Origin of the sequence: Kroppenstedtia sanguinis (assembly GCF_050433445.1) — a bacterium.
GTDB classification, from domain to species: domain Bacteria; phylum Bacillota; class Bacilli; order Thermoactinomycetales; family DSM-45169; genus Kroppenstedtia; species Kroppenstedtia sanguinis.
On the sequence record NZ_JBNPXF010000024.1, the window covers coordinates 1 to 53,887 of the forward strand.

Below are 53,887 nucleotides of genomic sequence, written 5' to 3' on the forward strand. Positions count from 1 at the left end.
TTTCGCCATAAGAAAATCCCCTCCGGTAGATCAGTGCTTTTCTCCATCTTACCAGATGGACTTTTTTCACTGTCTACCTCAAGGGGATAATACCACAAGGGACGTTTTTTTCTCTAAGAAATCCGCGGATCTCCGGCTATGGATTATTTTTGCATCTGTGGGGGTACTTGAGGACGCATGATGACCTGATTATAAATGACCCCCTCTGGAGCAGTTACGATGTGCCAGATGGCTTCGGTCACCTGCTCAGCGGTGAGTGCGTAAGATTTCGGGTTCTCGGAGAACTCCGTCTGGATCGAACCGGGGCAGATGGTGTTAACTTTGACTTCATGTTTCTTCAATTCTTTGGTGAGCACATCGGCGAGGGCCATCAGTCCAAACTTGGAGGCGCAATAGCCACCGCCACCGGGGAAAGCTTCGATTCCGGCAACACTGGACACGTTGACGATGTGTCCTTTGCTTGGGATGAGATGGGGGATAGCAAATTTGGAGGTCAGGAAAGGCCCCTTCAAATTGACGTTCATCATCAGATCCCAATCTTCTTCCGACAGCTCCGGAATCGAGCCAAAACGTCCTACCCCTGCGTTGTTCACCAAGATATCCAGCTTTCCAAACTGATTCACGGTGGTGTCGATCAGGGATTTCACCTGATCAGCCTGGGTGAGATCACAGGTGAAAGGGAAGATGTGACCGGAAAATTCCCCGGCAAGTCTCTCCAATGCATCTGTACTGCGGGCGGCGGCCACGACTTGGGCTCCCCCCTGGGCAAAACGGCGGGCGAGACTGGCTCCCAGTCCTTTGCTACCCCCGGTGATAATCACTATTTTTCCTTGTAGATCTGCCACAGAAAACCCTCCTTGGCATACAGTCGACATATACTATCACTTTAACCGATGGGGTAGGAAGATCAACCCCTCATAAGAAAAGCACCACGACCAGGGCTGTTGATTAACCAGAAAATGGGCGGCGGAAGGGAGTCGTGTGCTGCCAAAGCGACCTTTGCGCCACAGGCACTACAATTTGAAGTTAAGGATGCGCCACAGGCACTACAATCTAAAGGAGCTGAAGCTCTAGATGAAGGTAGCACCACAGGCACTACAATCTCGATAGCAAGGTTGCCATCCTACCCAGCGGAGAAGTCTTACGAGAGGGCGTTTAGGGGCAACATTCTCCCCTGTGTTGCTTCCGTAAGGCTTTGCCCCTGCCCGATGGTCAGATTTGGAGCGGCCAGTTTTCACTTCCTTGCCGGATGGCAACGGTCGCGTGGGTGAACACGATCTCCCCACCCAAAATATGGCTAATCAAGACGCCTGCACCACGAAACTTTTTTCGCGGTGCTTGGTTTAGTAGTTTACAGGTCAATGGCGGTCACTTGTTGGATTTCCTCCATCGCCTCCAAGCTTTGCAATAGCTCTGCGGGGATGGGTTTATCCACGGTTAACATCATGATCGCCGATCCTCCTTGACCGCGTCGGCCTACCTGCATGGTGGCGATGTTGACGTCTCCCCTGCCGAGGACCGTTCCGACCCGTCCGATGGCACCGGGTTGATCCCGGTGACGGATGAGGAGCAAATGTCCGGAAGGTTGGACATCGACAGAGTAGGAGTCAATCTGGACGATCCGGGGACCCAATCCGTTTAACAAGGTGCCAGACAGGGAGGATTCACTTCGGTTGGTGCGGATTTGCAAATGGATCAATTGGTTGAAACCGTGACTTTGAGATCTTTTCTGCTCGGTGACGCGGACGCCTCGTTCTTTGGCGAGGTGGGGAGCATTTACATCATTGACTTCCGCCAGATAATGGGAGAGGGCTCCTTTCAGGATGATGCGGGTTAAAGGTGAAGTGTCCACTTCGGCCAAATCTCCGGAGTAGGTGACCATGATTTCATCCAGAGCTCCGTCGACAGTCTGAGTGGCAAAGCTCCCCAGCTTTTCGGCCAAATTTTGATAGGGACGCAGTTTTTCCTGCAATTCCGCTGGGATGGAGGGGAGGTTGACCGCATTTTTAAAGGGTTCTCCCCGTAAGATGTGAAGAATCTCTTCAGACACATCGACGGCCACATTTTCCTGGGCTTCGCGGGTGGATGCTCCCAAGTGAGGCGTAGCGATCACTTGGGGGAGTGTGAGGAGAGGATGTTTCCCAGGCGGTTCCGTCTCAAACACATCCAAGGCTGCCCCCGCCACTTTTCCGCTTTGAATCGCATGGAAGAGTGCATTTTCGTCGATGATGCCCCCTCGAGCACAATTAAGTACCCGGACACCCTCCTTCATTTTAGCGAAGGCGTCAGCATCGATCAGATGATGAGTCTCTTTGGTCAGGGGAGTATGGACGGTGAGAAAATCAGCGGCGGTAATCACTTCCTCCAAGGTCGCTTGCTGAATCCCGGCTTTTTTTGCCCGCTCTGCGGTCAAATAGGGATCGAAGGCGACTACGTTCATGTGGAATGCGCGAGCCCGCTTGGCCAATTCGGTCCCGATTCTTCCTAAACCGACAATACCCAGAGTTTTGTGGTTCAATTCCACGCCGACAAACTGTTTCCGTCTCCATTCTCCCTGGACGAGGTCCCGGTACCCTTGGGGAATGTTTCGGGCCAGCGAGATCAGCATTGCAAAAGTGTGTTCCGCAGTGGAAATCGTATTGCCATCGGGGGCGTTCACCACGAGGATCCCACGGGCGGTGGCGGCAGAGATGTCGATATTGTCCACTCCGACTCCAGCGCGGCCGATCGCTTTTAAGTTTCCTCCCGCTTGTATCACGGGGTCTGTCACCTGGGTCTGACTCCGGACGATCAAAGCGTCGGCGGTGGAAACCTCCTCTAACAGCTGCTCCATAGACAGGTCTGTTTTTCGGATCACTTCCACATCCGGAGCTTCCAACAGTTTTTCAATTCCTTGATCGCTCAGTGGATCAGTGATCAGTACTCGAAACATGAATCAGTTCCTCCTCTGCTGCTTGAATTCCAGCTCCGAGCTTGACAGGGGCTCCCAAACGGGCAAGTGCTACTTCGATGGCGGTGACGGCGGTTAGCATATCCAGAGGATCCGCATAACCCATATGTCCGATGCGGAAAATTTCCCCCTTCAGGTGTTGTTGTCCCCCGGCGACTCGCAATCCGAGCCGGCGCAATTCTTGGCTCAGGTCTGTAGCGGACCAGCTGTCTCCACCCCGGACAGCGGTAACTGTGGGGGAGGCGTCCCGGTCATCGGTTAACAGAGTCAGGCCAAGGGCCCGCATCCCAGCCCGAAACACATCTCGCATTAGACGGTGCCGGGCAAAGATGGTTTCCAATCCTTCTTCTTCGATTATGTTGAGAACCTCCTCCAATCCAAATAAGAGGGAGACGGTTGGAGTAAATGGAGTGGTTTTATTTTGCAGGCTGTTGCGATATTTGCGGAAGTCCAGGTAGAACCGGGGATGGGGATTGGTTTCAATCCGTTTCCATGCCCTGTCGCTGATGGCGGCAAAGGCGAGCCCGGCTGGTAGCATCAGTGCTTTTTGCGATCCGGAGACGAGGATGTCGATCTTCCAATCCTCTACACCCGCTGGGACACCGCCGATGCAACTGACTCCGTCGGCGACGATGAGGGCGTCGGTCTGTTCTCGGATGACGGTGGCCAGCTCCCGGATCGGATTAAGGACCCCAGTGGAGGTTTCACAGTAGGTGAGAAATACAGTTTTCACCTGGGGGTGTTTTTTCAGAAAAGAGGTCAGTTCCTCCGGGCTGCAAGATTTTCCCCAGGGAATGTCCAAACGGCGAAGAGTGACGTCCATAGAAGAGAGGATGTTGGCGAACCGGTCCCCGAAGGCACCGGTGACCACTACGGCGGCTTCATCCCCCTGGGACAGGGTGTTGACGGCAGCGGCTTCCAAAGCGGAGGTTCCACTTCCAGCCAGGAGCAATACAGGATTTTTCGTGCCGAACACCGGTGCGAGGCGGAGACTGATCTCTCGGACCAATTGGGAACAGTCCGGATCCCGGTGGCCGATCATCGGACGGTTCATGGCTTGCTGGACTCGAGGGGGAATCGGTGTAGGTCCCGGAATTTGCAGACGAAATTTGTCTTTTAACACAGTTTCTCTCCTCCTTTGATACATAAAGAAAGGCCTTTCGTTCACACCTGACCTGAAGACAGGTGAGGGACGAAAGGCCGTGTTGCCACCCTCATTTACTCCGGCTTTGCAGCGGGAGTCTCGGTGGGTTCATAAGAACCCTGGGATAACGGATCTTCCGATCCGGTCTACTGGTTTTCAACCGGATGACTCAGGAGTGCTCCATCGCGTCGGGAACGCCGATTTCCAGCAACCATCGGCTCTCTGGGCTTCCTTTTTCCGCAATTTGGCTCCGTCATGGTCTGTAGCTCATCAAAATGTTGTTACTTACTCTAGCACGGTAAAGTAAGAGTGTCAACCGCTGAAAACGGGATGTCCTAGGAAAAGGTGAGTGTGATACCATGAAAGTACACTTTTCTTCAAGGCTGTGGATCTCTGGGAAAGGGATGTCGGGGGAACAGGATCTCTCCTGGCGGCAGATAGGTGGGTCTACAGAGTTCAACAAGAAAGGAGGAGGGCTGTGCAGTCGGTGGAAGCGGTGGATTTGTCAGGATTAAATGCGGGGCAGCGAGAAGCTGTCACTTTGGAGGGGAAATCGGCGGTGGTATTTGCCGGTCCCGGCAGTGGCAAGACGACGGTCTTGACCCGGCGGGCAGCTTGGCTGCTTTCCCAGGGAGTGCCGGAAAACCGGATGATGGTAGTCACCTTTACCCGAGCGGCGGCGCAGGAAATGAGGCGACGTTTGTTGAAACAGTCTGGCGGTTCGTCTGGGATCACCATCGGCACTTTTCATTCTATTTTTCTCCGGTTGCTACGAAATGCCGGTGTAGCCATTCCTCGCCTAGCCGGGGAGCGGGAACAGACTGGATTGATCCGGGAGTTGTTGATCGAGTCAGGCAGGCCTGCCGACGAAGAAGCGGTTTCCAACACCCTGAGTCAGATCGGATTTTGCAAGGGGAATTTGATGTTTCCTGAGCGCATGAAGTTGAAACAAGCAAAAAATATCGCTTTCCGCGAACTGTTTCAGGCGTATCAACAGGGATTGGAGCAACGGGGCATTTGGGATTACGACGATATCCTGCTTCGGTTTCACGATGGGTTACGCAAGGAACATTTGCTGCAAAGGCGATTTCTATACATATTGGTGGATGAATTTCAGGATATCAACCGGGTTCAGATGGAAGCGATCCGTCTTCTGCTTTCGGAGGAGGGGACGCTCTTCGCTGTAGGGGATGATGATCAGTCTATCTACGGGTTTCGGGGAAGCGATCCGGAATATATGTTGAATCTACCGCATACGCTCCCAAACTGCACCCGGATCGTTTTGACTACCAATCATCGGTCGACGGAGCCGATTATCCAGATCGGGCAGCAACTGATTGCTCACAATCGCCTCCGCCAACCGAAGAAAGTGGAAGGAACAGGGAAAGCGGGAGGAGCTCCCCGCTGGTGGAAACCGGTGGATGAAGAGGATGAAGCCGGTCAGATCCTGGGGATCTTGAAGGATGGGATGGAGACGGCGGTTCTTTACCGGACTTCCACTCAAGCCCGTGCAGTCATCGATACCCTGGTACGGGCGGATATTCCCTTTGCTGTTTCTCCTGGAGATGCCGCTTTTTATCGGCGCTGGCAGGTGATAGATGTGCTGAGCTATCTTCAGCTGGCCCACGATCCCGATGATCTGGATGCTCTGGTACGGGTGATCAATCGTCCGAAGCGGTATCTTTTTGGTGAGGAGTGGCTGAACGAGCTCCAAGGGATTTCCCGGGAAACGAGTCTTCCCCTGCTTCTGTGCTTGCCTCAACTGAAGGGATTGGAAAGCTATCAAATCAAACACCTAGAACGGATGGTGCAACAAGTGACAGCCTTGCAGGGCGAACCTCCTACAACAGCGGTAGATCGGGTCCGGCGGGAGATTGGATATGATACTTTTCTTTCCGCGATGGCGAGGGATTTGGGTCTTGATTTTCAGACACTGGCGGAACCGGTGGATGAGTTGTCGATGGCGGCTACAGCCCATCGTAAGATCGAAGACTTTTTGCTTCACATCGAAGAGGTGGATCGGAAGGTGAGGGAACAGCCGAAGTCGCCCCGGGTTCGGTTGATGACGTTGCACAAGTCGAAGGGACTGGAGTTTGACCGAGTGATTCTCATCGGTCTCCATGCCATGGTGCTCCCCCATCGTCGAAGTCTGCAAGTGCCGGAGAAAATGAAAAATCGGGCCTGGGAGGAGGAGCGGCGGTTGTTGTATGTGGGACTGACCCGAGCCCGTCAGGAATTGATTCTATCCGTCAGTGCTACGCGTCAGGGAAAGCGGGTAGGACCCTCTCCTTTTCTAAAGGAGATGGGATACACCAGTGAAGAAGAGAAGCCTGTGGCACAGCCTCCTTCCCGGCGTCGCCCTGCCGATCCGAAACAGCCTCAGCTCCGATACACGGGAGAATCTTTACAAGAAGGAGATGTTCTCCTTCACTCCCTCTGGGGAGAGGGAGTGGTTACACAGGTGGATTCCTTGGAGGGGACCGCGCCGGGTCGCAAGGTGACGGTGCGCTTTGGAGATGAAATCCATACTCTTCACTATGAGTTATCTCGTCAGTTGGGGTTGTTAAAAAAGAAAAGGGGAGAATGAAAAAACCAGCGTAGCCCAACCGTTGTTGGACCGCTGGTTTTTGTTTTAACCGGAATACCGTTCCAGGCTTTCTTGGTACAGGCGATGGGCGACGTCCACTCCTTGCCAGCCTTGGATGTCAGTCTTTTTGTTTTCCAGAGCTTTATAGACGTCGAAGAAGTGTTCAATTTCTCGCAGGGTGTGGCTCGGAAGATCTTCCAGAGTCTGCACGGAGTCCCAGCGAGGATCATCTACAGGAACACCCAGCAATTTTTCGTCTTTCCCTTTATCATCGGACATCAGGAGGACGCCGATCACACGGGTTTGGATGACACATCCGGGGAAAGTGGGGAAGGTGGTCAGTACCAGGATATCGAGAGGGTCACCATCTTCCGCCAGGGTGTTTTCCAGATAACCGTACTCTGTGGGGTAATGCATGGGGGAATACAGCACCCGGTCCAGGCGAAACACGCCTTTTTCCTTGTCATATTCGTATTTGTTCTGACTGCCGGTGGGAATTTCGATAAAGGCGTCTACTGTGAGGTGTTTTTGTGTCATCTCGGGAACCTCCTTGAAGGTATGTACGTGTCTATGTCAGGGAAAAAAACCCTACCCAATATTTTATTCTTTATAGGTAGCTGAATCAATCCATAACGGCACAATTTTCGAATCATCATGGTACAATGAATGAAATGTGTCACTTCTCCACCAAATTCCCTGTGAATTCCTTTGCAAAGATGTACGTCAACGGGGAACTGGAGGATGATTATGGACAGGGGGATCTGGTGGTCAATGTGGATGGGGGACTAGCCGAGTCCCTGCATTTGGGGGCATAAAAAATGCTACCTGTTCAGGTAGCGATCTGATCTATGATGACAAGACTGTTGATGAACCAGGAAATCTATCGTCCCCCGTCATAAGTCTTTGTGGAGGACAGGAAAGATCTCTTGCCAAACCCGCACAGCGAGATCAGAAGGAAGAAACCAGGTCTCCGAAGTGCGAAAGCCAATCAACATGTCTCTAATTATTCTTCTTCCAGTTTGATCGAATCTGTCGGACAGCCCTCGAAGGCATCGTAGACGTCCTCGTGAAACTCTTCGGGCACCTCGGCGGTTCCGGCATTGTCATCTAGGATCACGTATGCGATCCCTTCATCATCATAATCGTAAACGTCGGGAGCGGCGGCCCCGCAAGCCCCGCAGGCGATGCAAGTATCTTTATCCACCCAAGTGCGCATGATTTTTCCCCTTCCGAATATATGAATCCAGGGCTGTTGATGAACCAGAAAATGGGCGATGGGAGGGCAGAATTCGACCTTCCTGCCCAAAATATGGATCATCAACACGCTTGATAGGAATCCATAGATTTAAGCCAACTTCCACAAACATTTTAGAACGGTTTTTGCTTATTTGCAAGAGAAGGTGATGAAAAGAAGTATTTTAAGAAAGGGGGAATTCATAGGTGGAGGAGGAATCGAATCATCGGAAAGCCCGGCTTCTTCGTTGGAACCTTTATCTCACTCAGTTGCTGGTTCTTCTGGTGGCTGTGGTTCTTCTTTGGCTTCAGGGTCGCTTGACAGCAGAATTGTGGCTTCCAGCAGGATGGAAGATGTGGGCAGTGGGTGTTGCTTCTGGTCTCGTGGTGGTGGCTTTCGATTGGATTCTTCAACGAGGGGTTTCTGAGGAACAATTGGATGACGGGGGACTCAACCGTTTGTTGTTTCAAAATCTCTCTTATGTGGAAATCTTGTGGGTCACAGCTTGGGTGGCGATCGGGGAAGAGATGCTGTTTCGGGGAGCGCTTCAGCACTGGTTGGGCATGATTGGTAGCAGTCTGCTTTTTACTCTGATTCATTTTCGGTATCTGAAGCAATGGATTCTGTTGGTCAGTCTCTTTGGGATCAGCTGTCTTTTGGCGGGGTTGACGGAATGGACGGGAAGTTTAACCCCTGCTGTAGTGGCACATTTCACCGTGGACGCCCTTTTGGGTTTCTCTATTCGAAAGGGGAGGGAGGCTGGAGGGGGCATGTTTTCAGAGGAGACATGATATATTGAAAGGGAGGGGGTGGATGGGATCAGACTTTGGATGCGGGTGATTGTCGTATGGGGACTCGCTGGGTTCGCCGCGCTTTTGATGCCTATGGGTTCCCGGTCGGTTCCTTCCTACTGGGAATATATCAATCTGGAGACTCTGTTTGCTGCAGGCCTGATCCTGCTAGCCGGGCGGCAAGTGATTAAGGTGTCCGCTAAATCGCTCTCCTATTTTCTGTATCTTCCGCTACCGATCAGCTCCCCAGTGCGTTGGCGTTTCCTGCTCCCTCTGGCGGTGGCTTGGGGAGCTGCACCTCTGCTCACTTTGCATATCCCGGTGGTCGGATGGGTGACCCTCCTGTTTTTTGCAGGGAGGGAAGCGATCAGCTGGAGAGAAAAACAGCTGGCGTTACGGGAAACTTTCCGTCAGTCATCTTGACAGGGACGGTGATTTTGTTATATCACTTAAAGGTGTTTGTTTTGAGGAGAGGTGTCCGAGAGGTCGAAGGAGCACGATTGGAAATCGTGTAGGCGATCATATCGTCTCGAGGGTTCGAATCCCTCTCTCTCCGCCATCTGGGTGAAAAAAGACGGAATCCCGGTTGCGAAGTTCCGGGTTCTTTTTTTATAAGCTTTAAAACCAGGTGAGCTCCTCGCATGTCCAATTGGTTTTTGGTATGATGGATGCACGGAGTGAACGAGCCTTCCAGGTGGAGAGTAGGTCTCAACCTCAGGGGAGGATTGTACGGTTGTTCAAGCAGTGCGGTGAATGGGAAAAAGGAGACCTGAAACGCGTAACGAAGAGTGCTTCACCCTCATACGCTGTATTGTGCGGGTCTCCAGCGAGGGAGGGTAAACCATGCGTGTCGAGCGACTCAGCCGAGACAAAATCCGCTTTTTTTTATCCATGGATGATCTGATGGAACGTGGGATTGAAAAAGAAGATATGTGGCGGGACATCCCAAAGGTACATGAACTATTCAATGATATGATGGATCAAGCCTACCAGGAACTTGGCTTTGAGATCTCAGGTCCTGTCGCTGTAGAAGTATTTGCCTTGCCAGCCCAGGGGATGGTGGTGGTGGTCTCTCGAGGAAGGACCCCATCTCGGGAGGAATTGGACGATCTGGACAGCGATGATATGTATGAATTGGAAGTGACACTGGAGGAAAGTGATCAGGTTGTCTTCCAATTTGCGGACTTTGAAGATTTGGTACAGGCGGCAGACAGTCTTCATCGGCTGATCGGTTCTGGCGGCAGTGTTTATGCATACCGCGATCACTACTATCTCGTTCTCGACACGGAGATGGAAACAGAAACCCTCCAGAAGGGGATCGCTGTACTGTCTGAATACGGAGAGGCATCTACCTGTACCGAACACGTACTTGAGGAATATGGAAAAACTATCTGGGATGGGGATGCAATCGGGGAGATCGTCCGTTATTTCTATTGATTCGATTTTGACGACCGCGGAAAAAACCGCGGTCGTTTTATATTTATATCAGTTCGGTTCCGGTTATGCCAGCAGGAGCGTTGATAATCTGGTAATATTCCGTCTGTCGTAAACTCTTCCAGTCTCCTTCCCAGACTCCGGGGAATGCCCGCTGGGAAGACAGATGTTGGGTTCGGTGTTGTTGCAGAGCGTTCATGATTTGCCTGCGGAAGGGCGTCACCTCAACTCGGTGTGTGACTTCTGAGAGTGGAGTGGTGTGGACTCCAGGAAGAGGGGAGTCCGATTCGGGGATCACCGTATAGTACAAATGGATCTTCAATTCGTCGTCTAAGCGGGTGAGAGCTTCCCGGGTGGCTCGTTGGATGACTTGATGATCCGGGTGACCGGAAATTCCGTGAGGTGGAAAGGTGACCACAGCCTGGGGTGCTTCCAGTTGGATCTGGCGGGCAATCTCGTCCACCAATTGCTGAAAGGGGATCCTAGACAATCTTCCATCTCCGTAATCCCGCAGGATGACCCGGTCGATTCCCAAAACTTGAGCGGCTGCCTCCAGTTCCCGAGAACGAACTTCGCCTAATTCTTCTTGGGTGCACAGAGGTGGGTTGCCGGGCTTGCCCGCCTCTCCTCTCGTTGTGCAAAAGAGGACGATTTCGCAGTCTGACTGCAGGGCATATCGGGCGATCGTTCCGCCGGAGGCAAATGTTTCATCATCAGGATGGGCATAAATGAACATCAATTTTCTTTTCATGGGACGCTCTCTCCTTCAGGGTCAGGTGTGTTGATTAGCTAAATTTTGGGTAGGAAATCAGGTCGAAATGGGGGGACGGTGAAGAGCCTTTACGCTCTTTGCAAGAGATCGTAGTCTTCCCCCATTCCCGTCCCCTCAAGCGATATTTTGTGATGGGGGGCAATGGGAAGAACGAAAGGGTCATTTCGTTTCCGTCATCCACTTTATGGTTCATCAACAGCCCTCCTTCAGGGTTGATTATAACAAAAAAGAGGAAAAAGTCGGAATCGGAAATGGTGTTACCTTTCTTGTGTGAACTGGTGTATACTTGGATATGGATTGACGGGAATTATTTTTTTTTGAGGTGGTCAGGGATGGAACAACAGTCGGAAGCCTCCAATCTGGAGCAAAAAGAAGAAAATCTGGATGTTCTCGTTTCCACGCAAACTGTCATTAAGCGGGCTCTGGATAAGCTGGGGTACCCCGAACAGGTTTACGAGTTATTAAAGGAACCGATGCGGCTGATGCGCGTTCGGATCCCGATCCGGATGGACGACGGCTCGGTTCAGGTTTTTACCGGCTACCGTGCGCAACACAATGATGCGGTCGGCCCTACCAAAGGGGGCGTTCGTTTTCACCCGGGGGTTACCGAAGGAGAAGTGAAGGCGCTTTCAATTTGGATGAGCCTGAAGGCTGGTATTGTGGATCTTCCCTACGGTGGGGGGAAAGGCGGGATTATCTGCGATCCCCGCAAGATGTCCTTCAGGGAATTGGAACGCCTTTCCCGAGGATATGTTCGCGCAATCAGTCAGATTGTGGGACCGACCAAGGATATTCCGGCTCCTGATGTGTTTACCAACTCCCAGATCATGGCCTGGATGATGGATGAATACAGCTTGATGAGGGAATTTGATTCGCCTGGATTCATCACGGGTAAACCCTTGGTTCTCGGGGGCTCGCAAGGCAGAGAGACGGCGACGGCCAAAGGGGTAACCCTGATGATCCGGGAGGCGGCCAAGAAGCGGAATCTGTCTCTGGAAGGTGCCCGGGTCGTGATCCAGGGATTTGGAAACGCCGGCAGTTTTCTTGCCAAGTTCATGGCTGATTCTGGGGCCAAAGTGATCGGGATTTCGGATGCATATGGAGCTCTCCATGATGAGAAGGGTCTGGATATCGATTACTTGTTGGATCGTCGGGATTCCTTTGGAACCGTGACCAATCTGTTTAAGGAAACGATCACCAATGAGGAGCTTCTGGAACTGGATTGTGATATTCTGGTCCCTGCTGCGGTTGAAAATCAGATCACAGCGGCGAATGCCCACCGGATCCAGGCAGATATCCTAGTCGAAGCGGCCAACGGCCCCACGACTTTGGAAGCCACCCAGATATTGAGCGAGCGCGGAATTTTGCTGGTTCCGGATGTGCTGGCCAGTTCGGGTGGAGTGACTGTCTCCTATTTTGAATGGGTGCAAAATAACCAAGGCTACTACTGGTCTGAGGCAGAAGTCCTCCGGAAAATGGAGGATATTATGGTGCAGTCCTTTGAGAATGTATACCAAACTGCTCAAACGAGGAAAGTAGATATGCGCTTGGCCGCTTATATGGTCGGAGTTCGCAAGATGGCGGAAGCCTCTCGTTTCCGTGGTTGGGTCTGATTTTTCGAGGATGACACAGAAAGACATCCCGACGATGAAGGGGTGTTTTTCTGTTTTCTTTTCAAGGAGGTTAGTTGTGTGGAAGATGTGATCATTATCGGGGCAGGTCCCTGTGGTTTGTCTGCGGCTGTGGAAGCGAAACGACGGGGATTGAATCCGCTGGTGATTGAAAAAGGTTGTCTTCTTCAATCCGTTTACAGGTTCCCGGTGCATATGAAATTTTTCAGCACTCCAGAACTGCTGGAGATCGGCGGAGTTCCTTTTATCTCGACCGGTGAGAAACCCAACCGGTTGGAAGCCCTCAAATATTACCGGGCAGTGGCCAAAGCCTACGATCTGAGGATTCATCTTTATGAGAAGGTGACCGAGATCGAAAAGGAAGGGAAAAACTTTGTGGTCCGGACGGAAAAGGATGCTGGAAAACAACGCTATGTCTCGCCGCGGGTGGTAGTGGCGACGGGATATTACGATACTCCCAACCCGATGAATATTCCTGGGGAAGAGCTTTCCAAGGTTCACCACTATTACAAGGATGGTCATCCCTATTATGGATTGGATGTTCTTGTTATCGGCGGGAAGAACTCTGCTGTTGATGCGGCGATGGATCTGCAGCAGGCGGGAGCGAAAGTTACGATGGCCTATCGCCGGGAAGCCTTCCCAAACAGTGTGAAAGCTTGGGTGAAACCGGTGATTGAAAGTGCCATCGACAAGGGCTGGATCACTATGCATTGGAACACCGTGGTTCGGGAGATTCGGGAAAAAGAGGTGCTTCTCGAAACAGAGGGGGAGCTGTTTACGCTTAAAAACGATGTCGTGTTTGCGATGACAGGGTACCATCCCCAAACCGAGATGCTGGAGAGGTTGGGCGTGAGCCTAGATCCGAAAACAGGAGCCCCGATCTATGACCCGGACACAATGGAGACGGAAGTCCCCGGCTTATACATTGCTGGGGTGATCGTTGGTGGAAAGGATGCCAATTCCATCTTCATTGAAAATGGTCGTTTCCATGGTGGGAAAATCGTCGCCCACATCGAAAAGGAGAGGGGAGCGACGACTTCCTGACTCAAGGGTGTCAACCTTGGGGATATTCTTTGAAAAAAGATTGCAACTGAGCCGGGTCCCGGCTCACATGAAGCGCGGCCATCAATTGGATCCGCGCTTTTTGTCCGTTTAAACCGTTGGCAAAAATGAGACCCCATTCTTTCAATTGCTTTCCACCTCCGTCGTAACCATAAATATCTTCCACAAACCCATGATGACAACGGGAAACGAGGACGGTGGGGATCCCTGAGTCCACTGCTTTTTTCAAACCGGGAAGCATGGTGGGAGGGAGATTTCCCTGTCCAAGGGCTTCCACGACCAATCCCTGGGCTCGGGCCTGCAAGGCAGCCTGGATCAACAGGTCATCGGTGCCAGCAGCCGCTTTGACTAGATATACTCCTTCCACGGGAGGTAGATGAGGGAATACTCGTCTGCGGCTGGGGGATTGGTGAAAAAGGATCTCTTTTTTGCTGATAGTTCCTACGGGCCCTTGAGAAGGCGACTGGAAGGTGGCCACATTGCTGGTATGTGTTTTGGTAACCCAGCGGGCAGCGTGGATCTCGTCATTGAAAACCACCAACGTTCCCTTCCCATGGGCTTGGGGGTGGGAAGCGACGCGAACGGCATTGACGAGATTGAGGGGACCGTCTGCTCCCAACTCGTTTTGACTGCGCATCGCTCCGGTTACAATGACGGGCAGGTCGCCGGGAAGAGTCAGATCCAGATAGTAGGCAGTTTCCTCTAGCGTATCGGTGCCGTGAGTGACTACCACTCCATCGACATCTGGTTGGGAGAGATGGTGCATGACCCGTTGGCTAATTCGGTGCATCCACTGGGGTGTGATGTGAGGACTGGGCAAGTTACAGAAGTGGTCCATTTTCACTTGGATCCCGTAACGAGAAAGCAAGGGAAGAACCTGTTGCAGTCCTTCGGAACCCAGTGGCTTCACAGCTCCCGTCCGTTCATCTTCTGTCATGGCGATAGTTCCGCCGGTGGTAAGGATCGTAATTTGTCTCATGGTTGTGTTCTCCTCTGGTTAATTTTTCTCTCCCATAGCGGTTTGGGGAATTTTAGGGCTGCTTTTGCAGACGGCCTAGATGGGGTTTCATTTTCGTTGTTCTAACGAAAACCGAACCCTTACTGCAGAGCGCGGGGGAGGGAAGCGAAGGGAATCTAGTCAAGGCGATTTTTTCATCATGCTTTTAGTGGATCTTTCTTTCATTTTATAATAAGATCTTGCGGTTATCGATCCGCTGTTTTGTTCATAATGAAGATGGAACCTGTCTGAATGGGGTGAAAGGTGAATGGACGGTCGCCGGTACTTGGTGAAAATCCGTTGCAAGGAATGTGGAGAGTACTTTTTGTTGAAAGGCAGTATGAAGAAAGGAAGAGTGGAAACGGGCTTTAAGCAATGCATCTGTGATAATCGAAGTCCCTCGGGATTCGAAGTATCATCCGAGAGGTTGTAAGTGGACCGGCCTGCATAGGGTCGGTCTTTTTATTGCATAAAGATAGGTTGTGGCGCTCAAACTATCTGCGAAGAAACCAAGGGGAGGGAGTCGATCGGGATGGGGTTTCACATTTTGGTACCCAAGTTCTGATGAGTCGAAGACACTCTATGTGCAACCTAACCCTCCCTGTGACGACTTTTTCACAGAGCTTCTCGAACCGAAGAGTTTTGGGTGGAGCGGAGGACTCCCTCTTCTCCTCCAAGGATGAGCACAGGGAGTCTAGGGGAGAAACTTATATTGGCAGGTGGCGGGGGCAGCGGTCATTCTAAACCGGATCGAGACTGTAATTCCCCAACAATATGTTCGGTGTGATTGGCGCTATTGCCGCCGTGGTCGACGGGCTGATGGGGTTGTCGTCGAAAATAGCGGTGGTGGATGTCATCCGGAGATAAGACCCGACGAGAAATACCCTGTATGACTTCAATCCTGAAACAGCACTTCCGGTTGGATTTGGTCCTGTTCACAGGTGAAAAAATCGGGAAACATACTTTTTGTCAATAAGGAGTGATTCAGTCATGTACAGACGGATCGCCGCCGTGCTGTTCCCCGTTGCCGCACTGGCCTTGATCGGCACTGCTGTGTGGGGATACCAAGAAAATCAAGAAAAAAGTAGTCTGCTCATTAAAGCGGAGAACCAGTATCAAAGAGCTTTCCATGATCTCAACTTTCATGTGGACAAATTACAGGATGAATTGGGGAAGACACTGGCTCTCAATTCGCGAAAACAGTTGTCTAACTCTTTGACCAACGTATGGCGACTCAGTTTCGCCGCCCAAAACGATCTCGGCCAGCTTCCCTTGTCCATCATGCCTTTTGACAAAACGGAATCTTTTCTAGCCCGTATCGGCAATTTCAGTTACGGGGTGGGAGTTCGGGATCTAGATAAAAAACCCCTGACAGATCGGGAGTATAATACCTTGCGGGATCTGTACAAGCGTTCCAACGCCATTCAAAAGGACTTGCAGAAAGTGCAGTCCCAGGTTCTGAGCAAAAACCTGCGCTGGATGGATGTGGAGCAGGCGATGGCCTCTGAGGACAAGGTGATGAATAACACGATTATAGATGGTTTTAAAAAGGTAGATAAAATTTCAGAAGGATATACTGAGGTGGACTGGGGACCCTCCGTCAATAATCTGGAGGCAAAACAGCGAAAAAATCCGGTGAACCTGACCGGAAAAACGGTATCTCCTCAGGATGTGAAGGAAAAGATTGCCGATATTCTAGATCGACCGGACACCAAGGGGATTGAAGTGGTCTCCAACCGAAAAGGGGATGTAAAGACTTACAGTGCCCGATTGAAAAAACGGAACGGAAACGAAGTGAATGCCGATGTAACTGCCAAAGGCGGACACGTTCTCTGGCTCAATTATGATCGCCAGGTGAACAAACGGAAATTGAGCCTGGAGCAGGCCCAGGGAGAGGCGATTCAGTTCTTGGAAGGCTTGGGGTATCCGGAGATGGAGACGATCTCCTTCGACGAAATGGGCAATATGGCTTCCTTCAGCTTCGTCAGAAAAGAAGGGAAGGTATTGATCTACCCTGAGACGGTTGTGATCAAAGTGGCTTTGGATAATGGGGAGATCATAGGATTTCAGGCAGAAAACTATGTGTATAATCATATTGAAAAACGAAATCTGAAACCCCGTCTTACCCAGGCCCAGGCTCGAAAATATGTCAGTCCCCGTATGAAGGTGAAGGAGTCCCATCCAGCAGTGATCTTCGGAGAGAATGGAAAAGAAGTGCTGTGTCACGAGTTTATGGGTCGGCTAGGAAAAAGTGAGTACCGCGTATTTATCAATGGGGATACGGGAGACGAAGAGATGGTTCAGAAGGTTAAAAAGGCCAATACGGAAGAACTTTGAAATTTCCTCAGGCCGGCTGATCAGCCGGCCTGAGATTTTGACAAAATCGCCTGAAAAAAAGGTTTCAGTCGTTGCAAGCCGCGGTGGTTTATGATATCCTTATGAAGAATTCATACAAAGGAATACATAGCGAACTCTAGGGTTCATGGGTTGTCGCTGGCCAAGGTTTCCAAGGGGAAATCATCATCCAACTCGAGATGAATCAAATACCGTTCATCCGCTGAGCAGAGCCATGCCCTGCTCTTTATGTTTTTGTCAGGAGGTCTGGCATGAGTCGTTTATCTGTAGCGATCGATGGTCCCGCCGGTGCAGGTAAGAGCACTGTGGCACGAAGGGTGGCGGCGGAGCTCGGGTTAACCTATGTGGATACCGGCGCTATGTACCGAGCGATCACTTGGAAAATATTGAGAGATAATGAAAATCCAGAAGATGAAATTTTGGCCTCCCGACTGGCCCGGGACACGGACTTGCGACTGACAGCCGGAAAGGGTGGAGTCGATGTTTGGGTGGATGGGGAAAAGGTGACGGAGGCGATTCGGACTCCCGAAGTCACATCCCAAGTCTCCCGGATTGCCGGCCACGTGGGGGTTCGAAAGGGATTGACCGATAAACAGCGGGCGATGGCCCGTCAAGGAGGGGTGGTGATGGATGGCCGGGATATCGGTACGCAAGTGATGCCAGATGCCGATGTAAAGGTTTTCTTGACTGCCTCCATTGAAGAACGGGCCCAGCGTCGCTACCAGGAGTTGATGCAAAAGGGGTTTGAAGTTGACCCTGAACAGCTCAGGGAAGAGATTCGGAACCGGGACGAGAAGGACCGAAACCGGGAACATTCGCCTTTGCGACCGGCTGAGGATGCGGTCCACTTGGACACTACAGGGCTGTCGATCGATGAAGTCGTCCAATCCATCCTCACCCTTTGTCAATCCCGGGTGAGCGGCGGTGAGTGAGTTGCTGTATAAATTCTTCCGGGGGTTTTTTCGCCTCTTTTTTGCAGTTTTCTATCGCTGGGAAGTTCGCGGTCTGGAGCATGTCCCGGATCAAGGAGGGGTGGTGGTCTGTTGCAACCATATCAGCAATCTGGATCCGCCCCTCGTCGGTTCGGCCATGCGTCGTCCGGTCCGGTTCATGGCTAAAGAAGAGTTATTTCGAGTTCCCGTTCTTTCCTTTCTGATCCGGAACTTCGGGGCTTTTCCGGTGCAACGTGATACCGCAGACAAAAGGGCGGTAAAGAAAGCTTTGTCGATTTTGAAACAAGGGGGAGTTGTGGGGGTATTTCCCGAAGGGACTCGTTCCAAGACAGGGGAACTCGGGGAAGCCCACGCCGGAGCTTCATTCATCGCTTTAAAAGGAGAAGGGCAAGTGGTTCCGGCAGCGATTATCGGCCCGTATCGGCTGTTCCGAAAGGTGACGATCGTTTTCGGTCCACCCTTGGATCTGAGTGAGTACCAGGGACAAAAACGGACATCAGGATCCTTGAAAGAAGTAACCCATCGGATCATGGGAGAGATTGATTCTCTCCTCAAAGAAAACCGCCGGGAGCGGCCGTAAAGGTGTTATTGGTTTTACCTGATTTCCATAGCCCTCTTTGTAAGGGGCAGAGACACTAGATCGGAATCGATGTGGTGGTCTCCCCCGGAATCAATCAATCACAGGATTAATGAAATTAAGGGGCTGGTTTTCTTAATTTCATTGTTCATCTCTCCGCTTCCGGAGAGATCATAAATCAGGTTATTTATTGGCAGGTAAATGAGGAGGTTGTCGTCATGGTGGAAGAAATGAAATCAGAAATGGCAGAGGTGGCTCCGTTGAACCGCGGAGATATCGTCAAAGGGAAAGTAACCAAGGTAGAAGATCATCAGGTGCTGGTGGATGTCAACTATAAGTTTGACGGTGTGATCCCGATTTCGGAATTGTCCAGTCTGCATGTGGATAAAGCTTCCGACGTCCTATCTGAAGGGGACGAGGTGGAAGTGAAGGTGATCCGGATCAATGATGAGGAAGACAAGCTGGTTCTTTCCAAAAAAGCGGTGGATTCGGATCGTGCCTGGGAAGAATTACAACAAAAATTTGAGAGCGGCGAAACGCTGGAAGCGGAAGTTGCCGATGTGGTCAAAGGCGGTTTGGTCGTAGATCTCGGAGTTCGCGGATTTATTCCCGCCTCCTTGGTGGAGCGCCACTACGTCGAAGATTTTTCCGATTATAAGGGACGCAAGCTATCTCTCAAAGTGATCGAAATCGATCCGGCTAAGAACAAGTTGATTCTTTCCCGCAAGGCGGTTCTGGATGAAGAGGCCGACCAGCGGAAACAAGAAACCTTGGCCAGTCTGCAACCGGGGCAAGTGATGGAAGGGACCGTTCAACGTTTGACCGACTTCGGTGCCTTCGTGGATATCGGAGGTGTTGACGGGCTGGTCCACGTTTCCGAGCTGGCATGGAACCGGGTGGAACATCCTTCTGAAGTGCTTTCCGAAGGGGATCAGGTTCAGGTGAAAGTTCTCAAAGTGGATCAAGATAACGAACGCATCAGCCTCAGCATCAAAGAGACCCAGCCAGGTCCCTGGGAGAAAGTGTCTGAAGAGATTCAGACTGGGGACATCGTGACAGGTACAGTGAAGCGGCTAGTCTCCTTCGGTGCTTTTGTGGAAGTATACCAGGGAGTGGAGGGGCTGGTTCATATTTCCCAGATTTCCCGCCGCCATATCGCAACTCCTTCTGAGGAGTTGGAGGAAGGACAGGAAGTCCGAGTAAAAGTGCTGGATATGCAACCGGAACAAAAACGAATCAGCCTCAGCATCAAAGAGGTGGAACAGGAAGAAACCCGCGAGGAACTAAAAAATCTGGATCGTAATAACAGCGGGATGAACGTGACCTTGGGTGACGTTTTCGGTGATCAACTCCGCCGCTTGAAATAATTACAAAAGCCTCCGGCCAAGTCCGGAGGCTTTTTTGCTGAAGGGAGAAGAAAACAGACATACTACGGGGAAACGGGTTTATTCGGAGGAGTTGTTCGTGGTTGACGGTACATTTGCATTGCTATTGTCCATTTCGATAGCGGTATGGATCCAGACAGGATGGTTTTCGGGGTTGGAGCAGGAGTTGAAATGGAGCAGGCAGGGGCTGGTCTTGGGATTGTTAGCAGCAACCGCATTGTTGCGGGTGGAGGTTCCCATCGGGGAAGCTGTGAAAATTCAGGGCGGGATGTTACTGTTGTTGCTCTTTCTGATCCGATTGATCAAAATCAAGCGGGTTCAGTTGATCCATTTGTTTCCTGCTATTTTCCTAGCCGCTTCCATTCTGTTTTTTCTTCGTGAATTGTACTGGTGGGGTCCGGCCTTCAATGAAAACGGGTTTCGGATCTTAGGTGTCGGGGCTGCTACCGGCATGGCACTTCTCACCTTCCGTCAGCTCCATCTCCGCTTGATCGTGGCTGCGGGGGGATTATGGTTGGCCGAGTGGATGTCCTTAATTCTGCACCGGAAGGAATTGAACCCAGCTGTTTTTGGTATGCCGTCAACTTTGGACGTTTTTTGGTTTACTTGGACTGCCCTTCTGATCTTGCATTATGTTACCCGTGATATGTCAGCTAGGATTCGCCAACTTGTCAAAAGGCCCCGCGGAGGTTAAATGAAAATATCCCATCGGCTGAAGGGGAGGGAGCATCTCCTGTAGAAACCTTGTAAACTAGCCCAGGCTGAGTTTGTCGGGATGGAGATAACCCCCAACCCTTCCTTGTTGACACCCTTGTCGTGGTGTGGGCGAAAAAAGTCCTTCTGTGGTAAAATCATACTGGTTGGATCCGCCTGGAACGAGTCATATGTGTGGAGGATCTGGTGGAATACGGAGGAGAGGAATTCGGACAAATGAGTTTGCCAGTCGTGGCCATCGTAGGCCGTCCCAATGTGGGAAAGTCAACATTGTTCAACCGGATCGCCGGAGAACGGATTGCGATTGTGGAGGATAAACCAGGGATCACCCGGGATCGGATTTATACCCGTGGGGATTGGTCGGGACGTGATTTTCACGTGATCGACACCGGGGGGTTGGAGTTTGGAAAACAAGATGAGGTGGTGGAACATATTCGCCAGCAGGCTGAATTGGCCATCGAAGAGGCGGATGTGATTCTGTTTATGGTGGATGGGCACGATGGGGTGACCGCCACTGATGAAGAGGTGTCCCGGATTTTACATCGTTCCAACAAACCGGTGGTTCTGGGCGTCAACAAACTGGATGATGTCAAACACCATGAAAACGTATATGAATTTTATCAGCTCGGTTTTGATGAACCGATCGGGATCTCTTCACTACACGGATCAGGAACCGGGGATTTGTTGGATGCGGTGGTGAATCGTTTACCGGAGCGGGAAGAAGAGGAGTATGACAGTGATACGATCCGAGTCTCCATGATTGGCCGTCCCAATGTAGGGAAATCCTCTCTGGTCAATCGGATTCTCGGAGAGGAGCGGGTGATCGTAAGTTCTGTGGCAGGGACCACCCGGGATGCCGTCGATACGCCTTTCGCCCATGAAGGGCAGGATTATGTCATTATTGACACGGCAGGGATGCGAAAGCGGGGCAAGGTATACGAGACTACAGAAAAATACAGTGTTCTGAGAGCTTTGAGAGCGATTGAACGCTCCGATGTGGTCTTAATCCTGTTAGACGGGACCGAAGGGGTGACTGAACAGGATAAGCGCGTGGCTGGGATCGCTCACGATGCGGGAAGAGGGGCTGTTTTTGTTGTAAACAAATGGGATGCGGTGGATAAGGATGATCGAACGATGAATCGGATGATCCGAGAGATTCGTCAGGAATTTGCTTTTATGGATTATGCTCCGATCCTGTTCGCTTCAGCAAAAACCGGTCAACGGGTGACGAAAATCCTGCCGGTGGTAAAAGAAGTGGCGGAGCAGCATGCCTTGCGCGTTTCCACATCCGTTCTCAATCAAGTTTTGCAAGATGCGGTGATGTCGACTCCACCCCCCACAGTGAACGGAAAGCGGACCCGGATCTATTACGGAACACAGGTTTCTGTAAAGCCACCGGTTTTTGTGCTGTTTGTCAACGATCCGGAACGGGTTCACTTTACTTATCAACGCTATTTGGGAAACCAGTTGCGCGAGGCTTTTGGTTTTATTGGGACCCCGATCCGGATTCTGCTGCGCAAAAAGAACAAGGAGAGATAAATACGAGAGGAGGAAAAGGATGGGGACATCTATATGGGTTTTGCTTGTCTCATATTTAATCGGTTCGATCAGTTTCAGCTATTGGATCACCCGTTTTATGAAGGGGGTCGACATCCGACGGCATGGCAGTGGTAATGCCGGTGCGACCAATATGTTACGGGTGGTAGGTAAAGGGCCTGCTATTGCCGTTTTTGTCCTAGACGCTTTAAAAGGAATGGCTGCGGTGCAACTGGCTGCAACCGTGTCTGGTGATGCGACGTTAATGATGGCGGCAGGGGTGGCTGCGATTATCGGGCATAATTGGCCTGTCTTTCTCGGTTTTCGGGGAGGGAAAGGGATTGCGACCACGATCGGTGTCACAGCTCTGCTCACTTTGGCAGCAGCTTTGATCACGGGTGTGGTAGCCATTATTGTTATCCTTCTTACCCGCTATGTATCCCTCGGCTCTTTGGTTTTTGCTGCTGGTTTGCCTTTGATGATCGCTTTTTTGGATTATCCCACTTCCTATGTGTATCTTAGCCTGGTGATTACTCTGATGGCTTTTATCCGACATAGCACCAATATCAGACGTCTTTTCAAAGGAACGGAGAGTAAACTGGGGTCAACCAAAGAACAACGGAGTTAGAGCGGAGGGAAGGGCTTTATGGCGAAAAGGAGTGCGGCTGTACTGGGTGCAGGCAGTTGGGGGACTGTTCTCGCTTCGGTATTGGTTGATAATGGTCTCGATGTGAAGCTGTGGGCTCGCAGAAGGGAGTTGGCCGAAGAGATCACCCAGGATCACTGCAACAGCTGGTATCTGCCGGATATCCGGTTGCCGGAGACGCTTCAGGCCACGGATTCTTTGGAGGAGGCGGTGGCCGGAAAGGATCTGGTGCTGATGGGAGTCCCCTCCCAATCGATGAGGGAGGTGGCCCGGAACCTGGCTCCTCGGTTGGGAAAAGGTACTCTGGTGCTACATGCGGCCAAGGGGTTTGAACTGGGTTCGCTGAAGCGCATGTCGGTGGTGTTGGAGGAGGAGTTGCCCATGGCCGCGGAACGGATTGGAGTATTATCCGGTCCGAGTCACGCAGAGGAGGTGATCCGGAAATCTCCAACGACTGTGGTGGTGGCATCCAAACATCCTTCCGTTGCGGAAGAGGCGCAGGGATTATTGATCAACTCTTATCTGCGGGTCTACACCCATCCCGATGTGATTGGAACAGAGGTGGGTGGCTCCTTGAAAAATATCATCGCTTTGGGTTCGGGAATTTCTGATGGGCTGAATTTTGGGGATAATGCCAAAGCGGCGTTGATCACCCGTGGACTGGCGGAAATGGCACGCCTGGGTATGGCGATGGGAGCCAAACCGATCACCTTTGCTGGATTGTCAGGGGTGGGTGATTTGGTGGTCACCTGCACGAGCCGTCACAGCCGAAACTGGCGGGCAGGTTATCTGCTCAGCCAAGGCCTGGCGCTGGAAGAGGTACTCCAACAGATGGGGATGGTGGTGGAAGGGATTAAAACCACCCAGGTGGCCCAGGAGCTTGCTGCAAAATACCAAGTGGAGATGCCGATTACGCAGGAACTTTATGCGGTCCTCTTTGAAGGCAAATCCCCCCGTAAGGCAGTGGAAGATTTGATGGCTCGCGGAAAGACGGATGAGATGGAAGAGATGATACAGGGTTCGCCAGGCCCGACCGCCTAATGTATCCGGGACTCGTTGCAAAGTGTCACATTCTTACATACGTTGTAATACATCCGGTTTGGCTGTTGTGCAAGAATAGAGGCTCTTGCTAGGGGGAATAGGGACCAGGGGATGCTTGGGCGACCAAACCGGAAAAACAGGGGTGCGCCCACAGGCGTCACCCCTGTTTCCGTTTGCGGGGTGTTCCCTTCTCTCTGGGGCCCGCCTGTATCAAGTCGGACATCAACTGTCTAACAAAGGGAAGTTGAAGGATTTTGAGTAGCTGGGTGAAATCGAAATTCTGGAATGGATGAGATGAGGTGTCGACAGAATCCGTATCTCCATCTGGTGGGGGGAGGTTGAGACGTGGAATTTCTTCTTCGTCCTCCTCCTGTCGTCTCGGTTGTACCAGGCGTAAGGGAGGCCGTCCTCGGTGGGGTTGTTTTTGATTTGCAAATTGGGTGGCCATTTCAAACATCTGATAAGCGTTATCCATGATCTTCTCCATCCGTTGCAAGGATTCGCTGAAGTCTTTTAGGGTGGTTCGGAAAGTATAAAACCCGTTGATCCATTTGCTCAGGCTGTCTGAGACGGCATCTGACTGGGGTTCCCGGGGGGGAAGACGTTTTTGTGGCCGAGGTCGGCGACGCTGGGGAGGTCTGTAAGGCCGGTTGGTGCGCGTGGCTTTTTTTGGCATGGAAGATCTCCTCCACTTCGGGCTTTTGTCTCTCTATCCTATGCCAATGTCCAGGAAGGGATTGGACGGAAGCCCGGTAGATTGGTGGGCGCCTGTGGATTTGCTATACTGGTATTTGAATATACGTCTGAAGAAGGAAGATGATGGACTTGGATGCCATGGTCAGTATTTTGCTACTGTTGATCGCTAATTTCACGATTTCATGGACCCGTCAATTGGGTACAGGATGGGTCCGGATATTGTTTTCTGTTTTCGCTGTGCTACTCCTGATCCCGGCTTTTCTTTTCGGATTTCGGGCGTTGATGTGATCACCACAGAGGGGAGGGAGCCAGATGCGATGGAAATGGGTATCGGCTGGGTTGTTGGCAGTGTTGATCCTGCTGACTGGTTGCATGCGGACCGATGAGTTTGATCAGAAGATCGCAGAGGATTTGCCTCGGGAAGTACAAGAGGTACAGGTAGCTTTAGACCAATACAGGAAAGAACATAATAATGTCTTGCCTCTGAAGCCTCCCCAGGGCCCCACGCTGTATCAGAAGTATATTCTCGATTTTTCCAAAATGAGTGCTTACCTTCCCAGCACTCCGTCCAACTCCTTTCAAAAAGGGGGCCACTTTGTATTTGTTGTTGTAGACCCCGGAGCTAAAAAACCACAGGTGCGTGTACTGGATCTGCGAGTGACGGAGAAGTTGCGGGAGTTGCAGGGGCGGGTAGATACTTACAAGGAACGGAACGAAAAGTTGCCCAAGGGAGACCAGCAGGGAAAAGGGATCTATGATGTGGATTATCAGGTCTTGAAGATCGATCCAGTCACCCTTCCAAGTCCTTACCATTCAGAGTTCACTCTTACTCCGGTGCTGGACAGTGAGGGTCAGGTGTATGTGGATTATCGGAAAGATGTGATGAGGTTGTTGGAAGAGTCCGACTCCAAGCCGGCTAAAGGGCAAGATCTCAGAGAAATTTTGTACAAGGATTCATTGTTTGTCCCCGCCCACTCCCTGCCGATGAAATGGGAGAACGGGGAACCTGTCATGGAGGAAGAATAAATGGAGCCCCCCGCACATATGAAATGGACAAGTCTGCAAAAAGAAAGCGGGGGGATCTCTTTTGGGGATATGGGAAAATCTTCTATTACACTTGTTTGTCATTCCGGCGACTTTTTTGCTGGGGAGGCTTTCCGCAGTCAAGGTGGCCGGTTTTCGGGTCCGGATGATAGGTCGCAAGAATTCATCAGATGAAAAAGAACGGGCTTCCAGAAGGACTGTCTGATTGGACAGTCCTTCGGTTTTTTCTCTGGGAAGGTTCATAACCAGCCCCTCTCCTCATATATTTATAGTGTCCAAATCCATCGGAGCATGATAAAGGAGGCGGTTCGCCTTCGCGCCGACAGCACGTCCGTGGGAGTCGGAACTTTCGAGGGAGGGGTTTTCGTGAAGAAGGTCGATATCTTCAAAGATATTGCGGAACGAACGGGGGGCGATATTTACCTGGGTGTAGTCGGTGCGGTGCGCACCGGAAAGTCCACCTTTATCAAGCGATTCATGGAACAAGTGGTGATCCCCAATATCAGTGAGGAGGCGGACCGAGCCCGGGCCACTGATGAGTTACCACAGAGTGGGGCTGGGAAGACGATCACCACGATCGAGCCCAAGTTTGTTCCCAATCAAGCGGTCCAATTGCATGTTACTGAAGGAATCGACATTAATGTCCGATTGGTGGACTGTGTCGGATATGCGATCAGCGGGGCTCGAGGGTATGAAGATGAAGCGGGCCCTCGCATGATCAATACTCCGTGGTATGATGAGCCGATTCCTTTCCAGGAGGCGGCGGAGGTCGGCACTCGAAAAGTGATCCAGGAACATTCCACCCTGGGTGTCGTGGTGACCACCGACGGTTCCATCACGGATATTCCGCGTCAGGACTATGAAGAGGTGGAGGAACGGATCGTCGAAGAGATGAAGGAAGTTGGAAAGCCCTTCATTCTGGTTCTGAACTCCACCCGTCCATACAGTGAAGAGGTACAGGAATTACGGGAAGATCTGGTGGAAAAATACGATATTCCCGTACTGGCCGTCAGTGTGGCCACCATGGGGGAAGAAGAGGTTTACGCTGTCCTCAAGGAAGTCCTATATGAATTCCCGGTCCATGAAGTGAATGTCAACTTACCCAGTTGGGTTATGGTTTTGGACGAGGACCATTGGCTACGCAAAGATTTTGAAACCGCAGTCCGGGAGACGGTTCAGGATATTCGCCGTTTGCGGGATGTGGATCAAGTGGTAGGACAGTTTACTGATTATGAATTTATTGAACAGGCAGCCCTTTCTGGGATGGATATGGGGCAGGGGATTGCAGAGATCGATCTATATGCATCGGATGAATTGTACGATCGGATCCTGACTGAGGTGGTGGGGGTCTCGATTCAAGGGAGAGATCATCTGCTCCAGCTGATGCAGGAATTCTCCAAGGCGAAACGAGAGTACGACAAAGTGTCCGATGCGATTCAGATGGTTCGGACGACGGGATATGGAGTGGCAGCCCCCACATTGGAAGAGATGGCGCTGGATGAGCCGGAGTTGATTAAACAGGGGCCCCGCTATGGCGTTCGCTTGAAAGCCTCTGCACCCTCCATCCATATGATCCGGGTGAATGTCCATTCGGAGTTTGCGCCGATTATCGGGTCGGAGCGGCAGAGTGAGGAACTGGTCAATTATCTGATGCGGGATTTTGAATCAGATCCTTTGAGTATTTGGGAGTCGGATATTTTTGGTAGATCCCTTCATTCTATCGTACGGGAAGGAATCCAGGCGAAGTTGTCTATGATGCCGGAGAATGCCCGTTATAAACTACAGGAAACTCTGGAAAGGATTATCAATGAAGGTTCAGGCGGGCTCATCGCCATCATCTTGTAAAAGATCGGTTCCAATGCCTCTTCAAGAACAGGTGGGAAAGCAGGTGGGTGGCTTCCGAGCTCTTGCCAAGTGGGCACAGCGATCCACGTGAGGTCTATGCCTTATGGATGGCAAGGGTATCGCATTCCTACCCCCTCCCCGCTTTTTTCTATGTTCATGGAGGGGAGAGTCGCTGATGAATGATGAGTCGTTTTTAGATACCCTCACGGCAGTCCGTCTGGAACGATCTGGGCTGCCGCAGAGGATATTTTTATTTATATCGCACAAGGAAAAAAGCCGAATTTCTTTTTTTTTAAGGCGAGGATGCTTCAAACACTTGATATTCACCAGTTTTCTATATTACTATAGGTTTGTCCCTTCGGATGCCTCGGGAGACTGCATAAGTCGGAGGGGAACAGTGAAACATTGAAGTTAAACCAACCCATCCGGAGAGGAGGTGAGGGTTGTGAACAAGACAGAACTGATTTCTCAAGTTGCCGAAAAAACGAACATCACCAAGAAAGATGCGACTCAAGCCGTGGACGCCGTCCTCGACACGATCACGGAAGCATTGAAGACAGGGGAGAAGGTTCAACTGATCGGGTTTGGGAATTTTGAAGTGCGTGAACGTGCTGCGCGTAAAGGCCGCAACCCGCAGACCGGCAAGGAAATCGACATCCCCGCCAGCAAAGTGCCCGCATTTAAACCGGGTAAGGCGTTGAAGGACGATGTGAACCACTAAGCGTAAGGACGGGTACATACTCCTCACCCAAGGTGATCGAGGCGAAGCCACGGATCCGATACAAAGATGGGTGTGGAAGGGAAGCCTTTCCACGATTTGTGCCCACAGGCCCTTCGGGGCCTTTGTTTTTTATCTGTGGAAGAATCCAAGTCGTGAAGTTTCTGAGTGGACCCCGCGCTTTCAACTGAAGAAAGCAGCGCAAGAGGGAGGAGACACAGTCTATGGGAGTGGATCATGAAAAGATTCAGCAGGCAGTGAAGATGATCCTGGAAGCAGTAGGAGAAGATCCCGACCGCGAGGGTTTGAAGGAGACACCGGCACGGGTGGCCAGGATGTATGAAGAGATCTTTTCCGGAATGGGGGAAGATCCAGATGAGTATTTTTCCACGGTTTTCGGTGAAGACCATGAAGAACTGGTGTTGGTGAAGGATGTTCCCTTCTTTTCCTTATGTGAACATCATTTGGTTCCTTTTTTTGGGAAAGCCCATGTTGGCTATATTCCCAAAAGCGGCCGGGTTACAGGTTTGAGCAAATTGGCCCGTGCTGTGGATACTGTGGCCCGTCGCCCTCAATTGCAGGAGCGGATCACTTATACTGTTGCGGATTCCCTGGAGAGAAGCCTCGAACCCCATGGAGTGATCGTAGTGGTGGAGGCGGAACATATGTGTATGACCATGCGAGGGATTAAAAAGCCCGGTTCCCGGACCGTAACTTCTGCTGTCAGGGGAATATTTGAAAAAAATTCTGCCGCTCGCGCCGAGGCTTTCAGTCTGATTGGATTTGGAAAATAAAATATTAAAAAACCCGACATAAACCCTTGACAGGTATTCCTCACGCAGATACAATAGGTATTGTCGCTTTGAGATGAACAAGCGACCACATCCGGGAATATGTCGGGCTATGGCGCAGCTTGGTAGCGCGCTTGCATGGGGCGCAAGAGGTCGTCGGTTCAAATCCGGCTAGCCCGACCAGAACCAAAAGGCTCTCCAAGCATGGAGGGTCTTTTCCGTTATGTTGGTCCATTTGAAAGGAGGATTTCCATGGCGGGACAAAGCGGAGATTTTTTTGTAGTCAAAGCGAAGGAAAGCGGAGTCAATGTGATCGGTCTGACCCGGGGAAAAGACACCCGTTTTCACCACTCTGAGAAGTTGGACAAGGGGGAAGTGATGGTGGCTCAGTTCACTGAACATACCTCAGCTGTCAAAGTCCGAGGCAAGGCCTTGGTGATCACCCCCTTTGGAACGGTGGATACAGAGGTGGAGGATTAGGGTGAGTCGATTTACCAAATTCTCTCTCCACAGTTTTTAACAAGTTTTTGGGACGGACCGATCTTCGTTTTCAACTGGAGGTACTATCTTTTCTTCTTAAACATCACCGGACTGTTACTGCGTTCTCATTTCTTCAGGCATGTTCTCCTCCTGCCACCATACAATGATGACAAACGGTGGAAGGAGGAAGCCTGTATTGAATGGTCTGGCCCGACGGCTGTTTGTATCGGTGTTTATTTCCTTGATGGCAGTGTCATTGTTATCGCTCTTACCCGCTTTAGAAGGAAAGGCTGGGAAAGGGGAAGGAGTTCCCGCTTTCGGTTCGACCCAACCCCAGGTGCTCACAGAAGAGACCTTGGCAGATTTTCTTTCGGAACAACCGGAAGGCCTCCGTGTGATCCGTGCGGATCTGGAGGGGGGAGATCTTCAATTGCAATTGAAGAGAGCAGGTGCTTCCCGAGCATCTGTCTATCAGGGAATTCTCCACATGATTCGGGGTGCGCTGGTTCACACGAATAATGTGGAAGCAGTCACATTGTCTGTCCTTGAGAAGGACGAACCTTTGCTGACTGTATATGCGACCCGATCCGATTTGGCCACTGACCAGGAAATGAAAAGGGCGAAGGGATGGACGGCGGAGGAGTATCTGAGACGGATGTTTCGTTTGACAGGACCCTGGGGCGAATGAGTGTGAACCGCTTCAGCCGGAAAACTCCTTCCCTCTCGCCAGGTCGGTGAAACTTTGGTATTATTAGGCCATGGAGTCGGTAGTCAAGCAGGATGGGGTTGGATAGTTTCAGCAGGGGGGCGTGTCTTGATGACAGTATTGTTGAATGAATTGGATCGGATCGTTACGGAGATCGAAAGACAGACCCGCCATTCCTTCATGGACCGCCACGTCCGCCGCCCGGAAGTGCCGGTCTCTTTCGTGCGGGTTCTCCATTCCATGTTGCGCTCCCTTTCAATTTCCCAGGAACGGATCCGGTTGTACTGTGTCACTGCAACCCTGCTGCAGATGGGTTTGGATATCCACGAGACTGTGACTAATGCCCGGGAGACGGGAGCAGGGGAGACTCGGCACCGTCAACTGGCTGTACTGGCCGGGGACTATATGAGTAGCCTTTTCTACAAAAACTTAGCAGAACAGGGTGAAATCAATGGAGTCCATCGGCTGTCTCAAGCGATCTCAGACATTAACGAAGCCAAGATGGAACTTTATGGACTTGAGGGTCAATCCCAGGTTTCCTGGTCTGTTTTTATCCAGCCTGCGCGTAAGATCTGCGGGGGATTAGTGACGTACTTATCCCGTTTTTTTTATGATGATTCTCCGGAAAATCCCTGGGATCCACTGGCGGGCAATCTATTGCTGATGATCCTTTGGTCCTCCCCGCCCCGACCGGTCGCTGAATTGGGGATGCGGTTTTCAGAAGAGGCACTTCGCCCTTTATTCATGGAAACCTTGCAACAGGTCAGAGAGATTCGTCCCCTGGAAGTCCGACATGATCTGATCGATCTAATCCGGGAGTCGATTCCTAATTGGTGGATGGAGTCTTCGGTGATGGAGGGTTGAAACATTGAGTGGTGTGGATCATAGCCAGCATAAGCAAAACAAGTCGCAGTTTGTTCATCAGGTATTTGAGAGCATTGCCAAAGACTATGACCGGATGAATACCCTCCTCAGTTTTCGTCGTCATAAAAGCTGGAGAAAGTTTGCGATGAAAAAAATGAGGGTGAACCCTCATGAGACGGCAGTCGATGTTTGTTGTGGAACATGTGACTGGACGATTGCCTTGGCGGAAGCCTCCCAAGGAGGAAAGGTAGTTGGCCTGGACTTCAGCCAGAACATGCTCCAGGTGGGGGAGAGGAAAGTATCTGATCGTAACCTGAAGACGCAGGTGGAATTGCTTCACGGAGATGCGATGGATCTTCCCTTGGAAGATGGGCAGTTTGATCACGCCACCATTGGGTTTGCTTTGCGTAATGTTCCCGATTTCCGCCAAGTGATCCGGGAGATGGCACGGGTGGTGAAGCCAGGAGGGCAGGTGGTCTCCCTGGAGTTATCCAAACCGGCATGGCCTCCCTTTCGCTTTGTGTACTATTTTTATTTTCAACGGATTCTCCCGTTGTTGGGCAAACTGTTTGCCAACCGCTACGAACAATACAAATGGCTTCCTGAATCCCTTATGGAATTCCCTGATTATCGGGAGTTGGCGCAAATCATGGAGGAAGAGGGATGTTTTGAGCGGGTGGAGGTTTATCCGCTGACAGGAGGGATCGCTGCCTTGCACATCGGGAGGGTCAAATCTTGAGCTCTCCCCGGCTGTGCAAGGTTCTGGGCCGGAGAGCAAGTCTTTTTCAAACAGGGTGAATTGGAATGAAGCTAGCGGATATCTACAACAGCCTGAAACAAGATCTGCGGGAAGTCGAGCAGGAGCTGGAAAAGTCGATCCAGACGGATCATCGAGATTTGAACCAGTCAGCGGTCCACTTGTTGGAAGCCGGCGGCAAACGAATGCGACCGGTTTTCGTTTTGTTGTCAGGGAAATTTGGCGAATACGATGTGGACAAACTGAAACAAGTGGCGGTTCCTCTGGAATTGATTCATATGGCTACCCTGGTTCATGATGATGTGATTGACGATGCCTCCACCCGGCGGGGGCGGCCCACAGTGAAAGCAAAATGGGATAACCGGGTGGCGATGTATACCGGGGATTATATATTGGGACGCTCCTTGGCCATCGTGAGCCGGATTAAGGATCCTGAGATCCATCGGGTGTTGTCCCCGGCAATCTATCAGATGTGTAGAGGGGAGATTGAACAGATTCGGGATTTTTTTGCGACGGATCTGTCCCTTGTCCGCTATCTGCATCGCATTAAGCGGAAAACCGCCTTGTTGATGTCTGTCAGTTGCGAATTGGGAGCGCGGGTCAGCGGGGCGGCACCAGATGAGGTTCGCCGTCTGCGTCTGTATGGATATTTTGTCGGTATGGCATTTCAAATTACCGATGACATTCTGGATCTGACGGGAGATGAACAGATACTGGGCAAGCCCGCCGGTAGTGATCTTCGTCAGGGAAATATCACACTGCCAGTGATCTATATATTGAAAAAGGGTCCAGAGGAGGATCGAGAACGGATTCTCCAATATCTTCACAACCAAGGGGATGAACAGGCGCTGCCTGAGATTCTCCAGCAGGTCCGTCAATCTGATGGAATCCCTTACGCAGAAGACTTGGCCCGTCGGTATTTGGATAAAGCCCTCCAGGTGTTGGAGGGGTTGCCTGCAGGAGAGACCCGTGAATCTCTGCGGTTGATCGCCGAGTTTGTGGCAGGTCGTTCTTATTAAGTTTGATTTACCTTTCTCTTTTTGTTAAAATTTCGGTGGGTTTTCGGGTCTGTCCGTGTCAATGATCCGTGTCCGCTTTTCTACATAGTGAGATGGAGGCAGGTTAATATGGAACAAACTTTTATCATGGTGAAACCCGACGGGGTTCAACGGGGATTGGTGGGGGAAATCGTTGCCCGCTTTGAAAGGAAAGGATTTCAGATGGTGGGCGGGAAACTGATGACCGTCTCCCGGGAACTGGCCGAGGAGCATTATGCTGAACATAAGGAAAGGCCTTTTTTTGGGGAGTTGGTTGACTTTATCACCTCCGGCCCGGTGTTCGCCATGGTATGGGCTGGTGAGGATGTGATCGCCACTGCCCGTCACATGATGGGAAAAACTAAGCCCTCCGAGGCGGTACCGGGGACGATTCGCGGCGACTTCGGTTTGACCGTGGGCAAAAATATCGTCCATGGTTCCGATTCAGGGGAAAGCGCCCAGCGGGAGATCCAACTCTGGTTTGGGAGCGATGAACTCTCTTCCTATGACAAATCTATCCATCGTTGGATCTACTGATCTGACTTCAGGCCGCCGGCTGTATTTCATCAGCCGGCGGTTTTTGTATTTTGCCATCCAGCAGAGGTTTATTCCGGTGGGTCTTGGATCTGGAATTGGGACATAAGATGAAACCAGTCGAGCATTCACTGCTTCAGATCCATGAAGGTAATGGGGTGAAAATGTGTTTAAGTACAAGCGCCTTCGTGGTCCGCGGAAAAAACGTCACTGGATCCTGCTCGCTGCACTCTTGCTTCTTTTTGGCGTGGTTTATCTGTTGAATCAACAAGCGGAGTCGACGTTGATGAAACTGGCGAAAGCCAGGGTGAAAAATATCTCTCAGGAAGCGGTAACCCATGGGATTGATGAAACACGGAAAGATGTAGGCTCTGATCTGGAAAAACTGATGATGCTCAAAAAGTCGGATGGGGGAGACCTGGAATATGTCGATGTGAGTCCGGAAATCTCGGCAAAGGTTTATGCAATTGCAAGTGAAAAGATTGAGGGCGAGCTAAAAGAATTGGGACGGAAAAATTTTGGGATTCCCTTGGGAGCGATTTTTCAAAGTAGCCTGTTTACTGAGGTGGGGCCCGAAATTCCGTTGAAAATCTGGCCCAAGGGTGCCACGAAAGTTGAATTGGTCCCTAAAATGGAGGCAAAAGGGATTAACACGGTCCAAGTGACGCTCTATTTAAAAGTCGCAAATGAGATGGATATTGTGATTCCGGCGAATCACGATGGGGAGGTCCAGATCGATTACACATACCCCTTTCACTCGATCATCCTTCCTGGAGAGGTTCCCGACAACTATTTTTACTATAACAATGATGGCAAAGGGAAAGGGGTGGAGGGGCCCCTCCCGGTCGTTCCCGTGCCGGGAAAATAGCGCCTATGAATCCTTCGGATTTGCGGAGGGTTGACCATCGGGAGGGGATGCTTCCAAATTACTCAGACAGGTTTGTTTAACAAACCTCATTTCCTCTAATGAGCGATTTGTCCAGATCGCCCTTTTTCCCGATCGGCTCCTGTGTTATCATACTGCTAACTTTACGCAAATGCAGTGAAGCGGCCAAAACAGAAACAGCAACAGCAGGAGAGGACGGGATCGGTATGCGATACTTGACGGCAGGGGAGTCCCATGGTCCCCAACTAACATTGATTATCGAGGGCTTGCCTAGCCAAATGCCCTTTTCCAAAGAGAAGGTGGATCAGCAATTGGTTCGGCGCCAGAAGGGGTATGGTCGGGGCCGGCGGATGCAGATTGAATCGGATGAGACCCAGATTCTCTCCGGAATTCGTTTTGGTAAGACCACCGGTGCTCCGGTGACCCTGGCTATTGAAAATAAGGATTGGAAAAAATGGACGGAGATTATGGGGGTCCATCCGGAGGAAGAGAAAGCGGCCAAACGTCGGGTATCACGCCCTCGCCCAGGACATGCGGATCTGAATGGAGCCATCAAATACAAGCATCGGGACATGCGGGATGTCTTAGAACGTTCCAGCGCCCGCGAGACTGCCGCCCGGGTGGCGGTAGGAGCAGTGGTTCGCCAATTGCTGGAGTACTGCGGAATCCGGCTGGCGGGTCATGTGGTTCGGATCGGTTCGGTGGGAACTCGTCGCCTTGCGGGCTGGACGGCGACGGAGATTGCGGAAAGGTCGGAAGCCTCTCCGGTACGATGTTTAGATCCCGAGGCGGAAAAAGAGATGATCCGCTGTATCGATGAGGCCAAGCAGGAGGGGGACAGCCTAGGCGGTGTCGTCGAAGTGGTGGTGGAGAACGTCCCCGTCGGCCTCGGCAGTCACGTTCACTGGGATCGGAAGCTGGATGCCCGGCTGGTTCAGGCCATCGTCAGCATCAATGCCTTCAAGGGGGCGGAGATTGGAATCGGTTTTGAGGCCGGGAAGCTGAAAGGATCGCAGGTGCATGATGAGATCCTCTGGTCTGAAGAGAAGGGATTTTATCGGGGGAGTAATCGTCTGGGTGGTTTTGAGGGGGGGATGACCAACGGCGAGGCGATCGTGGTCCGTGGGGTGATGAAGCCGATCCCAACGCTGTACAAACCTCTTCGCAGTGTGGATCTGGACAGCAAAGAGCCTTTTGCAGCCAGCATTGAGCGTTCGGATAACTGCGCGGTGCCAGCGGCCAGCGTGGTTGCAGAAAATGTGGTCGCCTGGGAAATTGCGCAGGCTCTGTTGGAGACATTCAGTTCCGACACAGCCGAAGATCTCCTGCGAGAAGTGATGCACCGTCGGGAGGAGGCTCGCAAGTTTTGATAAAAACACTGCAGGTTCAGACCCGGGAAGGAAGCTATCCCATTCATATCGGGGCTGGTTTGCACGGTTGCCTGCCGGATTTATTGCAAGAGATCGGCTGGAACAGGGAGCGCCGGTTGATGTTGGTGACAGATGATCAGGTGGGCCCTCTTTATGGTGAGTACGTCATCCAGGGGTTGAAGGATCATGGCTTTCAGGCGAGCTGTCTCACGGTACCGGCGGGGGAGGGTTCCAAAAAACTGTCCCAGCTGGAAGAGATGGTAGGAGATTGTCTCCAGGCCGGCTTGGATCGTTCCAGTGCCATTCTGGCACTAGGCGGCGGAGTGGTGGGGGATTTGGCGGGTTTTTTGGCCGCTTCCTATATGCGAGGCATCCCCTTCATCCAGTTGCCGACCACCCTTTTGGCCCATGACAGTAGTGTGGGGGGGAAAGTGGGGGTGAACCATCCTCTTGGAAAAAATATGATCGGCGCCTTTCATCAACCCTCGATGGTGGTATTCGATGTGAATACATTGAATACGTTGCCGGAGCGGGAGGTGGCTTCTGGCTACGCTGAAGTGGTGAAACACGCCCTCATCCGGGATGCGGATTTTGTCTGCTGGCTGGAGGAGAGAGTGGACTCCTTGAGACGACTGGAACCGGATTCGGTTTCGGAAGCGATTTGGAGGGGGTGTGCCGTCAAAGGGGAAGTGGTCTCCCAGGATGAGAAGGAAGCCGGATTGCGGGCGATTCTCAATTATGGTCACACCATCGGCCATGCTTTGGAAGCGACAGCAGGATACGGGGTGCTGACGCACGGGGAAGCGGTGGCAATCGGTATGGTGGGTGAAGCCATGTTGGCGGAAGAGCTGGGGCTTTGTCCCCCTGTGTCAGAGCGGACGGCTCGTCTGTTATCCTCTTTTGGCCTTCCTACGCGTCTCACCCTGGAGATCGCAGATGAGGAACTCCTGGAGAGAATGCGCCGGGATAAGAAGGTAAAACAAGGAAGGCTTACCTTTATACTTCCTCGGGAGGTCGGCTGTGTGGATCGGATCGGCGGGGTGGAGGAATCGGTGATCCGACGAGCTCTCGATCGGTTGAGAGGGGGTGGAGAAGGGTGAGCCTGCGTGGAATCCGAGGGGCGACGACGGTTTCCGCCAATGAATCGGAAGCGATTCTGAATGCCACCCGAGAACTGTTGGGTGAGATGACCGAGAAAAACGGAGTCCGCCCGGCGGATATCGCCAGTGTGTTTGCCACGATGAGTCCCGATTTAAATGCCACGTTTCCCGCTCGGGGGATCCGGACGATCCCCGGGTGGAAAGAGGTCCCGTTGATGTGTGCTACTGAGGTGGATGTCCCCGGTGCTTTGCAAAAATGCATCCGTCTGCTGATCCTTGCGAACTCCGATGAGGATGCTTCTGGGATCCAGCACGTCTATCTGCGAGAAGCCCGGCAATTGCGCCCAGATTTGGTGGAATAATAGACGGATTTTTGTGGTTGACATGAATCCTTCTCTTCAGTAAAGTAGGATTAAGCCGAGAGCAGAGATGAGTATTAGAATAGATGAGACGAGATGAGCAGAGGAGAGCTGAGCGGGAGTGTACGGACCCCGACCGGAGCCACTGTGCTTCGGTCTTTTTATTTTCTCCTTTTTCCTCTGGCTCCGATGGGTCTCAATCCCAAGGAGGGAGCCTGATTATGTATACCCCCACACTGGATGAAGTGAGGGCCTATGCCCCTCGTTTTTCCACCATTCCTATTTGTAAAACGGTATTTGCCGATTTGGAGACACCGATCAGCCTGCACCGGCGGTTAGGGGAACGACCCTATTCCTTTTTGTTGGAAAGTGCTGAAAATAAGGGGCGAAGGGGTCGCTATTCATTTATTGGAGCGGATCCTTTGCTGGTGTTTCAAAGCACGGGCCATCAAGTCACGATCACAGAAAAGGGCAGAGAACGAACATTTGCCACCGAGGATCCCTTCCAAGTGGTGAAAGAACTTTTGCAAAAGTACCGTTCTCCACGGTATTTGGGTTATCCGCCTTTTTTGGGTGGGGCGGTAGGGTATGTGGGATATGATGCGGTGGCTCTTCAGGAGCCGACCCTTCTCCGCAAGGAACCTCCTCGCTCCAGGGATCTTCATCTGATGTTTTGTGACCGGTTGATCATTGTGGACCATCTGCGGCAAGAGTGGATCTGGGTGATCCATCTGCACGTGAATCCTGAAATGACGCCGGAGATGCTTGATCGTGCTTATGAGGAAACATTGGCTGAGCTGGATCGATGGATGGAAGAGGTATTATCCAGGGAACCTTCCTTTACACCATTGCCGATTGCGGAAGCCGTGGGAGAGGTGGATTTCGATCGCGATCCCATGATTTCCAATCTAAGCAAAGAAGAGTACTGCGACCGAGTGCTACGGGGCTTGGAAGCGATTCGACAGGGGGATCTTTTTCAAGTGGTTCCCTCCCAGCGGTGGGAGTGGAGGAATCCTCCTCCGGCTCCCGAGGTGTATCGCGTGTTGCGTCTGCTCAATCCCTCCCCGTATATGTATTGTCTCACCCTGGGTGATGAGGCAGTGGTAGGGGCTTCTCCGGAATTATTGGTTCGGGTAAGTGACGGAAAAATTGAGACACGACCCATCGCCGGCACCCGTCCCCGGGGGAGAGATGAGGCAGAGGATGCGGCTCTGGCCGCCGAATTGCTAAAGGATGAGAAAGAACGGGCGGAGCATGACATGCTGGTGGATCTGAGTCGGCAGGATCTGGGGAAAGTCTCGAAATCCGGCTCCGTGCAGGTGACGGAAGCGATGACGGTGGAACGCTACTCCCATGTGATGCATTTGGTCTCTCATGTTACAGGGGAGCTGAGAGAAGGCGTGGACCCTCTGGAAGGATTTCAGGCTTGTTTCCCTGCGGGAACGGTTTCCGGCGCGCCTAAAAACCGGGCGCTGGCAAAGATCGCCGAACTGGAAGAGGAGAGTCGGGGCGTTTATGCTGGAGCGATCGGGTATTTTTCTTTTAATGGCAGTCTGGATAGCTGCATTACCATCCGGACGATCCATTTTCAGAAGGATTCTGCTTTGATTCAGGCGGGCGCCGGAGTGGTTGACGGTTCGGTTCCAGAAAGAGAGTACGAGGAGTCCAGGAACAAAGCCCGAGGACTGATCCGTGCCTTGGCTTTGACGGAAGGATTATTCAAACCCATGGGGAGATGAAAGGAGAGCGGAGCATAGTGGAGCGGAGCTTAGTGAAGCTGATGGCGAAAGAAGATTTGAATCGTTCGGAGTCAGAGACTTTAATGGGGGCGATGATGGATGGGAAATTGCCGCCGGCGCAAGCGGCTGCCGTATTGACGGCTTTGCGGATCAAGGGCGAGACGGTGGAGGAGCTGGTAGGGCTGGCGATTTCCATGCGAGCCCGAGCACATCAACTTTCCATGGTCCCTCCCCAGGCGGTAGATACCTGCGGCACGGGGGGGGACGGGGGCAAAACCTTTAATATTTCCACTGCCGCTGCCATTGTGGCCGCCGCCGCGGGGGTGTCGGTAGCCAAACACGGAAATCGGGCGGTTTCCGGAAAGAGTGGCAGCGCTGACGTTTTGGAAGCTCTCGGCGTGGGGATTCAACTCTCGCCAGCAGAGGCGGAGCAGACATTGGCGGAGACCGGAATCTGTTTTTTGTTTGCCCCCTTGTTTCACAAGGCGCTGAAACAAGTGTCGCCGATTCGGAAGGAACTGGGTTTTCGTACTTGTTTCAACTTGGCTGGACCTCTGGCCAATCCGGCGGGGGTTCGGCGACAACTGGTGGGAGTGTTTGATCCAGGGTTGACGGAAACTTTGGCCCGGGTCCTCTTGTCTTTGGGAACGGAACGGGCCATGGTGGTTGCTGGCCTAGATGGAGTGGATGAGATTACACTGATGGAAGAAACCCAGGTCAGTGAAGTATGCGATGGTCACGTTCGCACCTATCGCGTTTCCCCAGAGGAACTAGGCTTGAAGCGGTGTTCTCCTGGGGCCTTGTCTGGGGGAGATGCCGTTGATAATGCCCGGATCATCCGCGACATTTTCCAGGGAAAGCCGGGCCCCTGCCGAGACGTGGTTCTGGCCAATACCGGGGCAGTACTCACCATTGCAGGTCTGGCAGGAGGGTTGCAAGAAGGCATCCAGCTCGCAAGGAAAACGGTGGACGAGGGACGGGCGTTGGCCAAGTTGGAGGAGATGGTGGTGGGGAGAGGAAAGGAGGTTTCCCATGTTTCTTGAAGAGATCGTAGATGGGAAGAAAAAGGAGATTGAGGAGCTGAAGGAACGTTTGGGGGAGAGGGAAGATCGAGAGGCCCGTCAGTCGCCACCGGTCCGGTCACTGGTGGCCGCTCTGGAGAAGAGGGCTTCCTCTCCGGGATTGATTGCCGAGGTGAAACCCGCTTCCCCTTCCAAAGGGGATATTCGTCCCGATGTGGATCCGGTGATGACAGCTCGAGAATATGAAGCCGGCGGGGCGGCGGCGGTTTCGGTGCTGACGGAAGCGACATATTTCAAAGGGAGTCTAACCTCTCTGACCCAGGTGAAAGAGAGGGTGGGGCTTCCTATTCTGCGCAAAGATTTTATCCTAGATCCTTTGCAATTGGTGGAGAGCCGTTTGGCAGGGTCGGATGCGGTACTGTTGATCGCTGCCCTGTTGTCTGGGGAAAAGATGGGAACCTTGGTCCAGGAGGCCCACGAACTGGGGTTGGAGGTGCTGGCTGAAGTTCACGGGGAAGATGAGCTGGAACGAACCTTGGCGGCGGGTCCCGATGTGCTGGGGATCAATAATCGGAATCTGCACACCTTTGAGACCGATCTGTCAGTGACGGAGAGGTTGCGAAACCGAATTCCCGCTGCGATTCCAGTGATTGGAGAGAGCGGTGTCCATTCACGGAGAGATTTTCAACGCTTGGCCCGGGCAGGAGTAGATGGGATTTTGGTAGGAGAATATCTGATGCGTCACGCTTCGCCCCGGGAAGCGGCAGAAAGTTTAACGACAGGGGTGCGAGCATGAGTCCCACTTTTGTCAAAGTGTGTGGGCTGCGCTCGCCAGAGGATGCCGAGAAGCTGGAGGGTCTCGATGTTACCGCCGCCGGGTTGATTTTCGTCCCAGGCCGCCATCGTCAGGTGACCCCTGAAGAGGGGGCGGCGATTGCGGCTCATCTTCCCCGGGGGGTGCTGAAGGCAGGGGTGTTTATCAATCCGACCCAGAAGGAGTTGTTGTCTGTACTGGATCAGGTTCCTCTGGATCTGATTCAGCTCCACGGGGAGGAGTCTCCGCAGTTTTGCGAGTGGCTGAAGGAGCAAGGGCAGGTCCACGTGGTGAAGGTGTTCCACATGGGGGAAAGCTTGCCTGTTTCTTGGGAGGAGTATGCTCCTTATATCGATGCGGTTCTATTGGATTCTTCCACAGGCCAAAAGCGGGGGGGAACGGGGAAGAGCTTCCCCTGGCAATGGATTCCGAATGAAAAAAAGCGTTGGCGGCGCTGGGAGCTTCCGGTTTGGGTGGCAGGCGGGCTCTCTCCTGACAATGTGGAGAGGCTGTTGCAGGAGTATGCTCCCGACGGCGTGGATGTTTCCGGTGGGGTGGAGATGAAGGGTGGGAAAGATCGGAATAAAATCAGTCAGTTCGTGGAGAGGGTGAGGCAGTATGACCGTCAAAACCATTAAATCTCGATCGGCGGATTCTTTGGGCCGGTTTGGCAAGTTCGGGGGGCGCTTTGTCCCTGAGACGCTGATGACGGCACTGACCGAATTGGAGGCCGGATTCCGGTCTGCTCAGGCGGATGCCGAGTTCCAAGAGGAGTTGAAAAGGCTCCTGCAGGAGTACTCCGGACGGCCAACCCCGCTGACTTTGGCACAGGGACTAACAGAGTGGGCGGGTGGGGCCCGCATCTACCTGAAGCGGGAAGATCTGAACCACACCGGGGCCCATAAGATCAACAACACCTTGGGACAAGGGTTGCTAGCCAGGCGGATGGGGAAGCGAAGGCTGATTGCAGAGACTGGTGCCGGTCAGCATGGTGTAGCTTCAGCTACGGTAGCGGCTCTCCTGGGGATGGAGTGTAAAGTGTTCATGGGAGAGGAGGATGTTCGCCGGCAGCAACTGAATGTGTTTCGGATGGAGCTGTTGGGGGCGGAGGTGATCCCGGTGACCTCAGGTACCCGCACCCTGAAAGATGCGACCAATGAAGCGATCCGCCATTGGGTCTCCCACGTAGAGGATACCTTCTACTTGATCGGATCGGTGGTAGGTCCCCACCCCTATCCGGAGATGGTGCGTCATTTTCAACGGGTGATCGGGGATGAAACCCGAAGTCAGGTGCTGGAAAAGGAAGGGCGTCTTCCTGATGAGGTGGTGGCCTGCGTCGGAGGGGGTTCCAATGCGATCGGGATGTTTACCGCCTTTCTGGAAGATCCTTCAGTTCATCTACACGGTGTGGAGGCAGCAGGGGAGGGGATTTCCAGCCATCGTCATGCAGCCTCGCTGACGATGGGGTCGCCGGGGGTGATTCACGGTGCCCTCACCTACCTGCTACAGGATGAACATGGCCAGATCCTGCCCGCCCATTCAATCTCCGCGGGGCTGGATTATCCGGGAGTGGGGCCGGAACATGCTGATTTGAAGGAAAAGGGGCGTGTTCGTTACACGACGGCGGAGGATGGAGAAGCCTTGGAAGCGGTCCGCCTGCTCTCCCGGAAGGAAGGAATTTTACCGGCCCTGGAATCGGCTCATGCGGTAGCCGAAGCGATCAAGCTGGCACAGCAGGGGGATCCCGATTCCTTAGTGGTGATCTGCTTGTCGGGACGGGGCGACAAGGATGTGGATTCAATTCGGCAAGGTCTGGAGGGATTGTGATGAGAATTGAAGCAGCTTTTAAAAGCGAGGAACGGCTTCCGCTGATCCCCTTTATTACGGCGGGGGATCCCTCCTTGGAGGTGACGCTGGATGTGATCCGATTGTTGGATAAAGAAAAGGTGACCGCTATCGAGTTGGGAGTGCCTTATTCCGATCCACTGGCCGACGGCCCGGTGATCCAGTCCGCTTCAGAACGTGCCTTGTCACAAGGGGTGACACTGACCCGGGTGCTGGAATTAGCCCGCACAGCCCGGGAAATGGGGGTGACAACGCCTCTGGTTCTTTTTTCTTATTACAATCCCATCTTCCGCTTCGGTGAGGAGGCATTGGTGGATAGGGCCTACTTTTCGGGTCTGAACGGCATGATCATCCCGGATCTCCCTTGGGAGGAAGGGCGCAGGTTTTCCCAACTGGCCGGCGAGAGGGGGATGGATCTGATTCCGCTGGTGGCCCCGACTTCTCAGGAGCGAATCCGCCGCATTGTCTCTGATGCCCGAGGGTTTGTCTACTGTGTCTCCTCCATGGGAACCACGGGGATGCGGCAACACTTTTCTGCGGGGGTGGAGTCGTTCCTGGATGCGGTACGGGAATACAGTCCCGTGCCGACCGCAGTGGGATTTGGGATCTCCCGTTCCGAGCAGGTCCGACATTTCCTCCATCATGCGGATGCAGCTGTGGTGGGAAGTGCTTTGGTCCGGCTCATCGCAGCTAAAGGGGATCGATTGCAGGATTGCAATCGCAAGGCGCAGGCTGTGGCTGAGATCCGAGAGTCGATCCGGGATTTGGCCGCATTTCCACTTCCATCCCCTAAAGGTTAAATCATTTCCATCCCGTGCACATCGGGCACGGGATTTTTCTTTGTCTCGCAGTATTGTAAGATAGAAAGAAAAAGAATGGAGAGAGGAATCTAGATGGAAGGAAAAGATGCCCTGCGGGGCCTGCCGGTGTACCAACCGGGAAAGTCACTGGAAGAAGTGAAACGGGAATTGGGGCTGTCTGAGGTGGTGAAGTTGGCCTCTAATGAAAACCCCTTTGGATGCTCACCCCAGGTGTGGGAAGCGTTGCAAGAGGAGAAGTTCCATACTCCCTTGTATCCGGAAGCAGAGGCGCCGCAATTGCGGGCGGAGTTGGCTCAATCTCTTGGAGTGGCTCCACAGCGGCTGGTTTTTGGGAACGGCTCTGATGAGATTGTGCAGATGATCGCTAGGGCTTATCTGGATCAAGGGGATGAAGCAATCATGGCTGATGTCACCTTCCCCAGATATAAAACCCAGACGGTCATCGAAGGGGGAGTTCCAGTGGAGGTCCCCTTGAAAGAAGGGAGGCACAATCTGGATAGGATGGCCGCTGCGGTGACGGAAAGGACCCGACTGATTTGGATCTGCAATCCGAATAATCCAACGGGAACGATGGTTTCCGGAGCGGAATTGGAGGCATTTCTGGAGCGGTTGCCGGAACATGTGCTGGTGGTCGTGGATGAGGCCTATTTTGAGTATGTGGAGGATCCTTCTTATCCAGATTCCTTATCATTGTTGACACGAGATCCCCGATTGTTGGTGTTGCGTACTTTTTCCAAAATCTATGGTCTGGCTGCCTTTCGAATCGGCTATGGTGTCACTTCGGAGGGGATCGTAGGCGAGCTGAACAAAGTGAGGGAACCCTTTAACACCAACCGGATCGCCCAGCGGGCCGCTAGGGCAGCACTCGCTGATCAGGAGTTTATCCAACGCTGTCAAAAGGCCAACCGGGAGGGAATCGAGCAAATACAAGCTCAGCTGGTGGAGTGGGGTCTGTCCGCTTTTCCCACCCAGGGGAATTTTCTGTTGATCGACACGGGGCGGTCTGGCGACGAGGTGTATCAGTCTCTCCTCAAGCAAGGGATTATCGTTCGAGCGGGGGTAGCTCCGGGCTATCCGACGTACATTCGGGTGACGATTGGAAATGAAGAGCAGAACCGGCTGTTTTTGAAGGGATTGGCTGCCTGTCTGGAAAAACCCTTCGATGAACGGGGATGACAAGATGAAAAAAGCGGCGGTGTTGGGAATCGGCTTGATCGGGGGCTCCTTGGCTCTCTGTTTGAAGGAACGGACCCCGCTGGCAGTCCACGGATTTGACGCATCAGAAGAATCCGTCGCGCTGGCGAAAGCAGCGGGGGTGATTGATGAAGGGCACAGGCATCTGGAATCGGCAGTGGCGGATGCGGATGTGATCTTTCTCGCCGTTCCGGTGGGGTTTACCCCCCGCCTATTGAAACAGTTGGTGGATCTGCCGCTCAAGCGGGGTTGCATTATCACCGATGTGGGCAGTACCAAGGGAGAGATCGTTCGCTATGCTGTTGGATTGAACCACCTTGGGGGCATTTTCATCGGAGGTCACCCAATGGCCGGGTCTCACCGTTCCGGAGTGCAGGCGGCACAGTCGCTCTTATTTGAAAACGCCTATTATGTGTTGACTCCGTTACCGGAGACTCCCTTGCCGGAAGTGCAACGCCTCAGCCGGCTGTTGGAGCAGGCCACCCGGGCCCGGCTGGTGATTATGAACCCGGAACATCATGATCGGGTGGTGGGGGCGATCAGCCACCTTCCCCATATCGTGGCGGCTTCTCTGGTAAATCAGGTAGCAGACTATAATGCCTCCAACGAATGGTTTCATCGTCTGGCTGCCGGTGGTTTTCGGGATTTAACCCGTGTAGCCGCCAGCCATCCCGTGATGTGGCGGGACATTCTGCTGAGTAACCGGGAGAGTGTGCTGGCACTGTTGGAGGACTGGACTCGGGAGATGGAAGGAATCCGAAGAGCTGTCCAGGATCAAGATGCCCAGGCGATCGAAGCTTTTTTCCGCAAGGCGAAGGAGTCCCGGGAAGGGCTTCCTGAAGGACGCAGAGGGGCGCTCCCACCCCATTACGAATGTACTGTGGATGTGCCGGACACTCCCGGCGAAATCGCCCAGGTGGCTTATCTGTTGGCGGAGAAGGGAATCAATCTCCGGAATATCGGAGTGATCGAAAATCGTGAAGATCGAGCAGGAGTGCTTCGTCTGGTCTTTGACAACGAAGAGGAACTGACAAAGGCGGTGGTATGTCTGAAGGAGACTAGTTACCAGGTGTTTGATCCGAATGTGGATTAGAGGGAGGCGTGGCTATGGAAGTGTTACAGATTGAAGAACGAAGGGATCTCCGGGGGGAAGTCCGGGTTCCGGGGGATAAATCAATTTCCCACCGGGCGGTGATGTTTGGGGCTATCGCGGAAGGGAGAAGCCGGGTGGAGGGTTTTCTCCCTGGGAAGGACTGTCTCAGTACTATCGAATGTTTTCGCCGAATGGGGGTGAACATCCATCGCAAAGGTCCCACGTCGCTCATCGTGGAGGGACGGGGCTGGGAAGGACTACAGGAGCCGAAGACGGTATTGGACGTAGGGAATTCGGGAACGACGATCCGTCTGATGCTGGGAGTGTTGGCAGGGCGTCCTTTCCATGCTACGGTGTTGGGAGATGAATCGATCGGACGCCGCCCGATGAATCGGGTGGTGGAGCCCCTTCGGCTGATGGGGGCCCAGGTGGACGGTCGTTCCCAAGGTTCATTTACTCCGCTGTCTGTACGGGGAGGAAATCTCACGGGGATGATTCACCGCAGTCGGGTGGCCAGCGCCCAGGTCAAGTCTTCGCTTCTGTTAGCGGGGCTGCAGGGGAAAGGGGTGACCCGGGTGGAGGAGCCAGCCTTGTCCCGAGATCACACAGAACGGATGCTGGGGGCTTTTGGAGTCAAAGTGGATCGAGATTCCCCTCGTAGCGTATCTGTTGCGGGGGGACAAGTCTTGCAGGCTCGGGATGTCCGGGTTCCAGGAGATATTTCGTCAGCGGCATTTCTGCTGGTGGCGGCCCTACTCGTTCCAGGAAGTCGGCTGACGATCCGGGGCGTGGGTCTTAATCCCACCCGGACGGGTATTTTAGATGTACTCCGACGGATGGGTGGTGAGCTGGAGATCCACCCAACTGGGGAATGGAATGGAGAGCCTGTGGGAGATATCACAGTTTCCCACAGTTCCTTGACGGCAGTAGAGATCGGAGGAGAGTTGATTCCCCGTCTGATCGATGAGATCCCGGTATTGGCAGTGGCTGCCACCCAGGCAGCCGGTCATACCGTTATCCGGGATGCGGCGGAGCTGAAGGTGAAGGAGACGAATCGAATCGCTGCCACAGCTCAGGAACTGCGAAAGTTGGGGGCACGGGTGGAGGAGACAGAGGACGGTCTAGTGATCGAAGGGAAAACTCCGTTGACCGGAGGCCCTTGTGACAGTCACGGGGATCATCGGATCGGGATGGCCATGGCGGTGGCGGGATTGCTAGCCACAGGGAGGACCACGGTGACCCAGGCTGAGGCCATCGGCATCTCTTTTCCAGGATTTTCAACTCTGCTGGAGGAACTATAAAGAGACACCCCAATCTGAAAATTTGCAATTACCTGTTGACGGCCCCGCTTCGCTTATTTATACTATACATATAGTATGGTTTCTCTCCACTCCTATCCATATGAATCGTCCGCAACTTGGGCGGTTCTTTTTTTGTCCAACCTGTCATAAGCGTAGAAACAGGAGGGGAGAGCGATGAAAGGAAGAGCGGGTGCACTGGCGGTGGAAATGATTTTTGTGCTCGTCTCGGTGATCCTATTGAAAGAGTGGGTGTTCCCTTTTTTCATCAGTCAGTGGTTCCCCCAGGCGGACATCGCATCACAGATGTTGGAGTGGATTCTGCTCGTGATCGGGGTGATCACCTGTTTTATATATGTGGGTTTGGGATCTTCCGCCTGGAATCACCATGGTCTGAAAGCAGGATCTTCCCTGGGGGTTTTCCTGATGATTCATCTTCCTTTGTTAGTTCCCATCGTTGGGTCGGAAGTTCCCGGGATGGCGTTTACCGATGCCTGGAGTGGGTTGATCGGGGATGGTCTCCGTCTGTTCCATCCTGCCCGCTGGACTTTTCACCCTGTAACCCTGGGGGGAATCGCCTGTCTGTTGTTTCTCTTGGGAAGGAAGATCCGGGTGACGGAGAGGAAGCCTGGGAGATCTCAACAGATGAATTCTGGCAGAAAGGTGTGGGAGAAGCCGTGACTCTCATTTAAATATAAAATGGAGGGTGTCGATTTGTCCTATTTGGGTTTCTCACCCATTGGTACCAATTTCGCTAGGGTCACTTCCGCTATGGGGCTATGTTTGCCTCATCCCCTGCTGGTGGGTTGGACTCGCATGAAAAATACGTATTCGCCGGTCCCCCTCTCCCTCCCTTCACATCGTCACTGAATGACCGGACTCTCTCTCAAATCAGGAGCCGAGTCCGGAGGGGAACAATTGCAACCCAAGGATCTTTCCTGTAAAGCCTTTTTCACAACGTTTCTAGGAAGCATTGTGAAAAAGGCTTTATGTTCACAGGGAGTTGCGCCTAGGGTTGTTTCGCTCCTCCAAGTGATGCAGGTAGGGCGGGGTTTCACATGGAGTAACTTGGGTAAAACCCCATTTCAAGATCGATCTAGATCGCCACCTATCTAGACGACTTCTCCTATGACTTCCTGCGCCAAAGCAGTTGCTTTCATCTGCCCTCTTGTGATGAAGATATGGGGCCGAGGTTGAGGCTTTTTTTTATGGAGACTTTTGAAAATTGTAAACAAGTTTGTATAACAAACCTCAGTCTAAAGACATGACAGATTCCCCAGGAACCTGTGCTCTACTGAGAAAGGGGATCCCTTGGAAATGTATGATCAGGGCGCCAAACAGGTAATCTAAGCATAGGAAAAAGTTACAATACCAAAGGAGTTCTCCAGATGAATTTTGCGGATTTGCTCACCTATGCGGATATCGATCATCTGAAACGGATGGCTTCCCACTATGGATGTGAGCAGGAGAATCATTCGAAAAACGGTTTGATCACGTCTCTTTTATACCACCTTGGAGGCTCTTCCCGCTTACGGGGAGAGTTGGATTCACTGACTCCTGCCCAGTTCCGCTTTTTGCAGCTGCTCTGTTTTGATAGCCGCAAGCTGTTCAGCAGGGAGGATCTCTTGGGAAAGGGGCGGGCTGCAGTCGATGAGGGGGAGGAGTCACCTCGGGATCTGTGGATTCTCGGTTTGCGCAAAGGGTGGATTTTTCCCGGTGTTACCGGGCGCAATCGCATGTTGTTCGAAGTTCCAGAAGATCTGCGCCAACGGTATCTCCGCCTTTTTGCAGAAATGTATCGGGGACAGGAAGAGACATGTGAACCGGCGGTATATCGGGATGAAGAAGGGCTGTTGGTAGAGGATCTTCACAGTTTTCTTTGGTTTTTGGCGCGACAGGAGGTCCGACTGACCCAGGATGGGGCGATTTATCGACAACAACAGCGACAAATCCTGAAAACCTTCCATGTGGAGGAAGAGCTGGTGGAAGGAAGGGGGTGGAGGTTTGGATTTGGTCGTCGGTATCACCAATATCCCGACCGATTCTCCCTTTTGTATGACTACGCCTATTACAAGGGATATATCTTGGAGGATGAGACGATGGGTGTGCTCCGTTTAAGTGAATTGGGAATGGGGAAGATCCATAATCACCCCCTAGCGGGGGAGGAAGGGAGGGAAATGTATCGCTTCTGGCTTCGCCTGTACCGGAAACCGATCCCGCGAATTGCCGTCATTGTCAAGTGGATCGACCTATTGGCTCAGGGAGGTTGGTATCGATCCCAAGAGGTGAAAAAAGTGGTGGGGGATTGGTTGAACACTTATTATTATGAGACAGGAGAGAGCTTATTTAAACGAATCTTGCAACTGATGTTGCATCTGGGATTGGTCCGAATCGGGGAGATGTCTTCCGGAGAGCAGGTGTTGCAGATGAATGTTACCGGACACCGATGGGTTTCGGGAGTCTCCGGATTTGTCGATCAGGAGCTGGAGGCAAAGTTTTTAGAAGTTCAAACCTAGGGGCAAAATAGTCCATGTAGGAGGAAATGTCGATCAGTTTGTGGAATAAAGACAAAAGCCACTCACATAGTATTCAGATACCACAACTATCATCTTCGTATTTAATCCTATCCTGAATGGGGGGATGGAGATGGGCGAATGTGTAACGGTCTCGGAAAAGAAAGAGTTTATCCAGTGGTTTTTGAGCTGTTATGAATTGCAAAAACGGGAAGCGGCCTGGTTATTGAATTATCTTTGCTCCGAAGATCAGCTTCTCAAACGAACCCATTTTGTGGATAGTCTGTGCCATTTGCCGAAGACACTCCTGATTTCCACTCGTTGCATACGAATGACCCCCTTTAAGTTCATGAAAAATCAACGGGTGAGTGCAGATGTGGAGTCGGCGTTTTACGATCTCCGTACAAACAAAACTGAGGATCTCTATGTTAGTCTTTGTTTCAAAGATCAAGCTACCTGTCCGGAATATGCCGCCGTATTGGAGGGTAATCCGATGGAGAGACAAGACCTTGTACAGGATATCCTATTCGGTCTGATGGCGGAGATGATCCTCGATGAATCGGTCAGGGAGTTTAGAAAAAAGGATCTGTACCAGCGGATCGATGAAGCGTTGGAGGCAGGGGACGAAGAGCAATTCTTACAATTAACCGAACAATGGTTAAAAATCGTGGAAAAGGAAAGATAACTCCTATATAATGTCCGGCAGATGCCGGGCTTTTCATTGTTTAAATTTAATCAGGGAGGGGTGGCGATGCGGCTATCCAGCCTGGATCATGAAGATTGGATCCGGTGGGCCCCTTATGTAGACACACTCCTTCTACCGCTTTACCGGGTCCGGTTCACAGGAAAAGAACCCGATTTACTAGAAGAAGCGGGACGGGTTCGGAAGGTGGCCGCCCAGGTGGAAAGGGAATTGACCGGACGATTGCTGTTGTTGCCGGCAATTCCATATACCACGGCGGATCCTGGTTTATTGCTTCGGTACGTGGAGCGTGTGACGGAGGAAGTGAAAGGGGATTTCCGTCATTTCTTTTTGCTCGCTCCGGAAGCCTACCGCACTTGGCTCGATTCTGAAACCGAAGGGGAGTGGGAAGGGTTGTTCCTCTCTGGGGAAACGGAGTTGGAGCCGGAGGAACTGGCTATGAAAATGAGCGATGAGATTGTGACACGTTGGAATGAAAACTCACAGGAATGATCTGAAGGATTTCAGGAAAAAGTAGTATCGATCCCTTGATTCCGGCCTGTCCTTGACATTGCTCAAACGGGTTGGCTATCATGGTTATGTCCTAGTAATCCATAGGTTCCGGTCCGGTTGGACGTTATGCCGTATAGAGGGAGGTCGGAAGAGTCGTGAGCGAAAAGAAGAGCAAGCAACAAAAGCCGGACGAGCAAAAGCCGGGGATGTCACGCCGACGGTTTTTGACTTACACGATTGCGAGTACCGGCGGTTTTCTCGCTTCCGGTGTACTGTTCCCGATGATTCGCTTTGCTGTGGATCCGCTTCTGCAAAAAGGGACGGATACGAAGTATGTGGATGTTGGGCCGGTGGATGAGTTTAGCAACAGACCGAAATCAGTGGAATTTCGCATCAAGCAGAAAGATGGCTGGTACATGAAAGAGGGCGGGGAAAAAGCGACGGCCTGGGTGGCAAAACACGGTGCAGAGATCTTAGCCCTCTCTCCGGTCTGCAAGCATTTGGGGTGCACGGTGAAGTGGGAAGGCGGAGGACATATGAACCAATTTTATTGCCCTTGCCACGGTGGTCTTTACACCAAAGACGGGGTGAATGTTCCCGGAACACCTCCCAATGAACCCCTGGATACTTACGCCTACAAAGTGGAAAACGGAAGGCTTCTTCTGGGGCCCATTACTAAGCGGGGAGGTGCCTGATTATGCTGAAAGCAGCATATGAGTGGTTAGACAAACGACTGGACATCACCCCGATGTGGCGAGATATTGCAGATCATGAGGTTCCGGAACATGTGAACCCGGCTCATCACTTCTCGGCATTTATCTACTGCTTTGGCGGGTTGACCTTTTTTATTGTGGTGATTCAAATTTTGTCTGGAATGTTCCTGACGATGTACTATGTTCCGGACATTGAGAACGCCTGGAAAAGTGTCGATTATCTCCAAAACGAGATTGCATTTGGCCAGATTGTTCGCGGAATGCACCACTGGGGTGCCAGTGTTTCCATCGTGATGTTGTTCCTGCATACCTTGCGGGTGTTCTTTACGGGTGCCTACAAACATCCCCGTGAATTCAACTGGCTGATCGGCCTCGGTTTGTTCGGGGTGGTAGTAGGTCTCGGATTTACGGGCTATCTTCTGCCTTGGGATAACAAAGCTTACTTCGCCACCAAGGTAGGGATTGAAATCGCAGCCAGCGTTCCTTTTATCGGGGACGCCATCGCCACATTCCTGCAGGGGGGAGAGATCGTCGGAGCTCAGACTCTGGCCCGCTTTTTTGCCTTACACGTCTTCTTCCTCCCCGCCGCTCTGTTGGGCCTGATGGCTGCCCACTTCATCCTGATTCGGAGACAAGGGATTTCGGGGCCGCTATAAGCCGAAGGTAAGGGGGGATAACATATGGCACAAAAGGACGATAACGGTAAAGTACATTACGTCGGTGATTCACGGGTCCGAGTCCGGGAGGAGAAACTGCTTCCCAAAGACTACTCCGAGTTTCCCGGCAAAACAGAGGCTTTCTTTCCGAACTTCCTCTTGAAGGAATGGATGGTGGGAGTCGTCGTCTTGATTGGATTCTTGGCCCTGGTTATGGCGGAAGAACCGCCGTTGGGCGATCAGGCCGATCCAACCAACACCGGCTTCCTCCCGATACCCGATTGGTACTTTCTATTCCTGTATGAATTGTTGAAATTTAAGTGGGCATCCGGTCCCTTTGTCGTCCTGGGAACAGTGGTGATCCCGGGCTTGATGGTTGGAGGATTGGTTCTTGCCCCTTGGTTGGACCGTGGAAAGGATCGTCGCCCTATGAAACGGCCTGCCACGACAGGGATCGCTATCTTGGCACTGGTTGCGATTGTGGTCTTGACTTGGGTAGCCTGGGATGAACACGAAAAGCAATTGGCAGCTCAGCCGAAAGGTTCCAGTGAGAATGCTAAAATCGTGGATCCACAGGATCCTGCCTATGAAATTTACAAGAACAATGCTTGTGTCAACTGTCACGGACAGAAGCTGGAGGGTCTGCAAGGTCCTGCTCTGACAGGAATCGGAGGAGCTTATACTCCGGAGCAGATCATGGATATCATGGATGAGGGGAAAGGCCAGATGCCGGCTGGGATGTTCCAAGGAAATGAACAGGAAAAACGACAACTGGCTGAATGGCTGGCTGACCAGTACCCACCCAAAGAGAAAGACGAACAATAAGGGGAATCTCCCCCATGAAGACCTGACCCCGGCGTGGGTCAGGTCTTTTTATCCACCTGGATTGGAGGGAATTATTTGCGTAATCGATGGTGGTGGGAATGGTTTATCCATCAACTGGATCGGCGTTGGTTTCTGGGCACCCTCTTGGCAGTCAATTTTCTCGGCTCGATTTACGGGTACTATTGGTACAAAAATCAATTGGCAGCCACGCCTGTTTACTGGCTCCCCTTTGTGCCTGACAGTCCCACGGCGAGTGCAGCTTTCACTTTGGTTCTGCTCTTCTATCTTTTCAACAGGCGGAGCCCCTTCTGGGAAGCTTTTGCCGGTGTCACCCTGTTTAAGTATGGGATCTGGGCAGTGGCCATGATCTGGGCTGGGGCGGCTTTGTCGGATCAACCCTTTTTTGAATCCTTGGTGTGGACGGACTGGATGTTGATGGCTTCCCATTTGGGAATGGCCTTGGAAGGTGTACTCTACAGCCGCTTTTTTACTTTCCGCCGGAGGGAGATTCTCTGGGTTGGAGCATGGATCTTATTGAATGATATCTTGGATTACAGTGTAGGCATCCATCCCTGGCTCCCCTTGTCCATGGCGGGAACCGAGTCTGTCGTGGCAGGATTCACCCTCAGCCTGAGTCTGATCAGTCTGCTGCTATTCATCTGGCTGGTTTTCCCGCCCAGACCGGAACGTAAAGCAGAGCTTCCGCTCTGGTTCAAGAGAAAATAAGAGGGTTTTGGCCGGCAACCGGGGAGGTGTTGGCCTGATTTCAAGGGTTGCAGGAGTCGATGGATTCTTCCGATTAGCTTGGCCTGCTGCTCGGGATAAAGGTTTAGATATCACGGTTAACGACGGCTGAAGAAACAGTCGTCTTTTTTGGACAAGGGAAAAAGTGTCCGATGGGTAGAGACAATAGAAAATTGAATAATATTTTTCAATTGGATGGAAAAATTCTCGATTTCGTCTAAATAATCAGGCAGAGGAAACTGTCCGTAACAATAGCTGGGGCTGTGGTTACGGTGATGAACGGAACGGAATCGGATTTTTTGTGACCTGGTATTATCCCCTTGAGGTAGACAGTGAAAAAAGTCCATCTGGTAAGATGGACAAAAGCACTGAACTGCCGGAGGGGATTTTCTTATGGCGAAAAAAGGGCAAACATTCAA

Annotated in this window: 55 protein-coding genes and 2 tRNA genes; 49 read left to right on the top strand and 8 right to left on the bottom strand. The window is 52.2% G+C overall.

The window, feature by feature from the left end; translation table 11 throughout:
• Positions 1 to 143 precede the first annotated feature (143 nt).
• The 3 genes from JOD24_RS13170 to JOD24_RS13180 form a co-directional block, all read right to left on the bottom strand.
• Positions 144 to 845 (bottom strand): SDR family oxidoreductase, encoded by a 702-nt coding sequence (locus tag JOD24_RS13170; protein ID WP_380166102.1) that lies wholly within the window; start codon positions 843 to 845, stop codon positions 144 to 146.
• A 506-nt stretch (positions 846 to 1,351) separates the two neighbouring features.
• Positions 1,352 to 2,932: a phosphoglycerate dehydrogenase gene (gene serA, locus JOD24_RS13175; protein WP_429247066.1), complete on the bottom strand. Its 1,581-nt coding sequence runs from the start codon at positions 2,930 to 2,932 to the stop codon at positions 1,352 to 1,354.
• Positions 2,910 to 4,073 (bottom strand): pyridoxal-phosphate-dependent aminotransferase family protein, encoded by a 1,164-nt coding sequence (locus JOD24_RS13180; RefSeq protein ID WP_380166096.1) that lies wholly within the window; start codon positions 4,071 to 4,073, stop codon positions 2,910 to 2,912. Before JOD24_RS13180 ends, serA begins: the two co-directional genes overlap by 23 nt.
• 499 nt (positions 4,074 to 4,572) lie before the next feature.
• Here JOD24_RS13180 and JOD24_RS13185 point away from each other — a divergent pair, with 499 nt between their 5' ends.
• A complete protein-coding gene (locus JOD24_RS13185; RefSeq protein ID WP_429247067.1) occupies positions 4,573 to 6,681 on the top strand; it encodes an ATP-dependent helicase in 2,109 nt (702 codons plus the stop codon).
• 45 nt (positions 6,682 to 6,726) lie between these two features.
• On the opposite strand, the gene JOD24_RS13190 is transcribed toward JOD24_RS13185, so the two are convergent.
• Positions 6,727 to 7,218, bottom strand: a complete 492-nt coding sequence (locus JOD24_RS13190) for an inorganic diphosphatase (protein WP_429247068.1) — start codon at positions 7,216 to 7,218, stop codon at positions 6,727 to 6,729.
• 466 nt (positions 7,219 to 7,684) lie between these two features.
• Entirely contained in the window at positions 7,685 to 7,897 is a 213-nt protein-coding gene (locus JOD24_RS13195; RefSeq protein WP_380166090.1) for a ferredoxin, read from the bottom strand.
• Positions 7,898 to 8,121: 224 nt separating this feature from the next.
• Between JOD24_RS13195 and JOD24_RS13200 the strand changes: the two genes are divergently transcribed.
• The 4 genes from JOD24_RS13200 (at position 8,122) to JOD24_RS13215 (ending at position 10,143) form a co-directional block, all read left to right on the top strand.
• Positions 8,122 to 8,706: a CPBP family intramembrane glutamic endopeptidase gene (locus tag JOD24_RS13200; RefSeq protein ID WP_380166088.1), complete on the top strand. Its 585-nt coding sequence runs from the start codon at positions 8,122 to 8,124 to the stop codon at positions 8,704 to 8,706.
• Between the two features lie 18 nt (positions 8,707 to 8,724).
• The gene (locus tag JOD24_RS13205; protein WP_380166086.1) at positions 8,725 to 9,129 is read left to right on the top strand and encodes a hypothetical protein; all 405 of its coding nucleotides are present in this window, start codon (positions 8,725 to 8,727) and stop codon (positions 9,127 to 9,129) included.
• A 45-nt stretch (positions 9,130 to 9,174) separates the two neighbouring features.
• A tRNA-Ser gene (locus JOD24_RS13210) sits at positions 9,175 to 9,265 on the top strand.
• Between the two features lie 284 nt (positions 9,266 to 9,549).
• Positions 9,550 to 10,143 (top strand): genetic competence negative regulator, encoded by a 594-nt coding sequence (locus tag JOD24_RS13215; protein WP_429247069.1) that lies wholly within the window; start codon positions 9,550 to 9,552, stop codon positions 10,141 to 10,143.
• Positions 10,144 to 10,186: 43 nt separating this feature from the next.
• Here the strand turns inward: JOD24_RS13215 and JOD24_RS13220 are convergent, their stop codons facing one another.
• Entirely contained in the window at positions 10,187 to 10,891 is a 705-nt protein-coding gene (locus JOD24_RS13220; RefSeq protein WP_429247070.1) for a PIG-L deacetylase family protein, read from the bottom strand.
• 353 nt (positions 10,892 to 11,244) lie between these two features.
• On the opposite strand from JOD24_RS13220, the gene JOD24_RS13225 reads away from it, so the two are divergent.
• Together JOD24_RS13225 and JOD24_RS13230 are read left to right on the top strand one after the other, a co-directional pair.
• Entirely contained in the window at positions 11,245 to 12,525 is a 1,281-nt protein-coding gene (locus JOD24_RS13225; RefSeq protein WP_380166080.1) for a Glu/Leu/Phe/Val family dehydrogenase, read from the top strand.
• 78 nt (positions 12,526 to 12,603) lie between these two features.
• The gene (locus JOD24_RS13230; RefSeq protein ID WP_429247071.1) at positions 12,604 to 13,587 is read left to right on the top strand and encodes a YpdA family putative bacillithiol disulfide reductase; all 984 of its coding nucleotides are present in this window, start codon (positions 12,604 to 12,606) and stop codon (positions 13,585 to 13,587) included.
• Positions 13,588 to 13,597: 10 nt separating this feature from the next.
• Here the strand turns inward: JOD24_RS13230 and JOD24_RS13235 are convergent, their stop codons facing one another.
• A complete protein-coding gene (locus tag JOD24_RS13235; RefSeq protein WP_380166076.1) occupies positions 13,598 to 14,584 on the bottom strand; it encodes an asparaginase in 987 nt (328 codons plus the stop codon).
• Positions 14,585 to 15,592: 1,008 nt separating this feature from the next.
• Between JOD24_RS13235 and ypeB the strand changes: the two genes are divergently transcribed.
• From ypeB to JOD24_RS13275, 8 genes are all read left to right on the top strand, one after another.
• Entirely contained in the window at positions 15,593 to 16,939 is a 1,347-nt protein-coding gene (gene ypeB / locus JOD24_RS13240) for a germination protein YpeB (RefSeq protein WP_380166074.1), read from the top strand.
• Positions 16,940 to 17,208: 269 nt separating this feature from the next.
• Positions 17,209 to 17,889: a (d)CMP kinase gene (gene cmk, locus JOD24_RS13245; protein ID WP_380166072.1), complete on the top strand. Its 681-nt coding sequence runs from the start codon at positions 17,209 to 17,211 to the stop codon at positions 17,887 to 17,889.
• Positions 17,882 to 18,490: a lysophospholipid acyltransferase family protein gene (locus JOD24_RS13250; RefSeq protein WP_380166070.1), complete on the top strand. Its 609-nt coding sequence runs from the start codon at positions 17,882 to 17,884 to the stop codon at positions 18,488 to 18,490. The genes cmk and JOD24_RS13250 overlap by 8 nt, the downstream gene beginning before the upstream one ends.
• Before the next feature lie 215 nt (positions 18,491 to 18,705).
• Complete coding sequence (gene rpsA / locus JOD24_RS13255; RefSeq protein WP_380166068.1) at positions 18,706 to 19,854, top strand: 30S ribosomal protein S1; 1,149 nt, start codon at positions 18,706 to 18,708, stop codon at positions 19,852 to 19,854.
• A gap of 34 nt (positions 19,855 to 19,888) precedes the next feature.
• Positions 19,889 to 20,566, top strand: a complete 678-nt coding sequence (locus tag JOD24_RS13260; protein ID WP_380166066.1) for a YphA family membrane protein — start codon at positions 19,889 to 19,891, stop codon at positions 20,564 to 20,566.
• Positions 20,567 to 20,802: 236 nt separating this feature from the next.
• A complete protein-coding gene (gene der, locus JOD24_RS13265) occupies positions 20,803 to 22,125 on the top strand; it encodes a ribosome biogenesis GTPase Der (protein WP_380166182.1) in 1,323 nt (440 codons plus the stop codon).
• A gap of 19 nt (positions 22,126 to 22,144) precedes the next feature.
• Positions 22,145 to 22,750, top strand: coding sequence for a glycerol-3-phosphate 1-O-acyltransferase PlsY (plsY, locus tag JOD24_RS13270; RefSeq protein ID WP_380166064.1), 606 nt, complete (start codon positions 22,145 to 22,147; stop codon positions 22,748 to 22,750).
• Positions 22,751 to 22,768: 18 nt separating this feature from the next.
• Complete coding sequence (locus tag JOD24_RS13275; RefSeq protein ID WP_380166062.1) at positions 22,769 to 23,809, top strand: NAD(P)H-dependent glycerol-3-phosphate dehydrogenase; 1,041 nt, start codon at positions 22,769 to 22,771, stop codon at positions 23,807 to 23,809.
• Positions 23,810 to 23,966: 157 nt separating this feature from the next.
• Here the strand turns inward: JOD24_RS13275 and JOD24_RS13280 are convergent, their stop codons facing one another.
• Positions 23,967 to 24,485, bottom strand: a complete 519-nt coding sequence (locus JOD24_RS13280; RefSeq protein ID WP_380166060.1) for a hypothetical protein — start codon at positions 24,483 to 24,485, stop codon at positions 23,967 to 23,969.
• Positions 24,486 to 24,628: 143 nt separating this feature from the next.
• Between JOD24_RS13280 and JOD24_RS13285 the strand changes: the two genes are divergently transcribed.
• From JOD24_RS13285 to JOD24_RS13450, 34 genes are all read left to right on the top strand, one after another.
• Complete coding sequence (locus tag JOD24_RS13285) at positions 24,629 to 24,793, top strand: hypothetical protein (RefSeq protein ID WP_380166058.1); 165 nt, start codon at positions 24,629 to 24,631, stop codon at positions 24,791 to 24,793.
• Positions 24,794 to 24,817: 24 nt separating this feature from the next.
• Positions 24,818 to 25,531, top strand: coding sequence for a hypothetical protein (locus JOD24_RS13290; RefSeq protein ID WP_380166056.1), 714 nt, complete (start codon positions 24,818 to 24,820; stop codon positions 25,529 to 25,531).
• Positions 25,532 to 25,592: 61 nt separating this feature from the next.
• The gene (locus JOD24_RS13295) at positions 25,593 to 25,754 is read left to right on the top strand and encodes a hypothetical protein (protein WP_380166054.1); all 162 of its coding nucleotides are present in this window, start codon (positions 25,593 to 25,595) and stop codon (positions 25,752 to 25,754) included.
• 161 nt (positions 25,755 to 25,915) lie between these two features.
• Positions 25,916 to 27,394: a stage IV sporulation protein A gene (gene spoIVA / locus JOD24_RS13300; RefSeq protein ID WP_380166052.1), complete on the top strand. Its 1,479-nt coding sequence runs from the start codon at positions 25,916 to 25,918 to the stop codon at positions 27,392 to 27,394.
• A gap of 445 nt (positions 27,395 to 27,839) precedes the next feature.
• Positions 27,840 to 28,115, top strand: coding sequence for an HU family DNA-binding protein (locus JOD24_RS13305; RefSeq protein ID WP_380166050.1), 276 nt, complete (start codon positions 27,840 to 27,842; stop codon positions 28,113 to 28,115).
• Positions 28,116 to 28,336: 221 nt separating this feature from the next.
• Positions 28,337 to 28,906, top strand: a complete 570-nt coding sequence (gene folE, locus JOD24_RS13310; protein ID WP_429247072.1) for a GTP cyclohydrolase I FolE — start codon at positions 28,337 to 28,339, stop codon at positions 28,904 to 28,906.
• 103 nt (positions 28,907 to 29,009) lie between these two features.
• Positions 29,010 to 29,086 (top strand) — tRNA-Pro (locus JOD24_RS13315).
• Positions 29,087 to 29,155: 69 nt separating this feature from the next.
• Positions 29,156 to 29,383 (top strand): trp RNA-binding attenuation protein MtrB, encoded by a 228-nt coding sequence (gene mtrB / locus JOD24_RS13320; protein ID WP_380166046.1) that lies wholly within the window; start codon positions 29,156 to 29,158, stop codon positions 29,381 to 29,383.
• Between the two features lie 196 nt (positions 29,384 to 29,579).
• Positions 29,580 to 30,071 carry a hypothetical protein gene (locus JOD24_RS13325; protein ID WP_429247073.1) on the top strand — a complete coding sequence of 164 codons (492 nt, stop codon included), beginning with the start codon at positions 29,580 to 29,582 and terminating at the stop codon, positions 30,069 to 30,071.
• A 129-nt stretch (positions 30,072 to 30,200) separates the two neighbouring features.
• Positions 30,201 to 30,953, top strand: a complete 753-nt coding sequence (locus tag JOD24_RS13330) for a heptaprenyl diphosphate synthase component 1 (protein WP_380166180.1) — start codon at positions 30,201 to 30,203, stop codon at positions 30,951 to 30,953.
• A 4-nt stretch (positions 30,954 to 30,957) separates the two neighbouring features.
• A complete protein-coding gene (locus JOD24_RS13335) occupies positions 30,958 to 31,692 on the top strand; it encodes a demethylmenaquinone methyltransferase (protein ID WP_380166042.1) in 735 nt (244 codons plus the stop codon).
• A 65-nt stretch (positions 31,693 to 31,757) separates the two neighbouring features.
• Positions 31,758 to 32,729 carry a polyprenyl synthetase family protein gene (locus JOD24_RS13340; protein WP_380166040.1) on the top strand — a complete coding sequence of 324 codons (972 nt, stop codon included), beginning with the start codon at positions 31,758 to 31,760 and terminating at the stop codon, positions 32,727 to 32,729.
• 108 nt (positions 32,730 to 32,837) lie between these two features.
• Positions 32,838 to 33,284: a nucleoside-diphosphate kinase gene (gene ndk, locus JOD24_RS13345; protein ID WP_380166038.1), complete on the top strand. Its 447-nt coding sequence runs from the start codon at positions 32,838 to 32,840 to the stop codon at positions 33,282 to 33,284.
• 163 nt (positions 33,285 to 33,447) lie between these two features.
• On the top strand, positions 33,448 to 34,149 hold the full coding sequence (gene yunB, locus JOD24_RS13350; RefSeq protein ID WP_380166036.1) for a sporulation protein YunB: 702 nt from the start codon (positions 33,448 to 33,450) through the stop codon (positions 34,147 to 34,149).
• A 224-nt stretch (positions 34,150 to 34,373) separates the two neighbouring features.
• Positions 34,374 to 35,537 (top strand): chorismate synthase, encoded by a 1,164-nt coding sequence (aroC, locus tag JOD24_RS13355; RefSeq protein ID WP_380166034.1) that lies wholly within the window; start codon positions 34,374 to 34,376, stop codon positions 35,535 to 35,537.
• Positions 35,534 to 36,637 carry a 3-dehydroquinate synthase gene (aroB, locus tag JOD24_RS13360; RefSeq protein ID WP_429247074.1) on the top strand — a complete coding sequence of 368 codons (1,104 nt, stop codon included), beginning with the start codon at positions 35,534 to 35,536 and terminating at the stop codon, positions 36,635 to 36,637. The genes aroC and aroB overlap by 4 nt, the downstream gene beginning before the upstream one ends.
• Positions 36,634 to 36,999 (top strand): chorismate mutase, encoded by a 366-nt coding sequence (aroH, locus tag JOD24_RS13365; protein ID WP_429247075.1) that lies wholly within the window; start codon positions 36,634 to 36,636, stop codon positions 36,997 to 36,999. Before aroB ends, aroH begins: the two co-directional genes overlap by 4 nt.
• 218 nt (positions 37,000 to 37,217) lie before the next feature.
• Complete coding sequence (locus tag JOD24_RS13370; RefSeq protein ID WP_429247076.1) at positions 37,218 to 38,735, top strand: anthranilate synthase component I family protein; 1,518 nt, start codon at positions 37,218 to 37,220, stop codon at positions 38,733 to 38,735.
• A 17-nt stretch (positions 38,736 to 38,752) separates the two neighbouring features.
• Positions 38,753 to 39,778, top strand: a complete 1,026-nt coding sequence (trpD, locus tag JOD24_RS13375; RefSeq protein WP_429247077.1) for an anthranilate phosphoribosyltransferase — start codon at positions 38,753 to 38,755, stop codon at positions 39,776 to 39,778.
• Positions 39,768 to 40,553, top strand: a complete 786-nt coding sequence (gene trpC / locus JOD24_RS13380) for an indole-3-glycerol phosphate synthase TrpC (RefSeq protein WP_429247078.1) — start codon at positions 39,768 to 39,770, stop codon at positions 40,551 to 40,553. Before trpD ends, trpC begins: the two co-directional genes overlap by 11 nt.
• A complete protein-coding gene (locus JOD24_RS13385; RefSeq protein WP_380166022.1) occupies positions 40,550 to 41,209 on the top strand; it encodes a phosphoribosylanthranilate isomerase in 660 nt (219 codons plus the stop codon). Before trpC ends, JOD24_RS13385 begins: the two co-directional genes overlap by 4 nt.
• A complete protein-coding gene (gene trpB, locus JOD24_RS13390; protein WP_380166020.1) occupies positions 41,190 to 42,398 on the top strand; it encodes a tryptophan synthase subunit beta in 1,209 nt (402 codons plus the stop codon). Before JOD24_RS13385 ends, trpB begins: the two co-directional genes overlap by 20 nt.
• Positions 42,398 to 43,216 (top strand): tryptophan synthase subunit alpha, encoded by an 819-nt coding sequence (trpA, locus tag JOD24_RS13395; RefSeq protein WP_429247079.1) that lies wholly within the window; start codon positions 42,398 to 42,400, stop codon positions 43,214 to 43,216. Before trpB ends, trpA begins: the two co-directional genes overlap by 1 nt.
• 93 nt (positions 43,217 to 43,309) lie before the next feature.
• Positions 43,310 to 44,413: a histidinol-phosphate transaminase gene (gene hisC / locus JOD24_RS13400; protein WP_429247080.1), complete on the top strand. Its 1,104-nt coding sequence runs from the start codon at positions 43,310 to 43,312 to the stop codon at positions 44,411 to 44,413.
• Positions 44,414 to 44,417: 4 nt separating this feature from the next.
• Positions 44,418 to 45,524, top strand: a complete 1,107-nt coding sequence (locus JOD24_RS13405; RefSeq protein WP_429247081.1) for a prephenate dehydrogenase — start codon at positions 44,418 to 44,420, stop codon at positions 45,522 to 45,524.
• 20 nt (positions 45,525 to 45,544) lie between these two features.
• Positions 45,545 to 46,825: a 3-phosphoshikimate 1-carboxyvinyltransferase gene (gene aroA / locus JOD24_RS13410; protein ID WP_380166178.1), complete on the top strand. Its 1,281-nt coding sequence runs from the start codon at positions 45,545 to 45,547 to the stop codon at positions 46,823 to 46,825.
• Positions 46,826 to 46,999: 174 nt separating this feature from the next.
• Positions 47,000 to 47,503: a hypothetical protein gene (locus JOD24_RS13415; RefSeq protein WP_380163100.1), complete on the top strand. Its 504-nt coding sequence runs from the start codon at positions 47,000 to 47,002 to the stop codon at positions 47,501 to 47,503.
• Positions 47,504 to 48,210: 707 nt separating this feature from the next.
• Positions 48,211 to 49,338, top strand: a complete 1,128-nt coding sequence (locus JOD24_RS13420; RefSeq protein ID WP_429247082.1) for a hypothetical protein — start codon at positions 48,211 to 48,213, stop codon at positions 49,336 to 49,338.
• 130 nt (positions 49,339 to 49,468) lie between these two features.
• Positions 49,469 to 50,020: a ReoY family proteolytic degradation factor gene (locus JOD24_RS13425; RefSeq protein WP_429247083.1), complete on the top strand. Its 552-nt coding sequence runs from the start codon at positions 49,469 to 49,471 to the stop codon at positions 50,018 to 50,020.
• 66 nt (positions 50,021 to 50,086) lie between these two features.
• A complete protein-coding gene (locus JOD24_RS13430) occupies positions 50,087 to 50,530 on the top strand; it encodes a DUF2487 family protein (RefSeq protein ID WP_380163103.1) in 444 nt (147 codons plus the stop codon).
• 206 nt (positions 50,531 to 50,736) lie between these two features.
• Entirely contained in the window at positions 50,737 to 51,225 is a 489-nt protein-coding gene (locus JOD24_RS13435; RefSeq protein ID WP_380163327.1) for a Rieske (2Fe-2S) protein, read from the top strand.
• Positions 51,226 to 51,227: 2 nt separating this feature from the next.
• Complete coding sequence (gene qcrB / locus JOD24_RS13440; protein ID WP_380163104.1) at positions 51,228 to 51,899, top strand: menaquinol-cytochrome c reductase cytochrome b subunit; 672 nt, start codon at positions 51,228 to 51,230, stop codon at positions 51,897 to 51,899.
• A gap of 24 nt (positions 51,900 to 51,923) precedes the next feature.
• Positions 51,924 to 52,724: a menaquinol-cytochrome c reductase cytochrome b/c subunit gene (locus JOD24_RS13445; RefSeq protein ID WP_380163105.1), complete on the top strand. Its 801-nt coding sequence runs from the start codon at positions 51,924 to 51,926 to the stop codon at positions 52,722 to 52,724.
• 75 nt (positions 52,725 to 52,799) lie between these two features.
• Entirely contained in the window at positions 52,800 to 53,450 is a 651-nt protein-coding gene (locus JOD24_RS13450; protein WP_380163106.1) for a DUF1405 domain-containing protein, read from the top strand.
• The last annotated feature ends 437 nt before the right edge of the window (positions 53,451 to 53,887 follow it).

Bases quoted from the DNA above. Each gene is read 5' to 3' on its own strand.
- serA (WP_429247066.1), bottom strand. From the start codon at position 2,932: ATGTTTCGAGTACTGATCACTGATCCACTGAGCGATCAAGGAATTGAA.
- JOD24_RS13190 (WP_429247068.1), bottom strand. From the start codon at position 7,218: ATGACACAAAAACACCTCACAGTAGACGCCTTTATCGAAATTCCCACC.
- JOD24_RS13195 (WP_380166090.1), bottom strand. From the start codon at position 7,897: ATGCGCACTTGGGTGGATAAAGATACTTGCATCGCCTGCGGGGCTTGC.
- JOD24_RS13215 (WP_429247069.1), top strand. From the start codon at position 9,550: ATGCGTGTCGAGCGACTCAGCCGAGACAAAATCCGCTTTTTTTTATCC.
- JOD24_RS13220 (WP_429247070.1), bottom strand. From the start codon at position 10,891: ATGAAAAGAAAATTGATGTTCATTTATGCCCATCCTGATGATGAAACA.
- JOD24_RS13225 (WP_380166080.1), top strand. From the start codon at position 11,245: ATGGAACAACAGTCGGAAGCCTCCAATCTGGAGCAAAAAGAAGAAAAT.
- JOD24_RS13235 (WP_380166076.1), bottom strand. From the start codon at position 14,584: ATGAGACAAATTACGATCCTTACCACCGGCGGAACTATCGCCATGACA.
- ypeB (WP_380166074.1), top strand. From the start codon at position 15,593: ATGTACAGACGGATCGCCGCCGTGCTGTTCCCCGTTGCCGCACTGGCC.
- cmk (WP_380166072.1), top strand. From the start codon at position 17,209: ATGAGTCGTTTATCTGTAGCGATCGATGGTCCCGCCGGTGCAGGTAAG.
- rpsA (WP_380166068.1), top strand. From the start codon at position 18,706: ATGGTGGAAGAAATGAAATCAGAAATGGCAGAGGTGGCTCCGTTGAAC.
- der (WP_380166182.1), top strand. From the start codon at position 20,803: ATGAGTTTGCCAGTCGTGGCCATCGTAGGCCGTCCCAATGTGGGAAAG.
- plsY (WP_380166064.1), top strand. From the start codon at position 22,145: ATGGGGACATCTATATGGGTTTTGCTTGTCTCATATTTAATCGGTTCG.
- JOD24_RS13275 (WP_380166062.1), top strand. From the start codon at position 22,769: ATGGCGAAAAGGAGTGCGGCTGTACTGGGTGCAGGCAGTTGGGGGACT.
- JOD24_RS13280 (WP_380166060.1), bottom strand. From the start codon at position 24,485: ATGCCAAAAAAAGCCACGCGCACCAACCGGCCTTACAGACCTCCCCAG.
- JOD24_RS13285 (WP_380166058.1), top strand. From the start codon at position 24,629: ATGGACTTGGATGCCATGGTCAGTATTTTGCTACTGTTGATCGCTAAT.
- JOD24_RS13290 (WP_380166056.1), top strand. From the start codon at position 24,818: ATGCGATGGAAATGGGTATCGGCTGGGTTGTTGGCAGTGTTGATCCTG.
- folE (WP_429247072.1), top strand. From the start codon at position 28,337: ATGGGAGTGGATCATGAAAAGATTCAGCAGGCAGTGAAGATGATCCTG.
- mtrB (WP_380166046.1), top strand. From the start codon at position 29,156: ATGGCGGGACAAAGCGGAGATTTTTTTGTAGTCAAAGCGAAGGAAAGC.
- JOD24_RS13330 (WP_380166180.1), top strand. From the start codon at position 30,201: ATGACAGTATTGTTGAATGAATTGGATCGGATCGTTACGGAGATCGAA.
- JOD24_RS13340 (WP_380166040.1), top strand. From the start codon at position 31,758: ATGAAGCTAGCGGATATCTACAACAGCCTGAAACAAGATCTGCGGGAA.
- ndk (WP_380166038.1), top strand. From the start codon at position 32,838: ATGGAACAAACTTTTATCATGGTGAAACCCGACGGGGTTCAACGGGGA.
- aroC (WP_380166034.1), top strand. From the start codon at position 34,374: ATGCGATACTTGACGGCAGGGGAGTCCCATGGTCCCCAACTAACATTG.
- JOD24_RS13370 (WP_429247076.1), top strand. From the start codon at position 37,218: ATGTATACCCCCACACTGGATGAAGTGAGGGCCTATGCCCCTCGTTTT.
- trpC (WP_429247078.1), top strand. From the start codon at position 39,768: ATGTTTCTTGAAGAGATCGTAGATGGGAAGAAAAAGGAGATTGAGGAG.
- JOD24_RS13385 (WP_380166022.1), top strand. From the start codon at position 40,550: ATGAGTCCCACTTTTGTCAAAGTGTGTGGGCTGCGCTCGCCAGAGGAT.
- trpB (WP_380166020.1), top strand. From the start codon at position 41,190: ATGACCGTCAAAACCATTAAATCTCGATCGGCGGATTCTTTGGGCCGG.
- trpA (WP_429247079.1), top strand. From the start codon at position 42,398: ATGAGAATTGAAGCAGCTTTTAAAAGCGAGGAACGGCTTCCGCTGATC.
- hisC (WP_429247080.1), top strand. From the start codon at position 43,310: ATGGAAGGAAAAGATGCCCTGCGGGGCCTGCCGGTGTACCAACCGGGA.
- JOD24_RS13405 (WP_429247081.1), top strand. From the start codon at position 44,418: ATGAAAAAAGCGGCGGTGTTGGGAATCGGCTTGATCGGGGGCTCCTTG.
- JOD24_RS13415 (WP_380163100.1), top strand. From the start codon at position 47,000: ATGAAAGGAAGAGCGGGTGCACTGGCGGTGGAAATGATTTTTGTGCTC.
- JOD24_RS13420 (WP_429247082.1), top strand. From the start codon at position 48,211: ATGAATTTTGCGGATTTGCTCACCTATGCGGATATCGATCATCTGAAA.
- JOD24_RS13425 (WP_429247083.1), top strand. From the start codon at position 49,469: ATGGGCGAATGTGTAACGGTCTCGGAAAAGAAAGAGTTTATCCAGTGG.
- JOD24_RS13430 (WP_380163103.1), top strand. From the start codon at position 50,087: ATGCGGCTATCCAGCCTGGATCATGAAGATTGGATCCGGTGGGCCCCT.
- JOD24_RS13435 (WP_380163327.1), top strand. From the start codon at position 50,737: ATGTCACGCCGACGGTTTTTGACTTACACGATTGCGAGTACCGGCGGT.
- qcrB (WP_380163104.1), top strand. From the start codon at position 51,228: ATGCTGAAAGCAGCATATGAGTGGTTAGACAAACGACTGGACATCACC.
- JOD24_RS13445 (WP_380163105.1), top strand. From the start codon at position 51,924: ATGGCACAAAAGGACGATAACGGTAAAGTACATTACGTCGGTGATTCA.